Genomic DNA, 57,671 nt, shown 5'->3' with positions numbered 1-57,671 from the left:
TTTCGGGAGCTATGTATTCAATCCTAAAAAATTTACAGCTTTAGTTGGCTTAGAAAATATTATTGTTATTGAAACAGACGATTCGCTGCTGATATGCAATAGAGATAATGTTCAAGATGTTAAACATGTCGTTGATTATTTGAAGATGAACAATAAGGATAATCTTCTTTAAATATGGCAAATAAAAAAGTAATTACCGAAATTGATATAATTAACCTTTTAAGAAGAGGAAAATATAAATTTGAGATTTCCGGAAATGAAATTTTTACTCCTGCTGCATTAGATAAAATAAAAGAAAATTCGGTTGAGCTTATTAAAATTGACGGTAAAAAATCAATCTTAGAATTAAGCGAAAAGAATTTAGCTAAAAGAAAATTGGTTATTGGCTCAGATCATACCGGATATAAGATTAAACAAATTCTTATTCAGTTGTTAAAATCTCAAGGATTTGAAATTTTGGACGTTGGAACCGATAACGAAAATTCTTGCGATTATCCTGATTTTGCCATAAAAGTCGCTGAAGAAATTAAAAACGGTAATGCCGACTTTGGAATTTTGATAGACGCAACGGGAATTCCTTCGGCAATAACCGCAAATAAAATTCCTGGAATAAGAGCCGCAACGTGCTATAATGAGTTTTCAGCACAAAGTTCAAGGGAGCATAACAATTCTAATGTTTTGGTTATTGGCGCAAAAACATTGGGAGAAGAAAGCATTAAATCAATTTTGAGTGTTTGGTTAAACAGTGTTTTTTTAGGCGAACGTCATCAAAAAAGATTGGATAAAATTTCGGATGCTGAAAAAAAATATTCAAAATAATATTATATGAGAAATTTGTGTTCATAGAAGATTTTAAGATTTGTTCTAATGTTGAAATTGCTGAAAATACATTTGTAATTGGAGTTGAATCAGATAAAACATTTGATTATTTAAAACCCGGCCAATTTTTTAACATTCAAGTTAACGAAAATTACTTCCCTCTGTTGCGAAGGCCTTTCAGCATTTCTGATGTAAATGGAAATAAAATTTTCTTTATGTATAAGCTAGTTGGTGAAGGCACAACAATTTTATCCCAGAAAAAATCCGGAGAAAAAATAAATTTACTTGGTCCGCTTGGAAATAGTTTTGATCATAGCGGAGATATTGAAAATTTAATTATGCTCGGAGGAGGAATTGGAATAGCTCCCTTTCCGTTTTTAATTAAACATATCACAAATCAAAATTATAAAGTTTTGTTTGGGATAAGATCCAAAAATGAAGCGCATGATTATGGTTTGAAAAATGTATTATTTTCATCTGAAGACGGCACAATTGGTAAAAAGGGGAATGTTATTGATTTACTTGACGATGAGTTGAAAAAAATAAATTCTGGAAAAACAAAAATTTTTGCATGCGGACCTAACGCGATGTTTAGAGCTCTTCAGAATTATTTGAAAGATAAAAACATTGCTTGTGAAGTTTCAATGGAATCATCAATGGCTTGCGGATTTGGAATTTGTCAAGGCTGCCCAATTGAACATAACAACTCGGAATCATTTAAACTGATTTGTAAAGATGGTCCAATTTTCAATATAAATGACATTAAAATATGAATGAAATAGATTTATCCGTCAATGTCGGTCCGTTAAAGTTAAAAAACCCTATTATGCTTGCGTCAGGTACAGTTGGATATGGTAATGAGATATCTGAATTTACTGATTTAAGTAAGATCGGCGCGATAATAACAAAATCAATTTCATTACAACCAAGAAAAGGAAATCTGCCCCAAAGAATAACTGAAACACCTTCTGGAATGTTAAACGCGATAGGTTTGGCAAACGTCGGCGTTGAAGAATTTATCAAAACAAAAATACCGTTTCTTGAAAATTTAAATTCTACATTGATTTGCAACATTGCCGCAAGTTCAATTGAAGAATATGTTGAATGTGTTGGAATTCTGGAATCACAAAAAGCAATTAAAGGATATGAAATTAATGTTTCATGTCCAAATGTTAGAGAAGGTGGATTAATTTTCGGCAATGATATAAACATGGTTGGAAAAATTACTGAAAAAGTCAGAGAGAAAACCGACAAACCGATAATTATAAAACTTTCGCCTAATACTTCAAATATTTCGGAATTTGCCTTGGTTGTTAAAAAGGAAGGCGGCGACGCGGTATCCGCGATAAACACATTGGTTGGAACTTCCTTTAATATTTATACAAGAAAACCAAAAATTAAAAATATAACCGGCGGTTTATCCGGTCCGGCAATTAAACCTGTAGCGCTTGCAAAAGTTTTAGAGATAAGCAGAAATGTTGATATTCCAATAATTGGAATTGGCGGAATTATGAATTGGAAAGACGCGGTTGAATTTATGATTGTTGGTGCTTCGGCATTTCAATTGGGAACAGTGAATTTTGTAAATCCAAAAGCAAGTTTGGAAATTATTGACGGACTAATTAATTACTGTAAACAAACCTCATTAGATAAAATATCGGATTTAATATCTTCACGCGTACTTGAATGAACATTGATTTAGCATTAGAAAAAATTTACTCACTCAAACAGTTTCACGTAAAATTAGGTTTGGAAAAAACTTTGTGTCTTTTGGATCATATTGGTAATCCGCAGAATAATTTTAATTCTATTCATGTTGCCGGGTCAAACGGAAAGGGAAGCACTTGTTCTTTTGCCGCAAGTATTTTACAAGAGTGCGGTTATAAAGTCGGTTTATATACTTCGCCTCATTTTATTAAATTTAACGAAAGAATTAGAATAAACGGTAAGGAAATAAGCGACGATGAAGTTTTAAAATTCCTTAACAAGAATAAAAATTATATTGATAAAGAACAGCCCACTTTTTTTGAAATTACAACCGCCTTGGCGTTCAAATACTTTGCGGATCAAAAGGTTGATTACGCAGTTATTGAAACCGGACTTGGCGGAAGATTGGATTCAACAAATGTACTTAATCCGCTGATCTCTGTAATTACAAGTATCAGTCTGGAACACACAAATATTTTAGGTAAGACAATTGAAAAAATTGCTTTTGAAAAAGCGGGAATTGTTAAAAACAAAACAAAAGTAATAGTTGGAAAAATACCAAATGCCGCGTTAACCGTAATCTCAAAAGTTGCGGATGAAAAAAAATCAGAGTTGATAGAAATTAAAAATGAGATTAAAGTCTATAAGAATTATTTTAAATTAAGAATGAATGACGAATTTGTAAAATTTGAGATTAAAAACTTATCCGGTGTTCATCAATATTATAACGCGGGTTTAGCAATTAAAAGTTTAGAAAAAATTATTCCTCATTTGGACTTTAAATTAATTCAGCTCGGTCTCGATAATGTAATTGTAAACTCCGGTTTACAATGCAGATATGAAAGGTTTTCTCAAATTCCTCAAGTTATATTTGATTCAGCTCACAATATTGAAGGCATTAAATCTTTCATAAAGCAATTTAAAAAAGAATTTTTAAGATTTAAAAACATAAAATTGATTTATGGTGCGTTAAATGATAAAAATAACAGTCGAATGTTATCTTTATTGAAACCATATTTTGATAAAATAATAATTACCAAAGTAAATAATGAGCGCGGTGAAAAGACAGAACATCTTTTAGCAATTACCAAATTGTTAAAGATTACTGCTGCTGTGAAGAATGATCCGGAAGAAATAATCTTCAATTTTATAAATTCAAAAGCAAACAAAGATAACTGTCTTGTTGTACTAGGCAGTATGTATCTTCTTGGTGAAATAAAATTGAAACTTCTAAAAAAATAACTTGATTTTATGGTATAATAAATTTTATTTTTGGATGTACCTCTTGGTCCATTCAGTTAATTCATAATTAAATAATTCATAAATTTTTTCAAAAACCCCAAAATAAATCTTGTCAAAAAAAATTTCATGTTAAAACAAAATTAGTAGGTTCTTATGCCAATGGATATTTCCACCCTAAAGTCAAAAAAAATCGTTGACTTACTTCAAATTGCGAAGGAATATAGTTTAACCGGCGTTAACGATTTAAGAAAACAAGAATTAATATTTAAAATACTTGAAGCGCAGACAAAAAAGGACGGATTAACGTTCTCTCAAGGTGTGCTTGAAGTATTAGCCGACGGATATGGATTTTTAAGATCTTCAGATTATAATTATTTACCTTCGCCGGATGACATTTATGTTTCACCATCTCAAATAAAAAGATTTAGTTTAAGAACGGGAGATCATGTAAGCGGTCAAGTTCGTCCTCCAAAAGAAGGTGAAAGATTCTTCGCTTTGTTAAGAGTTGAAGCCGTTAATGGCAAAGATCCCGAAGAAATTAGAGGCAGAACATTATTTGATAACTTAACTCCGCTTTATCCTACAAAAAGAATTAAGCTTGAATCCGCGCCCGGTGAATATTCAATGAGGATTATGGATCTATTAGCTCCAACCGGAAAAGGTCAAAGAGGATTAATCGTTTCGCCGCCCAAAACCGGTAAAACAGTTTTACTTCAGAAAATCGCGAACTCTATCACAAGAAACAATCCCGAAGTTAAATTAATTATGCTGCTTATAGATGAACGTCCGGAAGAAGTAACTGATATGCAGAGATCAGTTCAGGCAGAAGTAATAAGTTCAACATTTGACGAACCGCCGGAAAGACACGTTCAAGTTGCAAATATGGTTATTGAAAAAGCTAAAAGAATGGTTGAAGCAGGCGATGACGTTGTAATTTTATTAGACAGTATCACAAGACTTGCTAGAGCGCATAATACAACTCAGCCGCACAGCGGAAGAATATTATCCGGTGGTGTTGATTCCAATGCTCTGCATAAACCAAAAAGATTTTTTGGCGCCGCAAGAAACATTGAAGACGGCGGAAGTTTAACAATTCTCGCTACTGCGCTTATTGATACGGGAAGCAGAATGGATGAAGTAATTTTTGAAGAATTCAAAGGAACCGGAAACTTGGAAATAGTATTGGATCGCGCTTTATCCGATAGAAGAATTTTCCCTGCTTTCGATGTTAATAAATCCGGAACCAGAAAAGAAGAATTGCTTATGAAAGAAGAGGAATTAAATAAGGTGTGGATTTTAAGAAAACTTTTAAGTAATTATGATACGATAGAAGCAATGGACTTTTTATTAGATAAAATGCGCGGTACAAAAAACAATAAAGAGTTTTTGCAAAGTATGAATAGCTAATTTTTATTTGAAACTATTTTATTTTCTAAAGGTAGAAATAGAAAAATTAGGAAAAAATTGAATTACAAAATTTTAGTGATAATTCTGCTGTCGGCATTTCTATTATTCGCTCAAGAAAAAGAAAAGAGTATACCGGTTTTTCTTGAACATCATTCAATTTTAGTTAATGATTCGCAAAAAGAAATTCTGACTTATAGAATTCCTTATGACATTCTGCTTTTTACAAAATTAAATGAAAGTTATGAAGCAAAATTTTCATTGTCGGTAGAATTTTATGATTCAACGCTGTTTATTTTGCGTGAAATTAAATCCTCAACTGTTACAACAAATGATTACGAATTGACCAAGAATAATTCTGTTTATTGTCAAGATATAATAGAATTTGATATGATACCCGGAAAATATAATTTAAATGCAAATTTACTTATTGAGGGAGTTGATGGTCAATTCGAGTTGCCTCCATATAAAATTAATGTTGAAAACTTAGTAAGTAAAAAAGTTAGTCCGCCTTTCTTTGTAGAAAAAAATAACTCAAACAAAGATGAAATCAGCTTAGTTAATTTTTCAAATTCTATACCTCTTTCACCGAATAATTTTGAAATGATTGTATGCGTTAATGATACAACAATTAGCAGCTTAAAGTATTCAATAAATAAAGCAGAAAAAGTAATTTTACAAGATTCTTCAAATGATTATTTCGATGGAACAATAAACATCGTAAATAATAACAACTCATTTTTAATTAAAGAGAATAAAGAGAAAAAAGCTCAAAGGATATTTACAATTTCAAATTTTTCAAATCTTTTAGTTGAAGGAAAATATGAGATTGAATTTTCTTTGAAAAACGAAAAATCTAAATACCCGATTGAAGTTGTGTGGATAAATAAACCAAAGGTATTGTACAATCCTGAGTATGCCATAAAACTAATAAGCTACATTGATGATGATGAAGTGGTAAAGGATTTGCTCTTTAGAGATGAGGAAAAATATTATGAAGGATTATTCGATTACTGGAATATTAAATATCCAACAAACGGAACAAAGTTTAATTTTGCTATGAATGAATATTACACTCGTGCCGATTATGCAATTGAAAATTTTTCGTCCTTAAATTCTATTGACGGGGCTGAAACAGATAGAGGCAGAATTTACATAACTTACGGAAAGCCGAGTTCAGTTGAAAGAAATTATTCAGAAAAAAATGAGATAATGGAAATTTGGCATTATGAAAAAATAAGCAGAGATTATATATTCAAAGATACAAGCGGAACAGGTAAATTTAGTTTAGTTCGTTGAATATGAGAAAATTTGCATTTACATGCGGCGATGTTAATGGAATTGGTCCTGAAATTGTAATAAAAACAATTAATAAAATCCCGTCGAAAAATCATTCCCAAATAGTATTTATTTGTCCCAAAAATATTTTTAATGAAACATTAAAAATTGTTTCACCTAAATTCAATTTTCATTTTTCTAAAAATCTAAAAGAAGAAAACTCAAATGATATTTTGATTTATGATTTAGGAAATTCAAATCAAAATTACGGCAAACCAACTGCAGCTTCCGGAAAAATAGGTTTTAGATCAATATTAAGTGCGTGTAATTTTGCAAAGGATGGAAAAGTTAACACAATAATTACAGCACCCATTTCAAAATATGCCTTACATAAAGCAAAAATTAATTTCCCCGGACATACAGAATTATTAGCAGATTATTTCGGTGTTTCCAAATACGCAATGATGTTTTTAAGTAAAAAGATGAAAGCGGGATTAGTAACTATACATATTCCTATAAATAAAATATCAAAAAATATTACATCACATAAACTTCAAGAAAAATTCGATGTAATTTATAACAGTATGATTAAAGATTTTAAAATTTTGAATCCTAAGATTGCTTTATTGGGCTTAAATCCGCACGCCGGCGAAAACGGCGAGATTGGAACAGAGGAAATTAAAATTATTAATCCATTTATAAAAAAAAACAAAGTTGTATTTGGACCTTTCGTTCCGGACGCATTTTTCGGAAATAATTTATATAAAAAATTCGACGTAACAATTGGGTTATATCATGATCAAATTTTAATTCCTTTTAAACTTATGAATTTCAACGAAGGAGTTAATTTTACCGCCGGATTGCCAATAATTAGAACCTCGCCAGATCACGGAACAGCATTTGATATTGCAGGAAAGGGAATTGCTGATCCAAATAGTATGCTGCAGTCATTTAAAATTGCCGAGTTTATATCCAAAAATAGAAAATGAAATATTAATGAATGTAAGACCTTATACTTATTTCTCTGAACTTTACAGTTTTTTAATGAAATCCATAGATTATCCGTTTTGGTCAAATTATATTAAGGAAATTCACGAAACAATTGGAAATAAAAATGATGTCGCGCTTGAATTGGCATCGGGAAACTGTAAATTATCAGAAGAGTTAAAATCGCAATTTAGAAAACTTTATGTTACGGATATCTCACTTCAAATGCTTCAGAAAAACTTAACACTAACCAATAAAATTTGTTGTGACATGGTTTATCTGCCGTTCAAAATTAAATTCGATTTCATTTACTCAACTTTTGATTCTATAAATTATCTTGCAGATGAAGTTCATTTGAATAAATTTTTTAATAACATCGGCAAGTTTATTTCAAAAAAAGGATTTTTTGTTTTTGACGTTAGTCTTAAAAAAAACAGTCTAAAGCATCTTAAAAAATTGAATAGAAAAGGAGAGTATAACAATATTAAATTTGAACAGATCAGTACTTTTGATAAAAAGACGATGATACATTCAAATATCATTAATTTTGAATTAGAAGACGGTAAAAAATTTTCTGAAGTTCATAATCAAAAAATTTACGATTTTTATTATTATTTTGACGTTATTGATTCCAATAATTTATTAGTTGTGGAATGTTTTGACGCATTCGATTTTAAAAATGGTTCACCGGATTCGGAAAGAATTCAATTTATTGTAAAAAGGAAAAAATAATGCTAACATTTACCGATGTTGAATTTAAATACGCAAATCAATCTGTATTTAACAACTTAAACTTATCATTAAATGAAAAAGATTTTGCTTTTTTAATCGGTAAAAGCGGAGTCGGCAAATCAACATTACTGCAGTTAGTTTATATGGACATTATGCCGCAAGCCGGATATGTTCAGGTAGGAGAATTTAGTTCAGATACAATTAAACCAAGTCAACTTCCGAAATTAAGAAAAAAACTTGGGATTGTTTTTCAAGATTTTAAACTGCTTGAAGATCGGAATGTTTATAATAATTTGGCTTTTGTATTACATGTTACCGGCACTCCGAGAAAACTGATAAAAGATAAAATAATGTATGCGTTAAAATCAGTGGGACTTGAACACAAATATAAAAATATGCCTAATCAATTATCCGGAGGAGAGCAGCAAAGAATAGCAATTGCCAGAGCAATAATTAACGAACCTAAATTAATTTTGGCAGATGAACCAACGGGAAACTTAGATCCAAAAACATCAGATGAAATAATGGTAATTTTAAAAAACATTAATGATAAAGGAACCGCGATTCTTTTCGCGACTCACAATTATGATTTGGTAAAAAAGAATGATGCCAAAATATTTAAAATTGAAGATGGAAAAGCAATTAAAGTTAAATTAAGATCAACGCCAGAAATTTAACTTATACATTCTAAAATTCTTTTAGTGATCTCATCTACGGATAAAGTTCCGTCAATTTTATGAACTATAGTATTCTTTTCAAAAAAATCTAATACCGGACTTGTTGCATTGTGAAAAATATTAAGTCTGTTTTTTATTACGTCAACTTCATCATCTTTACGTTTAATTAGACTATTTTTACTTCCGCAATTCGGGCAAACAGAGTCATCTTCTAGTAAATCAAGATTAACAATTGTTTTACAAATTTTGCAGGTTCTTCTTTGTGTAAGTCTGTTAATAATTATTTCATCATCAGCTTCAAGACTAATTATTTCAACCTTATCATCTGAAATTTTTTCAATAATGGGTTGCAGAATTTCAGCTTGTTTTACAGTCCTTGGAAATCCGTCTAAAATAAATCCATTTTTACATCTATCTTCATTTAAAACTTCTTCAACTAATTTAACCATTATATCATCCGGCACTAATTCGCCTTTATCGGTAAACTTTTTGCTTCTAATCCCAGCGTATTTTCTTTGCATATAGCGTCTCTTAAAATATCACCCGTAGAAATATGCGGAATATTTAACTTTGAGGAAATTATTGCGGCTTGAGTTCCTTTGCCGACACCAGGAGCGCCAAAAAATATTAACATTCTCTTTTTCATAAATTCCTCCAATAATACAAAAAATATTTAATTTACCTTTCTTTTTTTAATGAAAAACGATTGAATTAGATTTTGGCTTTCTTCGGCATAAATTCCTGAATAGACATTAATATTATTTGGAAATTTATTTTCCGCGAGCAAATTATACACTGATCCCGCTGCTCCAAATTTTGGTTCAAACGCTCCAAAATATACATTTTTAATACGTGATAATAAGATTGCTCCTGTACACATTAAACATGGTTCAAGAGTGATGAAAATGCTGCATTCATCAAGAAATTTTTCTTTTAAGTAATTTGATGCCGCTGTTATAGCGATCATTTCGGCATGTGCAGTAGAATCATTGAGAGATTCCATTTGGTTATGACCGCGTCCGATAATTTTATTTTGATAGACAACTACCGCTCCAACCGGAACTTCATCTTTTTCAAATGCTAACTCTGCTTGCTGTAAAGCAGAGAACATAAATCTATATATGTCTTCAGAAAAAATAAATTGTAATAAAATTAAATTAGTACGCCCGGAAGGATTTGAACCCTCAACCCTCTGATCCGAAGTCAGATGCTCTATCCAGTTGAGCTACGGACGCTTAAAAATAATAACACACAAATATATTATTTAAATTAGGATTAAAAAAGTAAGTTAAATGAATAATTTTTTAAATCTCTTAACTTATTTGTAATATAAAAAATTATTAAATTTACCGACCATTTATCAAGGATATAATGAAAAGTTTAGACAAAGGCTGGGAAGATAAATTTGTAATAAAAAAAAGTAAAATTAAAGGTGCCGGAAAAGGTGTATTCGCAACAAAAGAAATTAAAAAAGGCGAGCACATAGGTTACTATACCGGAAAAGCGATTAAAGCAAAACAATTAGATAAAGAACCTTATATTTCTTCTTTATTTATTCTTCAAATCACAAAAAATCATTTTATTTATGGAGAAGGCAAAGAATCAAATTTTGTCAGTTTTATTAATCATTCCAATAAACCCAATGCGGAATTGATTGTTTCCACAAGATGGAAAACCGGACGAATTGCCGCCATACGAAAAATAAAACCCGGTGAGGAAATATTTTATAATTATTCTGACGGATACTGGAAAGCACTTGAAAAAACTCCGGGTTGATAAGTTTTTTATCTTCAAAAATTTTTTTGTATATTTGAGTTTGCTAATTGCACCCGTAGCTCAATTGGATAGAGCGTCTGACTACGGATCAGAAGGTTTGGGGTTCGACTCCCTACGGGTGTACTTCTAAAGCCTTGTAATTAAATCAGTTATGAGGTTTTTTTTATTTTTTAATAAATCTATTAATTTAATTATTCCTACGTTTATAATACTATTTAATTAAATCTTCTAACCCATTTCTGTTTTCTCGAGTATATCTTTGTGTCTTATCAACTCAGAAAAGTTTACTGAATTTATTTTTTCTTTTAAATAATCGATTTGGGACTTACATAATGTCCTTTTGTAATTTCAATGTTGATATGATTCACTAGCTCAAGCACGTTACATAAATCAACATTGTTATTAGGTAAATAGCTCGCGAAATTATCGCGCAAATTGTATAGTGAATATTTTCTGTTAATTAATTTATCAAGAAATAATTTATTCATGTCTCTGTTGAAAAAACCAAGACTATCAACACTTTTATACCCTATTATCAAACCAGATTTTTTATAATATTAATATATATATATATTAATATTATAAAATATAATCTTAAATAAATATTGAAATATAAATAATACTAAGTTATTAATTAGCTATTTCAATAAAATTTCTCGCCTAATTGCATTACAAAAATAAATTCTTCTTCCGCCTAATTTTCATTAAAAATTATTTATTTTATATTAAGTTTTATAATTTATAAATAAATTTAATAAAGTATATTCTAAATTAATTTTTATGGTCATATGTCATTTCTAAACATCTTATCATTTATCGGTTTTACTGCACTAGTTGCATTCTTTTCATGGTTTAAAATTAGAAAGGAAAATTAGATACCGAAGACGGCTACTTTTAGGCGGTAGAAGTCTTACCGAATTATTATTGCCGGATCTATGCTGCTTACAAACATTTCTACTGAACATCTTATTGGAATGAATGGTTCGGCATATAAAAACGGAATAATAATAATTGCATGGGAAGTTACATCAGCTCTGGCCTTAATAGCAGCGGCTGTTTATTTTGTCCCAAAATACTTGAAAATGGGAATTACTACCATTCCTCAATTTCTCGAAAAAAGATATGATAGCGCGACACGAACACTTGTTGCTTTATTTCTAATGATTTCATTTGTAGTTACATTGCTGCCAATTGTACTTTATACCGGAGCAATAAATTTAGAAAGTATTTTTAACATTTCGGAAAGTTTAAATATTTCTAAACAAAACGCACTATGGTATACAATAATTGCTATTGGCGTTGTCGGTTCTGTTTATGCCATATTTGGCGGACTAAAAGCTGTTGCGGTATCGGATACAATAAACGGTTATGGTTTGTTAATTGGTGGTTTAGCCATACCTTTATTAGCTTTGTACGGAATTGGCAATGGTAATATTTTTTACAGGTTTAACTAAAGTTTATGAATATTGTCCTGAAAAATTTAATGTTATTGGTTCACGCGATTCAGTATTACCGTTTGAAGTTCTATTTACAGGGATGATAATTAATCAATTATATTTTTGGAGTATGAATCAAACAATAATCCAACGCATTTGGTGCAAAGAATTTGGTTGAAGCTCAAAAGGGACTGCTTTTTACCGGAGTTTTAAAAATATTAATACCTATTATAATAATTTTGCCAGGTGTAATTGCTTATTACTATTGGGATAACTCATTTTATGGAAACCAAGATATTATATATCCGGAACTGATTAAAAAAGTTTTGCCGAAAAGTTTGATTGGCGCATTTGCAGCTGTTGTAATGGGCGCAATTCTTAGCACATTTTAACAGTGTACTTAACAGTGCCGCAACAATATTTAGTATAGATGTTTATAAAAATACATTAATGCTAACAGCTCGGATAAAAAAGTAGTAAGAATCGGTAAAATTACCTCAACAATTTTAGCAGTTTTTTCTATAATTGCAGCGCCTTTTGTAGCCGATGCTCCTGAAGGATTATATCAATTACTTCAGCAATTAAATGGCATATTTTTTATTCCAATTGCGTCTATTATTATTGCCGGATTTTTATTAAAAAATATCCGCGGCAGGAGCAAAAACAGCCTTATTTTTGGATTAGCTTTTTACTTAACAACTACTTTTGTATTAAAATTGAATATTCATTTCGTACATATTTGGGGAATAGAGTTTTTACTTAATCTGCTGATTATGTTTATAGTTTCGCATTTTTACCCTAATGAAAACGAATTTACAATTGGAAATTCTCAAATACTTGATATGACCGAATGGAAATACACTAAGTTAATGTCTATTATTTTATGCATAATTACTATAGCTATTTATATAATTTTAGGCAAAAGTTATTAAGAAAAATTCTTTCTTAAATCATTATTTTATGGCTTATTTTTAATTGATAAGTAGAGCTAAAAATGGATTTCTTATGCTCATAAAATATATATATTCTCGACATTTAAATCTTCAAAATTATTCTTTCAACAATGATATTATTTTAAGAATAAAATCAGATAAGAATAATATCTTTCCAATATATCGTAACTCAATAAATTCTTTTTTAATTTTTTGATGTTGTCAATTAATAATTTTCTTTCAACAAATTTATACGCATATCAGAATATGAAATCAGTGAGAACATTTAATGTATTAGATTACGGATCAAAAGGTGACGGAATTGAATTAGATACAAAAGCATTTCAAAAAGCAATAGATGAAGCTGAAAAAATAGGGAATGGTTCAATTGTTCTTGTACCGCAAAACCATAAATATTTAATTGGCACTATTTATCTTAAAAGTGGAATAGATTTTCATTTGCAGGGAAACGCGGAACTGATAGTTAGCAATAATAAAGATGATTATTCCGGCGAGGCTGCAATTGTAGCGAGTGGCGCATATAATTTGGTAATTTCCGGAAGCGGCAGCATAAATGGGCGTTCAATGGAATTTATGTCGCATTACGATTCTGAAAACGAATGGTGGATACCAAAAGAATGGAGACCAAAATTATTCATTTTAACTAAATGCTATGATCTGAAAATCAGTGAAATTACAATTAACAATGCGCCGCTTTGGAGCTTACACATGTTGGGCTGTGAAAATGTTTTAATTGACGGAATTAAAATTTACAATGATCTTGATGTCCCAAATTGTGATGGTATTGATCCCGACCATTGCAGAAATGTTGAAATTAGAAATTGTAAAATTAAGTGCGGAGATGATGCCATTGTTGTTAAAGCAACTCGGCAGAATGAAGATTACGGACCATCAGCAAACATTTGGATTCATGATTGTGAACTTGAAACTCAAGATTCCGGGCTTAAAATTGGTACTGAAACTACACGTGATATTTTTAATATAATTTTGAACGATGTAAAATAAAGAGCAGTTGCAGAGGACTTACAATTCAATTAAGAGACGAAGGAAATGTTCATAATATAATCTTCAAAGAAATTACTTTTACATCGCAATATTATTCTGCTCCTTGGTGGGGAAGAGGCGAAGCAATTTCTATAACTGCTATTCCAAGAACAAATGAAACAAAAATAGGAAAAATCAGCAATGTTGAATTGACAAATATTAATGGCACTTCTGAAAATAGCGTTAGAATTAATGGGACAAAGGAAAGCATTATAGAAAACATTTTGTTAAATAATGTTCAAATTACTTTAAATCGATGGACAAAATATCCGGGAAATATTTTTGACAATAGACCGACGAAAGTTTATACCGATATTGAAGTGCATGAAAATCCGGGAATTTATATTCGGTTTTGCGAACAAATCATATTAAAAAACTGCAGTATAAAATGGGGAAATAATTTACCAGAATATTTTACAAATGCTTTAAATGCACATGACGTAAAAAATCTTAAAATTGAAAATTTTTCAGGTGAATCAGCTCATCCTAAAAAATACAAATCAATAATAATTGATGAAATCAAAAATTAAAATATGAATAATAAAATAGTTCAAATTGATTTTAATAAAGTTAATTATTGTGTTAACATTATTTTACTTCTTTTACTCTGCGGTTCAATCACAAATATTTTTACACAAGAAAATCGCAGCTTTAAAATTTTTCAATTCCCTCACGATAAAATTCCTAGAATTGACGGAGATACTGAAGATTGGAATATCGTTCCCGAAAGTTACGCAATCGGCATGGATCAAATGTGGGAAGATAGTGGAAAGCAGACAAAGTCAGATAATAAAAATTTAGATATAAAGGTTAAAGTCGGTTGGGTTAAAGGTATGGATTGCCTTTATTTTCTATACGAAGCTTATGACAATTATTGGGATTTTTCCTTACCTGGATTACAAAACGATACTTTTGAACTTGTAATTGATGGAGATCAATCGGGAGGTCCATTTATTGATAGATTTCACCCGAATAAAGATTTAAAAATAATGGATGCCTACTTTTCATTTCACGGAGTACATGCGCAAAATTATCATATATTTACACCATCTGAAGGCAAAGACTGGACATTGGTTTGGGGAAGTCAACCTTGGATTAAAGAATTACCATACGCAAATTCAGTATGTAAATATAATTTTAAACCCGGTGATGCAAGTTAACTTTAGAATTTTGGATAACTCCATTTGATTATGCTGGAAATGATCCTTCTCGAGCTGTTAAAACTATACTTAAAGAAAATAAGAATTTAGGAATTTGCTGGGCAGTAATAGATTATGATGATGTTAATAAAAATGAAAATAATGGTTTTGGAATTTATCCAAAGAACATACAATGTATGGAAATGCATCTTATCTTCTGCCGTTTAAGCTTATGCCTTTGGAAGAAAAATTTAAAGAAAAGATAAAAGCTGACTGGTCATTTTAAAGTTTTAGATATGAACAAAAGGCTAGTTGCTTTTTCGGATAATTCTGAAGGTAAAATAACTAATTGGAAATGGGAATTTGGTGACGGTAGTTTTTCAGTTGAGCAAAATCCTATACACCAATATAAGGATGAAGGGAAATATGTTGTTGTCCTTTGGATTGAAGGACCTGATGGCAATTCCCATCTTTCAAAAGTGTGGGATGTAGCGTTAAAATAATTAAAACTTTTGTGCTATTTTAAAAATATAATATCCATTTTGGTGGGATAATGAAACGAAAAAATAAAATTTTAATTTTTACAGTTTTTGTATTATTTATTTTTATTGGTGATTGTTTAGCCCAAATCGGCAAACGATTTCCTTCAGAAAAAAAAATTGTTAAAGATCCTATTACCGGCGTGGATTTGACATTTTTAACAAGCACTCCGGCAGGAGATTCGAAAATTTATCAAACCCATAACCAATGGACATCAGACGGTAAATGGCTAATATTTATGTCAAATAGAGTTTTGAATGAAGTTATGGCGGTTAATGAAGAAACCGGAGATATTGTTCAAGTGACTGAAGTCGGATTTATCAGACGATTAAATGTTGCAAGAAAATGAATAAAACTTTATTTATTGAGAATATCACTGAAAAATAAAACATGCGTGAAATTGTTGAAGTAGATTTGGAAAAACTTTTTAAGGATTGTTACTCAAATAATTTAAAAAATGCAGAAAAATATCAAAGAATATGCGGTGTGCCCCCAATTGAATATGAAGCAAGCGGCGAACTTGCTTTGGACGGTGACGAAAAATGGGTTTGGTTTTCTGTTGGTAAAATGAAGCTAAGAAACATTTACCAATAGATTCAAAAATCGAAAATAACTTTGGTCCAAGAAATATGGGTGCAGGTCCAGGCGGAATCGCGGGAATGAATATTGAAACAGGGGAAATTAAATATGTAGTTTCAGTTCCATTTCAAATTGGACATATTCAGACAAATCCATGGGTACCAGGACAAATAATTTTCTGCTGGGAAACTGGTGGAAAAGCGCCGCAGAGAACTTGGTTTGTAAATTCTGACGGAACAGGGTTAAGACCGCTTTATCCTGAATCGGAATATGAGTGGGTGACTCACGAAGCAGTTATAACTAAAGATGAAGTTGCCTTTGCAATAATGGGACACAGAAAAATACCTGGAACATTAAATAATGTAGCTGCCGGAACAGATGTGAAAGGCGCAAATCCCGGTCAGGAAGTTGAATGGGGACCTTGCGGTACAAGAGAGAAGCCTACAGGATTGGGTATCGTAAATATTGAAACCAGAGAAATGTGTATCGCCGGACAGATTCCATATGGCAGCGGATTTTGGCATGTAACAGGATCGGCAGACGGAAGATTTGCAGCAGGAGATAACTTTGATAGAGAAATATATTTAATAAATAGAAAAACAAATGAAATGATGCTGTTATCAGCCGGGCATAAAAAATACGGCTCAAGATCATCCACATCCAACTTTCAGTCCAGATGGAACAAAAATACAAATCCAGTCAGCAATGTTATCCGAAGATAATAAATCAATGAACATTTGTATTATTCCAGTTCCACAAACTTGGCTGGAAAATTAAAATGAATCATTAAATATTTTTCAATAAAATTTTTAGCACATATATTATTCCTGGGGTTATAATGAATTCAAATAAGCCGATAACTAAAAAACTTTCATCATTGTTTTTTTATAATTTTGTTGCTGTAAGTGTTTTATTATTAAATGTAAATGCGCAAAATATGATCAATCTAAAATTTGATAAATTTGAGAAATTTAAAATTGTTCAATTTACCGATATTCATTTTGATATAGAAAATGAGACTGAAAGTGACAGCGTACTAAATAATATGACAAATATAATTGTTCAGGAAAATCCTGGATTGGTTGTCTTAACGGGCGATATTGTTACATCAAAACCTGTTGAAAAAGCTTGGGAAAAAGTAACTGAACCAATGAGGAAAAAGAAAATACCTTGGGCTGTTGCTTTCGGCAATCACGATCATGAATATGGACTTACAAACAAAGAAATAATGGAATATTTGACAACCTTGCCTTTTAATTATTCTGAAGCCGGTCCTTCAGATATTTCTGGAATTGGAAATTACATTATAGAAATAAAATCGTCGAATTCAAAGGATGTAAAAGCTATTCTTTATTTTTTTGATTCAAATGCATATACAGAGGAAGGTGACAAAGCGGAATTAGGTGATTACGATTGGATTAAATTTGATCAAATAAATTGGTATAGAGAAGTCAGTAAAAGATATACAAAATTAAATGATAATCAACCCTTGCCCGCTTTGGCTTTTTTTCATATTCCGCTGCCGGAATATGATTTGATAAAAAAAAATCCAACCACAATAGGTGATAGAGACGAGCAAGTTTGTTCGCCAAAAATAAATTCCGGATTGTATAATGCATTTTTGGAATTCAAAGATGTTATGGGAATGTTTGTCGGACATGATCACAATAATAATTATATTGGAACTTTAAACAATATTTGTCTTGCTTACGGTTGTAAAACGGGTAAAAACTCATATGGAGATTTGGAAAAAGGAGCTAGAGTGATTGTTCTTTTTGAAGGTGAAAGAAAATTTAATACATGGATAAATACGATAAATGAAAAATCTAAAAACTTTGTAACATTTCCGGATTCATTTGAGAAGTAAATATTTTTGGAACTATTATTTTCTTATAAAAAAAAATCTTACTAAAGTGAATTTAAACTTAGAAAAAAAATTGACTTAATTTTTTTTGAAATGAACTAAGCCAAATAAACTAAATCAAAGAATAACTTTAGTTTGAATAAAACATAGTTAATGATTTGGGCTTTTGTATGAAAATAAAATTAATTTAATTTAACTAATAACAAACTTAAGTTACCAATTAGATTTGTTTAGGCACCATTTTTGAAATTTTCATCCCCAAATTTTCTAATTATTTGTTTGATTCAAATTACATTTTTATCATTTTAATAATATGTTTATTACAATGATATTTCATCGCAATTCGAATTGACAATAAAAGTCGAATAAATAACATTTTGCAATATTTAACCCATATATTAGTGGCACATTATGTGATTTATCAAAATAAAAATCTTGGATAATATGAAAAACAAACTTATCTCATTATATATCCTAATAATCTTTTACAATCAAACTTTGCGCAAAATAAAATTCATTATAATGATCAAGACTTATTTCTCAGCGGAACAAATTTAGCTTGGATCAGTTTCGCAAATGACGTTGGAAAAGGAAATTACAATATTGAAGAATTTTCGGATGTCCTGCTTCAAATTCATGAGAACGGCGGAAATTCTTTAAGGTGGTGGATTCATACAAACGGAAATGCCTCGCCAAAATTTGACGCTTTAGGAAATGTAATTGGTCCTGGAAATTATACAATTCAAGATATTAAAAAAGTCTTAGATCTTGCGTGGGAAAGGGAAGTCGGTGTAATTTTATGTTTATGGTCTTTTGATATGCTCAGATCAAATTTAAATACCGAAATGCTGAATAGAAATATTTTACTTTTAACAGATACAGTTTACACTAATAAATATATAAAAAATGCTTTAATTCCAATGGTTGATTCTTTGAAAAATCATCCGGCAATTATTGCTTGGGAAATTTTTAATGAACCTGAAGGAATGAGTAATGAATTTGGCTGGTCGGATATTGAACACGTGCCGATGGCGGATATTCAAAGATTTATTAATCTAACTTCTGGTGCAATACATAGAACGGATAGTTTGGCTAAAGTTACCAATGGATGCTGGAGTATTCAAGCAATGACAGATGTTCCGACAATAAGTCTGCAAAAATTTTCTGACTCGGAACTAAATGAAATTAGAGACGAAATTAATTCAAAGTACAATTTCAATTTATCAGCCGAAAGTGTTTTCGAACATCTTCAAAAAATTTCTTTAAAACAAAATTATAATTATTATTCAGATAATAGACTTATTGAATCGGGCGGTGATGAAAAGGGAATATTAGATTTTTATTCTGTTCATTATTACGATTGGGCTGGAACAACTCTTTCTCCTTTTCATAATTCAAATGATTTTTGGCAATTGGATAAACCATTGGTCATCGCAGAATTCCATATGAAAAATACATTAGGCAAAGCCAAATCGGATCTTTATAGAATATTGATTGAAAATAATTATGCTGGAGCGTTGGCTTGGTCTTGGACAGACAATGCGGTAACTCAAGTTAACGACATTCTTTCGGGTTTACTTTCAATATGGGATAATTACAGATCCAGTGTTGATATTTTAGGCATCGGAGGCGACTGGCCGAAAGTAAGTTTAGTTTCTCCTTTGGATAATTCAAAATATGAGGATACATCAAGTGTTTTAATTAAAATTGATGCTAGCGACGCCGACGGTACAATTCAATTAGTGGAAATTTTTGTTAACGATACTATAAAAATTGCCGAACTATATGAAAGTCCATATGAATTTAATTGGATTCCTTCAGAGTTTGGAAATTTCAACATTCACGCGGTCGCGACTGATAATAACGAACATAAAAGAAAATCAAACGTAGTTAAAATTGTTTATGGAGAACCGCCATTTACAAGATTAGAAGCGGAAGTTGTTACAATTCCTACATCCGGATTAGCAATAAAAAGCGATATAACCGCCAGCGGCGGTGCGTATACTGAAATGCGTCAAACTACTGCAAAAATTACTTGGAAGATAAATAATGTTAAAACAGCCGGTAATTATGAAATAAAATTCGGTTATCGTCTTTCTTTTGATACGCCTAAAGGGCAATATGTAAATGTAAACGGAACAAGAATTACCGAAATTATGTTTGAAGGCGTTGTAAATAAATGGCTTGAAGTTTCTTTATTTGTCGATCTTAGTGAAGGAAATAATACATTAGAGATTGAACCTTCCTGGGGTTGGATGGATATCGATTATATTGCGATTCCAAATGATATAATTACAAACATTAAAATTGATGAAAAAATAAATAATGAATTTTATTTAGCTCAAAATTATCCCAATCCATTTAATCCTGTAACCACTATTAAATATTTTGTCCCGGAAAACGCAGTTGGCGTAAATTCAAATAAGGCATTTTCTCATATAAAATTAAATGTTTATGATATTTTGGGCAGGGAAACAGCCGTTTTAGTTAATGAAAATCAAAAGCCCGGAGTTTACAAGATATTATTTAATGCATCAAACTTTTCAAGCGGAATTTATTTTTATAAACTTCAAATTGATAAATTAATATTTTCAAGAAAAATGATTCTTTTAAAATAAGTTTTGCTAAATGAGGGAAATATGAAATCAAAAATTTTCATAATTATTGTTACAATTTTAATTTCTAATTCAAAATGCGGCGCGCAAATGAACAACATTTTATCCTTAGTCAAAGTAGATGGTAAAAATTTTGTAGATGAAAACGGCAATCCAATCATCTTTAGAGGAGTTTCAATTTCGGATCCCGATAAACTTCAAAAAGAACACATGTGGAATAAAAATATATTTGAGGAATTAAAAAAATGGAATGTCAATATTATAAGAATTCCGGTGCATCCAAGTTCTTGGCGTGAACAAGGCGAAGAAAAATATTTAGCGTTGATGGATGAAGCAATACATTGGGCAACTGATTTGGGTATTTACATAATTATTGATTGGCATTCTATAGGTAACTTGCGTACTGAATTATTTCAGCATCCTATGTATAACACGACGAAAACAGAAACATTAAGATTTTGGAAAACAATTGCGGCTAAATATATCGGAAATTCAACTGTCGCATTTTATGAATTATTCAACGAACCTACAACATATAATGGAACGTTAGGAAAAATTTCTTGGCAGCAGCATAAAGAATTAATGGAAGAAATTATTGGAATTATTTATGCTCACGATACGACAAAAATACCTCTTGTAGCCGGCTTTAATTGGGCTTATGAATTAAACGAAATTGAATTTGAACCGATTGCTTTTTCAAATGTAGCTTACGTTACACATCCATATCCGCAAAAAGAGAAAAACCTTGGGAGGAAAAATGGGAAAAAGATTGGGGATTTGCGGCTGATCGTTATCCAGTGATTGCTACTGAACTTGGTTTTATGAGTGCTGATGGTTTAGGTGCGCATAATCCGGTTATTGCGGATGAAGAATATGGAGAGCGAATAATTGATTATTTTAATAAAAAAGGAATATCCTGGGTGGCATGGGTTTTTGATCCAAAATGGTCGCCGCAAATGATTGAGAATTGGGATTTTGAGCCAACAATGCAAGGCAAATTCTTTAAGAAAAAAATGATGGAGTTAAATAAGTAAAAAAATTGAAAAAGGTAATATCAGCATTTATTGTAATGTTACTTGTCTCATCAATCAATTTTTCTCAAGATGAAAAATTGGCTGAAGAACTTTATAATTCGTTGAAGCAAAACATAATTGAGACTTGGTATCCGAGAACAATAGATAAAATATATGGCGGATTTATTACTGATTTTAATTATGAATGGAAAGAAGAAGGCAAGCAAAATAAAATGTTGGTTTCTCAAACTCGACACGTTTGGACAACTTCTAAATCTGCCGAATTTTTCAATGATAAAAATTATCTTAACTATGCAAAGCATGGATTTGAGTTTCTCAAAAATAAAATGTGGGATTCAGTTTATGGCGGATTCTATTTTTACCGTGATCAAGAAGGAAATGAAATTCCTCAAATTGGTAATAATAAATCTTCATACAGTAACGCATTTGCAATTTATTGTTTAGCCGCATATTATAAAATATCAAATGACAGTTCTGCGCTAAATTTAGCAGTAAAAACATTTTATTGGTTAGAGAAAAACGCTCACGACCCGATAAATAAAGGTTATTTTGACTTACTTAATCAAGACGGTTCCAGACAAAAGTTAATTGTTGAAAAACGTGGTTTAGAATATAATGTAAAATCAAATTGGAAAGATCAAAATTCTTCAATTCATTTATTGGAGGCTTTTACTGAACTTTATTCCGTTTGGAAGAATGAATTATTGAAAATTAGATTAGAAGAAATGTTAAGTTTAATAAGAGATACAATTGTAAATGAAAAAGGATATTTAATTTTATATTTTGATGAAAAATGGCATCCCATTTCTTTTGCCGATTCAATCGAAGAGATTAGAAAAGCAAATCATTTTTTAGATCATGTTTCATTCGGACATGACATTGAAACTGCTTATCTAATGCTTGAAGCAGAAAATGTTTTAGAGAATAAAGATAAATCAAAAACACTTGCCGTTGCGAAAAAAATGGTTGATCATGCTGTGGAATTTGGTTGGGATTATAAAAATGGCGGGTTCATCTACGAAGGATATTATTTTAAAAATGAAATGAAACCTCGCGTAATTAATAAATCAAAAGTGTGGTGGGTACAAGCAGAAGGATTAAACTCACTTTTAATGATGTATAAATTATTTCCCGAAGAAAAAAGATATTACGAATTGTTTATTAAAGAATGGAAATATATAGATAAATATTTGATTGATCACAAACACGGTGATTGGTATGCCGAAGGTTTGGATAACTCTCCTGAATTTATAACCTATGCAAAATCATACGAATGGAAAGTTAATTATCATAATTCAAGAGCGTTAATGAATTGTATTAAAATGCTGAATGAAAAATAGATTAAATATTTTGTGAATAATATTTGGAGATGTAAGTGAATAGAAGAGAATTTGTCAAAACTGGCTCGGTTTTTGGATTAGCCGCCATTGGCGGATTTCCTATAAATTTAAAATCTCAAACAAAAGGGGAGAATATGAATTTCTCAAAATATAAAGGTTTTAACTTAACTCAGAAAACTGGCGGAACAGGACCAAGACAAAAATTTGAAGAAGAGGATTTTGAAATAATGAACGACTTGGGATTTAATTTTGCAAGAATTCCAATGTCTTATTGGAATTGGTCAAAGCCAGAAAACTGGTTAGAAATAAATGAGGATATTTTTACCGATATTGACGAAGTAATTGAATTTGGCAGACAATATAATATTCATATAAATTTAAATTTACATAGAGTTCCCGGATATTGCATAAATGGAAGAGATTTGGAACCGATGGATCTATTTGACGATACGCCGGAAAATATGAAAACCGCATTAGATGCGGTTGTACGGCATTGGAAATTCATTGCCAATAGATATAAAGGGTTTTCAAATGAGCGAGTTACTTTTGATTTAATAAATGAACCGCCTGGAAACACAAATGTTAAAAGATATGAGGAAATTGTTCGTGCTTTAGTTTATGGAATTAGAAAAGAAGACCCGAACAGACTTATTGTTGTTGACGGTAAAGATATTGGACGCGCTCCGTTATTAGGAATTGAGGATTTAAATGTTGTTCAAAGTACACGCGGCTATGATCCGATGAGCGTAAGTCACTATACCGCAACTTGGGTTCCCAAGAATGAATTTGAAACATTTGAAAAACCTACTTGGCCATTGCAAGGCGATGACGGAAAGATTTGGGATAAGGACGCGCTAAAAGTTAAATTGATTGACAGTTGGAAACCGTTAATTGATAAAGGTGTTCAAGTTCACGTTGGTGAATGGGGATGTTTTAATCAAACGCCGCATGATATATGTCTTAGTTGGATGAAAGACGTACTCGCTTTGTGGAAAGAAGCGAATTGGGGTCAGTCTATGTGGAATTTAAAAGGAGCGTTTGGGATATTGAACAGCGAAAGATCTGATGTTAAGTATGAAGAATATAAAGGACATAAGTTAGATAGAAAAATGCTGGAGTTACTTAATCAATATTGATTTTATTCTAATAATGTTTTCTGTGAACTTATGTCGTGCCGAACTTGTTTCGAGATTTAAGTTGCTGATCCCAAAAGTCTTTGTAACAGCTTGACGAGCAGAAATAATTTCATAAATTATATGTTAACTCATTATTACTTCAATAAAATTTTCACTTCCTTTTTCCATAATTGGGATAACATTTCCTTCAATAATTTTAGCATTTAATAAAATATGAACAATGCCTTTTGAAACATGATTCGGATTTTTAATATCGATATTGTAAATCGAGTTTCTGAATTTTCTTTGAATCTTAAATCCATCCCAATCATTTGGAATACACGGATCAATTTTCAATCCGTTATACTGCGGCTGAATTCCCAAAATATATTGTGTTAAAGCATAATAATTCCAAGCGGCCGTTCCCGTTAACCAAGAATTTTTAGCTTCTCCTGGTTTATGTGCGTCTTTTCCCGCAATCATCTGAGAATAAACGTAAGGCTCTGTTTTGTGCAAATCACTTATGTTTTCCAAATATGAAGGTGCAATTTTCTTATAATATTCAAATGCTCTGTTTCCATTTCCTAAAATCGTTTCACCAATTATTATCCAAGGATTATTATGACAAAAAATACCGGCGTTTTCTTTATAACCGGCGGGATAAGTAGAAATTTCACCCATGTTAATATGATATTTTGTAAATGCCGGATTATTTAGCACAATTCCGTATTCACAGTCTAAATATTTTTTACAGAATCTAACGCGATTTTTGCACGACCGTCATCTTTCCCAATTTCCGCCATCGTACAAATTCCCTGCGTCTCAATAAATATTTTACCTTCTTCATTTTCTTTACTACCGATTTTTTCGCCATAAAAATCATAAGCTCGTAAAAACCAGTCTCCATCCCAGCCGAATTTATCAATAGCATTTTTCATATCTTTAATATGGACTAATGCTTTTTCAGCTTCATCTGTTTTATTAATTTGCCGGCAAAGCTCAACAAATTCATTACCATAAAGCACAAACATTCCCGCTATAAATATTGATTCCGCGGCACCGCCTCTTTTATTTTCTGTCGTTTGAAATGACTCATCTGGATTTTTAGAAAAGCAATTTAAATTCAGGCAATCATTCCAGTCGGCTCTGCCAATCAATGGAAGTTTATGCGGACCCAAATTATTTACGACGTGATAAAACGACCTTTTCAAATGTTCAAATAAAATTTGAGATTTTGTTTCATCATTATCAAATGGAACTTGTTCATGTAAAATTGACCAATCTCCGGTTTCTTTGATATAAGTTGTTGTTGATAAAATAAGCCAAAGAGGATCGTCATTAAAATTACCGCCAATTGTGTTATTCCCTTTTTTTGTCAATGGCTGATATTGATGATAAGCGCCGCCATCTTCGAATTGAGTCGCGGCAATATCTAATATTCTTTCACGAGCTTTATCCGGAATTTGATGTACGAATCCGATCAAATCTTGATTGGAATCTCTGAATCCCATTCCTCTTCCAATTCCGCTTTCAAAATATGAAGCGCTTCTGGACATATTGAAAGTGATCATACATTGATACTGATTCCAAATATTAACCATTCGATCTAATTTTTCATCATTACTTTTAATTTGATAAATTGATAAAAGCGAATTCCAGTAATTATTCAAATTCTCTAAAGCGGTATTAACCGAAGCAGGATTTGAAAATTCATTTATTAGTTGAACCGCTTTTTCTTTATTAACAATTCCTTTTGATTCCCACTTTCTGTCTTCTTCATTTTCAACATATCCCAGTATGAAAATAAATTCTTTCTCTTCATTTGGCTTAAGAGATACATCAATTTGGTGTGAAGCAATCGTTGACCAGCCATGCGCTATTGAATTTCTTGACATACCTTGAACAACCGCATCCGGTTCATCAAATCCATTATATAATCCAAAAAATGAGTCTCTGTCAGTATCAAATCCATTTATTTCAGAATTTACTGAGTAAAACGCATAATGGTTTCTTCTTTCTTTATATTCGGTTTTATGATAAATAACTGAGTCCTTAACTTCCACTTCACCTGTAGAAAAATTTCTTTGGAAATTGGTTTGATCATCCTGCGCGTTCCAAAGAGCAAATTCTATAAATGAAAATAATTTTATTGATTTAGGTTTGTTGCTTAGATTGGAAAGTTTAACTTTTTGTATTTCACAATTTTTTTGCAAGGGGACAAAAAACAAAATTTCTGTTTGAATAAAATTCCTTGTTCCTTTAATAATAGAATAACCTAATCCGTGTCTGCACGAGTAATTATCAATTTCGGATTTGACCGGTTTCCAGCCGGGAGACCAAAAATCATTTTCATCTTTTACGTAAAAGTATTTTCCACCATTATCAATAGGAACATTATTGTATCTAAACCTTGTTATTCTTCTTAGTAAAGCATCTTTATAAAAACTATAGCCGCCAGAAGTATTTGATATTAAAGAAAAAAAGTTATCATTACCCAAATAATTTATCCAAGGATAAGGTGTCTTATAATTTGTAATAACGTATTCTCTTTTTTCATCGTCAAAAAAACCATATTTCATATTTAGTCCTTAAGAAAAATTATTATTAAATTATTTTATCAGTTTGATAATTATATATCATAAGAATAAAAGTAAATTGTATCTTTATGATTGTAAAATTCATTGGTCAAGATATTTGCCTCAGTGACATATAAAAATTCGTGTTATTTGAATTAAAATACGTGGTACGAATTTTGAAATAATTAGTAATTACTTTTTTATATGTCAATAAAACCAAAATCTCTTTGATCTGAATTGCAATAATTATTCCAAAAACAAAACGTCAGAGATATCATGAATGAAAGTGGAAAATTAAGATTTAAAGAAAAATTTGCGTATGGATTTGGAGATCTGGCTTCAGTTCTGTATTGGCAAACCTTTATGCTGTACCTAACTTATTTTTATACAGATGTATTTTTAATTCCCGCTGCTACGGTCGCAACAATGTTTTTATTAAGCAGAATTTGGGATGGAATTAACGATCCAATGATGGGCATTATTGCTGATAGAACAAATACAAAATGGGGACATTTCAGGCCTTACTTATTGTGGATATGTATTCCGTTTGCTGTTGCTGGAGTTCTAGCATTTACAGTACCGGATCTTGACGAAGGCGGAAAAATTACTTGGGCTTATATAACTTTCTTTTTGATCATGATGTTATATACCGCAATTAACATACCTTATACAGCGTTGTTAGGTGTAATAACTCCCAACTCAAACGAAAGAACTTCAGTTTCCTCATTTAAATTCTTATTTGCGTTTTCTGCCGGCATTATTGTTTCTGCAACACTTTTGCCTTTGGTTCAAATTCTAGGTGATGGAAATGATGCTAAAGGTTGGCAATCTGCTTTTATTATTTACGGAATTGCGGCAATTGTATTTTTCTTAATTACATTTTTCGGCACCAAGGAAAGAGTTCAGCCGCCCAAAAATCAGAAATCTTCTATTAAGCAAGATTTTTACGAATTGGTTACAAACAAACCTTGGTTGATACTTTTAGTTACAACAATAATGTTTATACTTTTTGTTGCCGTAAGAAGCAGCGTAACAGTACATTATTTCAAATATTTTGTTGGTACGCAAGAAGTTGATCTGCCGTTTATGGAAAAAGCATCTTATGACTTTAACGCAATAACATCTGTGTTCAATACAATTGGACAATTTTCTTCATTTCTCGGTGTATTGGCTGTTAGTTACGTTTCAAATAAATTGGGAAAGAAAAGAACATTTTTCTTTACTTTGTTATTGCAGTTATTGGAACAGCTGGATTTTATTTTTGCAGACCCGAACAATTAGGTTTGATATTCTTTTTACAAATTATCGGTTCATTTACAGGCGGTCCTTTAAGCGTGCTAGTTTGGGCGATGTATGCTGATACTGCTGATTACAATGAATGGAAACGAGGAAGAAGGACAACCGGCTTGGTATTCTCTGCGTCAACAATGTCGCAGAAATTCGGCTGGGCTGTAGGTTCTTTTGCCGCTCTAACTTTAATGGCTCAAGTCGGGTTTGAACCAAATCAAGTACAATCGCAAGAAAGCATTGATGGTTTAATTTTATTGTTTAGCTTAATTCCGGCAGCGTTTGGTGTTTTGGCAATTATAAGTTTCATGTTTTATCCGCTTGATGAGAAAAAAGTTCATGAAATTGAAACTGAACTTATACAAAGAAGACAATTAGCAGAGAATCAGTTTTCAGCAAATTAGAATTTTTTTTAGATTTTTTATAGTCTATATAAAATATAATCACATGATAATTTATTGGCAATTATTATAAAAGTGGTCAAACATGGATAAGATTATTATTGGAAATTCACTTCCAAATATTCCTTGGGAAGATAAACCAAAAAACTGCGCTGATTTTGTTTGGAGGTTTTCCGGAAATCCGATTTTAGGCTGGAATCCAATTCCGAAAGCAGCAAGAGTATATAACAGTGCAATCGTTCCTTATAATGAAAAATTTGCCGGAGTTTTTAGAGCAGATAAAAAAAATGGCAGAGCAACTTTATTTGCAGGAACAAGTGAAGACGGAATTAAAATAGATTTGAACACGGAACCGATAAATTGGATAGTTGAAAATGGAAGTCCGAATCCGACAAGTTATGCTTACGATCCAAGAGTTGTAAATATAGATGGTACTTATTATATAACTTGGTGTGATGATATGAAAGGCCCATCAATCGGACTTGGAAGAACAACAGATTTTAAAACTTTTGTCAGAATGCCAAATCCATTATTACCTTATAACAGAAACGGTGTTTTATTTCCAAGAAAAATAAACGGAAAATATTATCTGTTAAGCAGACCAAGCGATACGGGACATACTCCATTTGGAGATATTTATATAAGTGAAAGTCCGGATTTAATTTATTGGGGAAAACATAAACACGTGATGGGAAAAGGCGGACAAGGCTGGTGGCAAGGTACAAAAATTGGAGCGGGTCCGATTCCAATTGAAACAACGGAAGGCTGGTTATTATTTTATCACGGCGTTTCAAATACGTGTAATGGATTTGTATACAGTTTTGGCGCTGTAATTCTGGATTTGGAAATTCCAAATAAGGTTTTGTATAGAACAAGGGACTATTTATTAACTCCCGAAAAGGATTATGAAACAATCGGTTTTGTACAGAATGTGGTTTTTCCATGCGCTAATTTATATGACGCACAAACCGGAAGAATCGCAATTTATTACGGTGCTGCCGATACATATACAGCCATTGCATTTGCTCAAGTTAATGAACTAATAGATTATATTAAAAAAAACTCGGAAGTTGTTTAAATAATAATTTAAAATTGAGACAAAAATGGAATATAGATTTCTAGGTAAAACAGGGTTAAAAGTTTCAGCACTTTCCTTTGGTTCATGGGTCACTTTTAGTGAACAAGTCGACAAAAAAGTCGCTTCAAATTGTATGAAGACGGCATATGATTTCGGCGTTAATTTTTTTGATAATGCCGAAGGTTACGCAGCCGGTAAATCAGAATCAATGATGGGAGAAATAATTAAAGATTTCGGTTGGAAAAGATCAGATTTAGTTTTATCAACTAAAATATTTTGGGGCGGAAGAGGACCAAATGACAGAGGATTATCGTTTAAGCATACTATAGAAGGAACTAATGCGTCATTAAAAAGAATGCAGACTGAATATGTTGATCTATTATTTTGTCATCGTCCCGATTTTTATACGCCGATTGAAGAAACTGTTAGGGCTATGAATGTGCTGATTAATCAAGGTAAAGCTTTTTATTGGGGTACAAGCGAATGGACAGCGGTTCAATTGATGGAAGCTTATGAAATTGCCAGGAGAGAACATTTAATTCCACCCGTTATGGAACAGCCTCAATATAATATGTTCGTAAGAGACAAAGTTGAAAAAGAATTTGCCGACCTATATACTAAAATTGGATTAGGCACAACAATTTGGAGTCCACTTGCAAGCGGAATATTAACCGGAAAATATAATAACGGAATTCCAAAAAATTCAAGATTATCATTAAATGGATATGAATGGTTAAAAGAAAGATTTGAAAGTGAGAACGGTAAACATCAAATTAAAAAAGTAATTGAATTAGAGAAAATAGCAAAGGAAATTAATTGCTCAATTTCAGAAATGGCAATTGCATGGTGCTTGCTAAATAAAAATGTTAGTACGGTAATAACTGGCGCTTCAAAACCGGAACAAGTAAAAACAAATATGAACTCATTAAATATTGTTGAACTTCTTGATAATGAAATATTAGAAAAAATAGAAACTATTTTGGACAACAAACCCGAACATGATTTTGATTGGCGAAACAACTAATTTCGTTTTCTACCATGTTTTGATTAATGAATATAAATTTTAAAACTCTAAATTTTCTAAAATTAATGAAATATAAAGTACTTTTACTGATTCCGTTTTTTATTGCTGCTTGTACCTATCAAAATGAAAGCAAAATAATTCAAGAAAAATTAGACGCAAAACTCATTGATACAAACGCAACATTCGGAACAATTGCGCTATTTTATAATTTGCTGAAGAATCCGGATTCAACGGTAATCTTCGGACATCATCATTCAACAGCTTACGGAATTGGATGGCGGGATGATAAGGATAGATCGGATATTAAAGACGTTACGGGAAGTTATCCCGGAATTGTTGGCTGGGATTTTGCAGATTTAAATTATCAAAAAAATAATAACCCTGATTGGTTAAAAGATCATGCGGTAAATGCCTATAATAACGGACTAATTAATATTTTTGCCTGGCATTTAGACAATTTGGTAACCGGCGGAAGTTTTTATGATACTACAATTGTGGTAAAACATATTTTACCCGGCGGAAGTCACCACGATGTTTATAAAAATGAGCTTAAACGAATCGCTTACTTTTCAAAACACTTAATTGGCAAAGATGGAAAATTGATACCAATTATTTTTAGACCATTTCATGAATTTGACGGAAGCTGGTTTTGGTGGGGTGAACATTTTTGCACGCCTGAAGAATTTATTAACTTATGGCGGTTCACAATTACATATCTTAGAGATACGTTAAATGTTAATAATATTATTTACGCGTTTTCACCTGATTGTACCTTTACCAATTATACTGAATTTTTGGAACGATTCCCTGGCGATGATTTTGTTGATTTGATTGGAATGGATAATTATTGGGATTTTACTGACCTTGGAGAAGGAACCGATGCGGTTGTTAAAAAATTAAAATTGATTACAAAAATTGCAAGAGAAAAAAATAAAATCGCGGCGTTTACCGAAACCGGATTGGAAAAAATTCCCAATAATAAATGGTGGACAGAAAAATTACTGAAGGTTCTTAAAAGTGACAGTGTAAATGTTTCTTTTGTAATGGTATGGAGAAACGCGTATATAAATCATTTTTACGCGCCATTTAAGAATCATCCGTGTTCTCAGAATTTCATTGAATTTAAAAATGATCCAAAGATAATTTTTGCGGATGAATTATCGGATATTTTCAATATTGATATGGTTTTATCAAAATGATAAAAAGCAATTTATTAAAGTCTTGAAATACTTTTCTATTTAGTTAAATTTTTAAATTTATTAATGGCATCATTTTTGAAATTTTACAGCAAACCTAAATGGAACCGAAGATGCAGTTAAGTGTTGTTGACCTTTCGATTATAATTATTTATTTAATCTCAACTATTTTCCTTGGCATTTATTTATCTAAAAAGCATCCAAAAATATTAACCATTATTTTCTTGGAGGCAATACAATTAAATGGTGGTTTCTTGGCGTTTCCGACGCTTCGGGGATGTTTGATATTGCCGGAACAATGCTTTTAGTTTATTGGCTTTCCGTTTACGGTTTGAAAAGTATTTGGATACCTTGGCTTTGGCCGGTCTTTAATCAAATATTCCTTATGGTTTATTTATCGCCATGGTTAAGAAAGTCAAATGTAATGACGGGTGCCGAATGGATTAACACAAGATTCGGCAATGGAAAAGGAGCTACACTTTCTCATATAATTGTGGTAATTTTTGCGCTAATAAGCGTTATTGGATTTTTATCATACGGATTTAAAGGTATTGGAAAATTTGCCTCGGCGTTTCTGCCTCCGCTAGTAACTGATCCTAATTTATTGCTTCAATATCCACAGATAAATACAAATTTGTACGCGCTGATTTTAATGGCAATAACAACTTTATATGTTGTTAAAGGTGGAATGTTCAGCGTTGTCTTTACTGAAGTTATTCAATACGGCATCCTTACCATTTCATCAATTGCGATAGGAATTATCGCAATGTATAATGTTTCACCGGAAATGATTAGAAGCGTAATTCCAAATGGCTGGACAAATATTTTCTTTGATTCCGGGTTAAACTTAGATTGGAGCACAGTCACTTCATCTTTGGCCACGAAAGTTTCAGCGTTTAACAATTGGATTGATACCGATGGATATTCAATGTTCGGTTTGTTTTTTGGAATGATGTTGTTTAAGGGAATTTTAGTCGCTGCAGCCGGTCCGGCTCCAAACTACGATATGCAGAGAATTTTATCTACAAGAAGTCCTGTTGAAGCAGCAAAAATGAATTCACTCGTAAGTATTGTTTTAAATCCTGTTAGATATTTTTTAGTTACCGGACTGACAGTTTTGGCATTAACAAATTTTGACGCGCTTTATAAAAGTTCGGTTTCTTCACCGGATTTTGAAGCGATACTTCCTGAAGTTCTTGCCAAATATGTTCCCGTTGGGTTACTTGGATTACTAATGACTGGATTTATAGCCGCATTCATGAGCAATTTTGCCGCGACTGTAAATGCCGCTCCCGCATATATTGTTAATGATATATATAAACGTTATATAAATCCAAATGCCTCCGCAAAAAAATATGTAACAATGAGTTATATTGCTTCTGCCGGAGTTGTAATTGTTGGAATAACAATTGGCTTCTTTGTCGAATCATTGAATCAAATTGTTTTATGGATTGTCGCTTCGCTTTGGGGAAGTTATACCGCTGCAAATATTCTTAAATGGTATTGGTGGCGATTCAACGGATTTGGATATTTTTGGGGAATGTTTTCAGGAATTATTTCTTCATTGGTATTAACATTGCTGGAAAATCTTAAATTAATTCCTTGGCTAGATAATTTCCCATTGCACAATAATCCAAATATGAATTCGTTCCCGATTATTTTTATTGTTTCAGTTCTTGCTTGTTTAATTGCTACTTTATATACTAAACCGGAAAGCGATGAAGTATTAATAAAGTTTTACAAAAGGGTTAAACCTTGGGGTTTTTGGAATCCTGTATTACAAAAAGTTAAACTTTTAGATCCGAATTTTGAGCCAAACAAGAATTTTAAAAGAGATATTTCAAACATATTTGTTGGAATAATTTGGCAAATTACGTTAATGGCTTTCCCGGTATTTCTTGTGATTAGAGAATACAACTCTTTAATGATTGCTTTAGTGATTTTAGTTATAACTTCTATTATCTTAAAATTTAATTGGTGGAACAATTTAGAAAAATCATATGGCGAAAATGAATAAATTAAAGTTTGATAAAAAGACTGCCGTAATTTTTGATGAATATAACAAATTAATAAAATTAAAAAATACCGAATTAAAATCAGGTAATGGAATATTCAAACGTTTTAAAAATCCTATTTTAACCTCAGATCATATTCCGCCTTTTTGGAAATACGATTTTAATTACAAGACTAATCCTTTTTTATTAGAAAGGATTGGCGTTAACGCGGCATTTAATGCCGGCGCAATTGAGTTCAATGGAAAAATAATTCTATGCGTAAGAGTTGAAGGAAATGACAGAAAATCATTTTTCGCGATTGCCGAATCAAAGAATGGAATAGATAATTTTAAATTTTGGGATTACCCGATTGATTTGCCCGAAACTGAAAATCCTGATATAAATGTTTACGATATGAGATTGGTTAAACATGAAGACGGCTGGATCTACGGATTATTTTGCACCGAAAGAAAAGATAATAATGCAAATGCAAGCGATACTTCAAGTGCGATTGCACAATGCGGCATTGTAAGAACAAAAGATCTTGTTAAATGGGAGAGATTACCCGATTTAAAAACAAAATCACCTCAACAGAGAAATGTAGTTTTACATCCTGAATTTATTGAAAAAAAAATACGCGTTTTATACTCGCCCGCAAGATGGATTTATTGAAACGGGTAGCGGTGGAGGAATAGGATGGGGAGTTTGCTCAAATATTGAAAAGTCAATAATTGACAATGAAATTATAGTTGACGATAGACAATATCATACGATTAAAGAAATTAAAAACGGTTTAGGTCCTGCGCCGATTAAAACCAAAAAAGGCTGGCTTCAGCTTGCGCATGGAGTTAGAAATACTGCAGCCGGATTAAGATATGTATTATACTTATTCTTGACCGAACTTAATAATCCGGAAAAAGTTATAGCGTCTCCGGGAGGATATTTTTTAGCGCCTGTTAAAAAAGAAAGAATCGGTGATGTTTCAAATGTTGTTTTCAGTAATGGCTGGGTCGCAAAAGAAAATGGAGATGTTTTTATTTATTATGCTTCATCGGATACTCGTTTGCACGTTGCGGTTTCATCGGTTGAAATATTATTGGATTATGTTTTAAATACTCCAAAAGATGAACTAAGAAGTTATGCTTCGGTTCAAATTAGGAAAAAACTAATTGATAAAAATCTTAAGCTGTTAAAAAGAAAAAAATAATCTTCAATTAAAATAATTTATTTTAGACTACACTTTAATTCTTGTAAATTATTGAAAGCAATCAGCATTTAATTACCTTGATTTATTTCCAATAAGCTGAAAAGTTTTATAATAATTCAGCGGTTTTTTTCCAGTGATCAATAAATCCATTCATTTCGATTTTATTTTTTCTAAATCCTTCACTTACTTTATAGATTTGAAAGTCCTGATTGGATAAAATTGTTATGCAGTTCATTAAAGCTCTTCCATTGTGATAGGTCCCTTTCCAAATTCTACCTTTTGGTTTCGTTTTTTGATAAGGTTCAATATCTATTCCGCCCCAATACCAGTCGCCGTATTCTTTATCAATAATAAATTCCTTAATGTAGTTCCATTCATTGATAAATGTTTCAATATATTTATTTTCATTTGGAAAAATCTGAGCCATAATTAAATAAATATTTAACGCTTCAGCCTGAGCCCACCACGTTTTTGTATTCATTATTATTTTACATTTTTCGTTATCATTGAAATAGTATCCTCCGTCAAAAAATCCGCCTTTTTCATTATCCCATCCGTTTTCCAATGCATGATCAACCATTTTTTTAGCAATTCTTAAAGTCTTAAGATCGTTTTCTATTCCCAATTTAAAAGAAGCTTCCAACATTAAAAATGCGGTTTCATAATCATGCCCGAAAGATACATGATCTAATTTGTAATTTTGCTTGAGCATTTCTTCCGAATGATCTTTAAATGAGATCGGATTCCATTTTTGATCAAAAAATAATTGTAAATATCCTTTATCGGTGGTTATTACATCACGAATTAATAGTAACATCTCAGTTAAACGTTCTTTGAGTAAATTGGAATCATAAACTCCGAAAAATTCCGTAAAAGCTTCTAGCAGATGAATTGAAGAATTTTGATCTTTATAACCAACTTCCATTTTGTCATTTGCATTAGTAACGTAGTCACTTTCCTTATCGAAAATTTTACAATCTTCCGTCAAAAATTGAAAATATCCGCCATTCTTTTCATCATGTGCGAACGTATCAATCCAATAAAAAATTTGTTTAGCAAAATCCAGCACTTTCTGATTTTTTGAAATTTTATAAAGTGATGCTAAAGCAAATAAACCATATGCGTTTCCGTAAATTCTTTTTTCATTTTTCCAGCCTTCCGTTTCAGTATATTTGCCTTCTCTGTTTCTGATTTGGTAAAAACCGCCATTTAATTTATCCCACATTTTATTTTGAAGAAAATCAAATCCGTGCATTGCGTAATTTACATAGTTATTTGTATCAACAAAATTTGCAGATTTTGATAGTGTCCAAATATTTCTTGCTTGAGTAACAATCATTTTATCTTGAGAATCTTCAAGTTTAAAATCATATGAAAGATTTGTAAAATATCCGCCGTTTTCATTATCAACAACTTTAGGATACCATTTATCCAATAAATTGTTTTTAAGCTGGAAAGTCATTTCATTAAGAGTATTTTTAAGGTCCATAAGTGCTCGAAAATTTGATAATATTCATTCAAAAATTATGCTAAAGTTATATCAATAAACATAGGTTAAATTAACATCGCGAGAATTTTTAAGTTATCAATCTGATAGATTTTTATTAAAATGATAAGCAAAGTAGTTTATATTATAAGTAAATTCCAAGTAAAACCTCACGCATTTCTAAAATCAAGATGCTGTTAAAATAATTCTTGTTGGCACTTAGTTTGTACTTTGGAAAATAGTATTAAAGCATCAACAGAAATTTTTATCAATTAAGAGCAAAAATTACATTCCGGATTAAAATATTGTTGAATAAATGCAAACTAGGGAAAAATATCATGTCAGAGTTAATAGTAAGTTCTTTGTTTTGGTCTCATTGTTATTGTTAATATTGGTTATAATTTTTAGATTATTGACATAACAAGAAACAAAATAAAGTATATTATTAACAAATGATTATTAACAAAATGTGAGTTAAAAATGAAATCAAAATTATTTCTCTTTGTGTTTGCGATTTTAGTCAATTCAATTTTCTGCCAAATAAAATTACCTTCAATAATTGGCAGTAATATGGTCCTTCAGCAGAAAAGTGAAGCGCCGCTTTGGGGAAAAGGAGTTCCCAATACTGAAATAGAAATAAACGCGGGCTGGGGAGAGAATGTTAGGTGTAAAGTTGGCACAGATTCACTTTGGGAAGTAAAAATTAAAACTCCGAATGCAGGCGGACCGTTCAGCATTAAAATTACAAGCAATAAAAATAAAATTGAATTAACTAATATTTTAATAGGAGAAGTTTGGTTATGTTCTGGACAGTCAAATATGGAAATGCCGCTTGAAGGTTGGCCGCCTAGAGATATAATTTTAAACTCATCTAATGAAATAGCTAATTCAAAAAATAATAACATAAGATTTTTTACTGTTTCCAGAGATTTCTCTGTTAGTCCTAAAGACAATTGCACCGGTGAATGGGTAGAATGCAATCCAACAACTTCAAAAACATTTAGCGCGACAGCATATTTTTTTGGAAAAAAATTAAATAAAGAATTAGATGTTCCCATAGGTCTAATTCATTCTAGCTGGGGAGGAACACTTGCAGAAGCTTGGACAAGTCAAGAATTTATATCTAAAATTCCGGAATTTGAAGGAATACAAAAAAAAATAAAAGAAAGCGGACCAATAGCAATTGAATTGAGTAAATGGCTAAGTCAATTTAAAAAAATAGATATGAGTAAGAAAGTTGGAGATGACATTTGGTCAAATTTGGAATTTGATGATGATGACTGTAGTAAAATAAATCTGAATGATAAAGGTTGGGAAATAATGGAACTTCCAAATCTATGGGAAAGTACCGATCTTGGTGAATTTGACGGAGCTATTTGGTTTAGAAAAAATATAGAATTACCGAATGATTGGCTGAACAAGGATTTACAAATAGAGTTGGGACCGATTGATGATTTTGACATTACATTTGTAAATGGTGTAAAAGTCGGCGCAATTGAAAAAGACGGAAATTATCAGACCAAAAGAATATATAAAATTTCGTCAAGTGTAAATAATTCTAAAAATATTTTAATTGCGGTTAGAGTAAATGATACAAGGGGCGGCGGAGGAATATACGGAAATAAAGATGAATTGAAATTAGTTAATTTGGAAAATAACTCGGCATTATCTATTGCAGGTGAATGGAAATATTTGCCCGTAGCTGAGTTTAAAGGAATGACATATTTTGTTTACGGTTCTAATTCAGAAACCTTTAACAGCAGACCGAAACTTCCTTTGCAGTTAAGCGCAAACACTCCAACAGTATTATATAATGCAATGATAAATCCTTTAGTTCCGTATAAAATAAAAGGAGTTATTTGGTATCAAGGAGAATCAAACGCTGGAAACCCGCAATTATACGAAACACTTTTCCCAACAATGATTACAAACTGGAGATTATCATTTAGCGATAATTTTCCGTTTTATTATACTCAGATTGCGCCATATAATTACGGTGAAAATACAAAATCCGAATTCTTAAGAGACGCGCAAAGAAAAACTTTGTCGCTTGGCAATACGGGTATGGCAGTTACACTTGATATCGGCGATACAACAAATATTCATCCGGCGGATAAAAAAGATGTAGGCGAAAGATTAGCGTTCTGGGCATTGAATAAACAGTATGATAAAAATATAATTTACAGCGGACCTTTATTCAAATCATATTCAATAAGTAATGGTAAAATCGAAATTGAATTTGATAATACAGGAAGCGGCTTAAATATTAAAGAAGGTAAAAATCAATTTCTAATTGCGGACGAAAGCAGAAAATTTGTTAATGCAAAATCCAAAATTGAAAATAATAAATTAATTGTTTGGTGCGATAAAATTAAAAATCCATTAGCGGTTAGATATGCATGGCATAACAATGCGCAAGCAACATTGTTCAATAATGAAGGTTTACCGGCATCATCATTTAGAACAGATGACTGGGTGAAATAAAATAAATTTGAAGATCTGATCAAACTTTATCTTTATAATAAACTTTATCAGTTTAATAAATTAGAAAAACATTAAAATGCGTTATTTAGTTATTAACAAAAAAATATTTTTGGCATTATTTATGAAAGATACATTACTATAAACTCTGAAAAAATTTGTATTTAAGCTGTGAGGGTAAAATGATATTTAGTGGTATTATAAAAAAGAACAACATAAGTTTGTTAATATTTCTTTTCGTTTTAACTCATTCAAATATCTTTTCACAGAGCGGTGCATTGAAGGGCAAAGTTTTTGATGGAAGCACAAAAGAGGCGTTATTTGGAGCAAATTTAATAATTAAAGGAACTAATATTGGCTCAGCTACAGATATGGAAGGGAATTATATAATCAGAAATGTTCCTTCCGGCAGCCAAACTTTAGAAATTTCATACATTGGCTATAACCCCAAAACAGTTAAAATCAATATTGTTGAAAATAAAACAATAGATCTAAATATTATTCTTGATTATAAGGTTATAGAAGGGGAAATTGTTGTTGTAACCGGTCAAGTTGAAGGACAAATTCAAGCAATAAATCAGCAATTATCTTCGAACACTATATCAAATGTTGTTTCAAAAAGCCGCATTGAAGAACTTCCTGATGTTAATGCCGCAGAGTCAATTGGTAGATTACCAGGTGTTTCAATTAGCCGTTCCGGCGGAGAAGCAAATAAAGTTTCAATTCGCGGACTATCTCCAAAATATAATACTGTAACTGTAAATGGTGTTCGCTTGCCGTCAAACAGCGGTGAAGATAGAAGTGTTGATCTTTCATTAATTTCATCAAATATGCTTGCTGGTATTGAAGTAAAAAAAGCTAACACCGCTGATATGGATGCAGATGCATTAGGCGGAACAATAGACTTAAGGTTAAAAGAGGCCCCATCAAATTTTAAATCCAATCTTAATGCTCAAGGTGGATACAATAAAATGTTAAATGATTGGGGAAATTATAATATAAATGGGAATATTAGTAATAGATTTTTTGAAGATCAATTGGGGGTTATTATAGGGTTTAATGCCGACCAATATAACAGAAGTGCTGATCAATACTCAGGAAGTTATACAAGAAGAGATTCTCCAGAAGGAATAACAGAAAATATTATAAGTAATGTTATAACAAGAGATGTAAATACAATAAGAGATAGATTAGGTGCAAGCGTAGTTTTGGATTATAGAATTCCAAACGGCAGACTTTCTATAAATGGATTTTTTAACCAGTTAAGCTGGGATCAGTTAAGAAGAGAGCAGACTTATAATTTGACTGATAACCGTCACTACATTTCGTTTAGAGATAATGGAGGAAAAACAAACATTTTCACTGCCGCCTTTGGATCTGAACAGGATTTTGATTGGGTAAAATATGACGTTGGCTTATCATTAAGCGGATCGAAGACAACAGCGCCTAACGAACGTGAATTTTCATTTGTTAGAGAAGGGGGATCATTTGTTGGAGCAATAACGGTTGACACTTACCCTACCGAAATATCTAAGCTTGCTACAAACGATTCTACACGAATAGGAATTCAGGATGTATATAGATATGATACTGATAGAAACGAAAACCAATCTACAATTCAATTCAATATACAAATACCTATAAATATATCTAATGATGTTAATGGTTATTTCAAAACAGGAGCAAAATTCAGATGGTTGGACAGGTTAAATGACCAAGAGCAATTTGGAAGAAATGGTCTTTACTATGGAAATGGAAATGGACCAAATAATTTTCTTTCGGTTCTTGGTGAAAGAATTCCGGAATGGGATGTTGAAGGATTGGTAGATCAATACGGTGTTTTGCCAATTTCACATTTTCTTTCAAACTATTCAAGGGATAATTTTTTAGATAAAAAGTTTCCATTAGGTTTTCAAGCAGATTTTAAAATGTTGAATAGAATGTATGATGCATTAAATATGGTAACAGATAGCAGCGGATCTCAGCTAGACATAATAACTATAGGAAGTTTAGCCGACGATTATGAAGGAGTTGAACATTATCAAGCTGCTTATGCTATGGCTGAATTTAATTTTGGTAATTTATTTACATTTATTCCAGGGGTAAGATTTGAAAATGATTATTCAAAATATACAGCTTATGTTTTTAGAGAAGTTACAATAAATAATACTCCTGCGCCGCCGGCCGATTTAGATACTATTACATCAATTAGACAAAATGATTACTTTCTTCCTATGATTCATTTAATTTCAACACCATATGATTGGTTGAAAATTAGACTAGCGTATACTCAAACTTTAACAAGACCTGATTTTAATATGTACGCTCCCGTAACCAGAATAAACTCATACAATAACTATATGCGGGCTGCCAATACCAAATTAAGACCATCAGTTTCAACAAATTATGATCTTTCAGTTTCGGTATATGAAAATCATATTGGCCTTTTAACATTATCCGGATTTTATAAATCAATTAAAGATTTAATTTTTCAGTATAATTATCCTATAAATGCAGACATTCCACTTCTTGAGGGATTTAGAATTCCAAGTAATTGGACAAAAAATGTTCAATATGGAGCTGACACATATATCAATAATGAAAATCCTGCTTATTATAACGGATTAGAAATAGACTGGCAAACTAATTTATGGTTTGTTCCATATTTAGAAGGTGTTGTTCTCAACATAAATTATACAAGAATATTTTCTGAAATGGATAAACAAAGATTTACTTTAGTGCAATCTGATAGAAGAAAACCTGGAGGAGGACCGCCTCGATATTATATGGATCTGGCTGATACTGTAAGAACTAGCAGATTACCGGATCAACCTTCGCATATTGCAAATATTACATTGGGTTATGATTATAAGGGATTTTCGGCAAGACTTTCATTCTTATATCAAACTGATAAAGTTGCATATATTGACTTAAAAAAAGAACTAGATCAATTTACCGGAGAATATTCAAGATGGGATTTAACATTACAGCAATCAATTTTAGAGAATTTACAACTGTTCTGTAATTTTACAAACCTAAATGAACGACCGGATGAAAGTTTTAGAGGCAGAACATTAAGTAATCCAACATATATAGAATATTATGGGCTGACAATCGACTTTGGAGTAAGAATTAAATTATAAAGGATATTAACTAATATCACATATAAAAACTGGAGGAATAAATGAGTATTAAGTACAAAATTATTTTGATGACATTTTTTTTGGGAATCCTATTTTCAAATATGAAAGCCCAATCTGAACTGATTGTTGAATGGGCAGATGAAAATGGAGATGTGAAAGTTAATGCATTATATGATGCAATAACTAACGATACTGAAAGACCGGAAGATCGAGTCTATATATTGCGCGCTGGTGGATATTATTGGAATTCCGAAAGAATAGATAATAATGGGTTTCACCTTCGCATTATTGGTGAAGAACCTGATCCAAATGATGAATTAAAAAATCCTGCTGTAATTCAGATGATTGCAAGGACTGATGGTTCTACAACTGATGGTATTATTAGAGGATATAGTGATATTACCTTAAAAAATATTTGGATGACGGGAGCATTTGCTGGTACCGGAACACAAACAACTTATCAGCCATTCCAGATAGACGCAACAAACAGTACCTTTGTTTTTGACAATTGTATTTTTGATAGAAGCAACTTCGCAATGATCGCATTTACAAACAGTGGAAATGATATTACAATTACAAATTGTAAATTCAGAAATTTAATTGGAAGACCAAGTACTCAGCAATGGGAAGGAAGAGGCGTTTCTATATGGGCTGATCAAAAGAGTGTTGTTGTAGAGAATAGTACATTTTTTAATTTGGGTTTTACAGCAATTCAAATTGAAAGCGGAGCCGCGAAATATGTTAGAATAGTTCACAATACATTTGTAAATGTTGGAAGAATTATTCTTCAAGCTAGTTGGTGGCGTGATGCTTATATAGCAAATAATATAATTATTAATGGATTTTGGCACGCAGAAGGTTATATAGATTATACAAGCGCGGGTCGTGATCCGAGAGCCACTTTCCCGGGATATTTTAATATATCTGCTTTACCTTCTATGTATGGACCCGAAGAAGGTAGACGTTTCTTGGTCGCTAATACTGCCGCGTATACAGTTCCTGAATTAACTTCATATTATGCCGATTCTTTGTTAGTTGGGAAATATATAGGAATTCCTGCTAAAGAAGATTTTATTGATAAATATGAAACTATGAAAATTTTGGATACAATGTGGGTTGATCCGGGTATGCCGACAAATACCACTGAAAATTATCCCAACATGATTCAAAATATCCAGGACTTGAGAGCTGGTAATACTCCAGCACACGAATGGTTCTGGAACCTTCCTGTTTTTGATGGAGTTGAGTGTTATGAATGCGTTAGCTGGCCGTTACCAGAAAACTTCAAATATACTAATGCGAGTTTAATGACAGCGAGTACAAATGGCTTACCTTTAGGTGATTTAAATTGGTTTCCTGAATCAAAAGCTATTTGGGAAGCAAATCATGATGAATATGTTGCTTATATTGAAAGTTTAGCAGGCGATGTAATAAATTATGACTTGGTTGACGAAGCACAAGCTGAAGATGGAACTGTGGCAAACGGTGCTGAAGTTAAAACCGCTCAAGGTTTATCTTATTACGAAATGAATTCGGGATTTATTGAATGGACATTTGAAGTAGCCGAAGCTGGACAATATGATATTAATTTATATCTTAACTTAAAAGGACGCGGAACTAGTGGTGTAAACTTTTTTGTAAATGGATTTGAAATTCATGATCCAAGAGGTTGGGGACAATATGTATTTGGAAATGATGATGCAAATACTACTGTAAACGCGGGATTTGATATTAATAACTGGGGTTGGTGGCTCGTTAAACAGGAAGAACTCAAAGAAGTTATCGACAATCCTTCATTAACACCTTTGGTTTTAAATGCTGGAACAAATGTTATTCAAATTAAAGCATCATGGTGTGATAATAAATTTGGTGGATTTGAACTTAGAAAAGCAGGAACAACTGATGTTGTTCTGACACTTAAAGGGGCAGATGTAACAGCATATTCAGTTGCAAATCCGGTTCTTGAAGGCGCTGCTTGGGCTCCTCAATGGTTTAAATCTGTTGCTTTAAATGGAGGAAGTTCAACGATGAATTTGAATGCTCCATCCGACGGTGATTATGTTGTTCAAGCTTTTTATCAAAATTACGATGGTGCTTCGTCTGGAAACGTTTTAGTTGACGGTTCTACTGCAGTTACTTTTGATTATGATTTTGATGCCGATTCAGTTGGTTTATCTGGACTATCGGCTGCTTTCCCGTTAACCGCCGGTACTCACGCTATTGGTTTATCTGGCACGGGAGTAAATTTAGATCTAGTACAGCTTATTAAGAAATCTATAGCAGTTGGAATTGAAAATGATCTGCTGCCTCAAGGTTATGAACTATCGCAAAATTATCCTAATCCATTTAACCCAAGTACACAAATTAATTTTTCAATTGGAAAAGCTTCTAATGTAAAATTAGATATATATAATGTTTTAGGTCAAAAAGTAGCAACTTTATTAAATAAACCATTAAAAGCAGGCGCCCATGTTGTTAATTTTAATGCTATTAACATGAGCTCAGGTGTTTATTTCTATGGTTTAGAAGCTGGTGAAGTTAAACTTTATAAGAAAATGATGCTATTGAAATAGTGCCTCCCACTAGGTTACAAAAAGGTGATTAGCATGTAAAATTGCTGATCACCTTATTTATTTTTAAAAGAAAAATTTTGTTAAATTTGTTTTCAATTTCATTCTTAACAAATAAAATTCATCTAAATATTTCCGAATTAATGATTAGATTAAAACAAAAATGGGGTTTTACTTTTCTCTTAATTATATCCATAATTTATGTTTTATTTTATTTGTTAAGTATTTCCACTTCATCTAACCCCGTAAAAGAAATTTATTTTGCCGATAGAATAACTATTGCCCATAAAATTTTAATTGACAGATATAATCAGCAGAATAAAGGAAAAGTAAAAGTAATTCCTATTGACTTCTCTAATTATGATTTCAGTACAAACGATAGAAAAGAACTATTAGCAAGATCATTAAGAGGAAGAGGAGATGGTATCGATCTTCTTGCTGTTGATGTTATTTGGACACAAAGGTTTGCGAGATGGTGCGAACCATTGGACAAATATTTTACCGAAGATGAAAAAAATAATATTCTTGACAAAACATTAAAGTCGTGTTATTACAATAATGAATTAGTAGCATTACCATTGGACATTTCTCTTTCATTATTTTATTACCGCAATGATTTGATTGATAAATTCTTAAACGGAAAAATTACAGCCGATTCTTTGGAAAATATTACGTGGGAAGATTTTATAAAATTAGGGCTGGATTCAAAAATCACAAACCCAATTTATATTTTCCCCGCGGCTGATTATGAAGGTTTGATTTGCGTATTCATGGATCTTTTGTACAGCATCGATTCAAATTACTTTCAAAAAAATAATTTCAATATGAATACGGATGAAGCTAGAAAAGCACTTAAACTTTTAGTTGATTTTGTTAACAAATATAATTTTACGCCAAAAGTAGTAACTGAATTTACAGAAGTTCCAAGCTTTACATATTTCTTGAATAATGACGCTTATTTTATAAGAGGCTGGCAGACATATAATAAAGATTTTCAAGATTCACCGATTAATATTGAAAAAGAAAATATGCTGAAAACTATGCCAATCCCTCATTTTAAAGACGGTAATAAAGCGTCAACCCTCGGTGGTTGGAATTTGATGATTCCAAAGTTTTCAGACAATAAAAAAGAAACAATTGATTTTATTAAATTCCTTTTAAGTGAAAGTTCGCAGGAAATAATTTATGAACAAGCTGGGTTTGCTCCGGTTATTAAGAAATTCTATTCTGATGAAAAATATCTGAGAAAGTATTCTAATATAAATGAATTGATAAAAATATATAATATTGGGTATTACCGACCGGCTCATCCGGAATATACAAAGTACTCAAAAATTATGGCTCATTATTTTGCCTTAGCAATTAAGAATAAAATAACTGTTGAAGATGCAGTTAAAATGGCGACTCAGGATATTTTATATGACAAAATGCTTGTTAAATAACTGTGAATTAAATGTTAAAGAATAAAATAAGAAATAAGTTTTCTAAGTACGGTTTTGAGATCAGACACATAACCGTATTTTTTATAGTACTTATTTTGTTTCAAATTATTTTGGCATTTGTTCAGAAATCATCTCTTAACAAATATTTGGAAGAGACACAAAACTGGTATCAAAAACATTCAGCCGAAAGACTTGCCATTATTACATCAACCAGTATGGAACTTTTATTTGAGAATTTAATTCTTCAGAAATTTGTAAATGATCTTGAAGAAAGAAAAATTATTTCATCGTTTAATGTAATTGTTAAGCAGCAATTATTGCAGAAAAGCGTTAATAGTATTTTCTTAATAATTATTAAAGAAAACAAATTGTATGTAATTGATTCCGGTATTGATTTATATAAATTTCTTTTAAATAAATTAAGTCCGTTCAAATATGAAAATGCAAAATATGTAAACGAAGTCGGCTTATTTCTTCGTCATAAAGATTCAATGAAGGAAAACGAAATTATATACAGCGAGCTCCATAATAACGAAACATTTAATATACTTGTTCCATTTGTTCCAGACGGTGAATATTTGGGCGTAATGTATATGAAAATAACTCCCAATTTTAATTTTATTTCAAATGAAGTGGCGAAGAATTTTGATAATGTATCAATCATATATTCAATATTAATATTTATTGGATTATTGGCTATTTTCTGGGTTTCGTCTGAAGCCGTAAAAGAAAGGAATGAGGCTAGACAAAAATTATTTGAAGAACATGAAGAAAATATCAAAAACCAAGTCCGGGCAGAAAAGGAATCATTGTTTACCAAAAGAATTTATCATACACATCATAAAGCGGAAAAGATTATTGGATTTATAAAGGAAGATGTCAGAAGCGCAAATTCGGAAAATATTTATGAACTAAAACAAAAAATAATTACTTACTCAAATTTTATATCAAGAATTATTTATGATATGAAATGGTACGATCAAGCAATAAATACAATAATAAATCCTATGTTTAGGACGGATATAAATCAAGTAATTCAATTTATTATTGATAATATATTTTTACGTTTAAGCAGTAAAAATGATATGTTTGAATTCAAACTCAATTTGGATGAAAGAATTCCAAAAGTAAATGTAAATGAATTTGTTGTTTGGGAAATTGTAGAACCGCTTATTCAAAACAGTATTGACCATGGAAATAAGAAATTTATTAATATTATTGTTTCTACAAAAATTGACTTAGAGAAAAACATTACTACAGTTACAATTGAAGACGACGGTGTTGGAGTTGATAATGAACTTTTAATGGAAAATGAACAAGGGATAAAGAATATTTTTCTTGAAAATAAAACAACTAAAAAAATGGAAAATACCAATTCGGGTTATGGATGCTATATTGCTTATCAAATGGCTGTTTTAAGATGCGGTTGGGATTTAGATGTATTTAATAAAGATTCGGGCGGATGCAATTTTGTAATTAAAATTAAAAACTGAGGACTGAATGTCGGATAAACCTAAAATCAATATTTTATTAGTTGAAGATGAAGAGTTTGATGTTAAGCGTGTTAAAAATACTTTAAGATATTATGAAAACCGATTGTATGTTGATAGAGTTGTTTCGAATGGAAAAGCAGCGATAGAATATATTAAGGAATTCCCCGATAGATGCGATGTCGTGATTTTAGATTATCAAATTTCCGGCGGCTGGAAAGGAGAGGAGTTAATTCAAAAAATTAAAGAATGCGACAGATTTATTCAAATTATCGTAATTACCAAAATGACAATAAACATTACCGATTATAATTTTGCGAATAGTTTAATTAAATCGGGCGCATTTTGGTATTGTACAAAGTTCCCTGGTAATATTGAAGATTATATTTATCAGCCTACCGATTTTATTCTAAGCATTTTTAATGCTTACGAAAAGAAAAAACTTGAAAAGCAAAAAAGTAAATCTGATACCCGCTTAAATAAAAATATTGAATCTTTATTGGAAACAAAAAAAATCATCGGTGAATCAACTCCTATGATTGAATTAAAAAATATGATCAAAAAATATGCAATGAGCGACGCAAATATTTTGATCAGCGGAGATTCAGGGACAGGAAAAGAATTGGTTGCCTGGAATATTCACTTGAACAGTAAAAGAAAACACGAAAACTTTGTGCCCATAAATTGCGGCAGTATTCCCGGCGAATTAATTGAAAGTGAATTATTCGGTTATCAGAAGGGATCGTTTACAGGCGCATCGGGAAATAAACAAGGGTTATTCGAAATTGCGGATCACGGAACACTGTTTTTAGACGAAATAGCGGAATTGCCTTTATCAGCACAAGTGAAACTGCTGCGCGTTATTCAAGAAGGTGAAATTGAAAAAATTGGCAGAACAAAAAATATATCCGTAAACGTTAGAATTATTGCCGCGACAAATAAAGATATAATTGGATTAGTAAGCGAAGGTAAATTTAGAGAAGATTTATATTACAGGCTGAATGTAATTCCAATTGACGTAGTTCCGCTCAAATACAGAGGAAAGGACATTCTTGATCTATTCTATCACTTTTTAGAATATTTTACGAATGATCTTGAAATTCCAATGCCTATTCTTGAACCTGAAGCGGAAGAAATTTTATTAAATTATAAATGGCCTGGAAATGTGCGTGAATTGAGAAACGTTGTCCAGAGATTGGTACTAAATACTCAAGGAATTATAACAGCAAAAGATGTAAGCAATCCTATGATTTTAAGAAACCATAGAATAATTAAAGAAAATAAAAACTTGGATAGTATCAATTTCGATAGAATTGTGCCGTTGAAAGAAATTGAAAAAGAATTTAGAGTAAAATATATAACTTACGTAAAAAGTGTTTCAAGCTCCGACTCGAGTGCAGCTGAAAAATTGGGATTGGCACCGTCAAATTTTTACAGAATGTGCAAAGAATTGGGGTTGAAATAAATTCAATTATCCCGCTGATTCATTTCAAAAAAAAATGATAAATGTGAAAATATTTATTGCAAAAATTTGTTCTAAACAGTATTTTAAAACCGTTTCAATTGTTCAAAATGTTAAATATGTTTATTAAAACCAAATATAATTGTTTTTATAAAGCTTGAAAGATGAAAATCTTATATAAACCCAATCTTTTTCCGCTGCTAATTTTTATTATTCAGATTTTCTTAATCACGCAACAATTGGAAAAAAAATTAGACAATCATAAGAATAAAAGTTCGGCATTGACAAAATCAAATTTAGATGATTGTAAAATTCCATGGGACGAAAATTATACTACGAGAAAATTAATATTAAATAAAAATTTATTTTGTTTTAGTAAAATAATATTGGGCGGAAAAACTAGTATAATTTTAACAAAAATGTTGGAGAATTTTTGCCAATAAATTAAAATATTTTTTTAACTTCACTGAATTATGAATTACAGAAAACTTGGGAAAACAGGCTGGGAAGTATCCGAAATTAGTTTTGGTGCTTGGGCAATTGGCGGCGATTGGGGAAATATTGATGATAAAACCTCACTTGAAACCTTAAACTATGCAGCTGAAAATGGAGTAAATTTTTTTGATACTGCTGATGTTTACGGAAATGGAAAGAGTGAAAAATTAATTTCCGAGCTTAAAAAAAAATATAAAGATAAAATAATTGTTGCTACAAAGGCCGGACGAAAACTTAATCCGCATATCGATTCAGGATATTCTAAAGACAATCTTCAAAAATTTATCGAACAAAGTTTGAAGAATTTAAATGTCGATGCGCTGGACTTACTTCAACTTCATTGTCCGCCGACTGCTGTTTATTACATGCCTGAAGTTTTTGAATATCTCGATGATTTTGCAAAGCAAGGAAAAATAAAATATTATGGAGTAAGTGTTGAAAAAGTTGAAGAAGCACTGAAAGCAATGGAATTTCCAAATGTACAAACAGTTCAGATTATTTTTAATATGTTCAGACAAAGACCGTCTGAATTATTTTTTTTACAGGCAGAAAAAAAAAATATCGGCATTATTGCTAGGGTTCCTTTAGCTTCTGGATTACTTACCGGAAAAATTAACAAACAGACCAAATTTCTTGAAAATGATCACCGCAATTATAATAGAAAGGGTGAAATGTTTGACATAGGCGAAACTTTCTCCGGAGTTGATTTGAAATTAGCTTTAAATGCTGTTGAAGAAATAAAGAAAGTTTGTCCGCGAAATTTTTCTTTGTCACAATTTGCGTTGAAATGGATACTCGAACATAAATCAGTCACTTGCGCAATTCCCGGTGCAAAAAATATAGAACAATTGAAAGAAAATATTGCCGCTTCAGAAATTTCTAGTTTAGATGAATTTACTATGAAGCAGATAAGAAATATTTATGAAAAATATATTAAAGTACACATTCACCAAAAATGGTGAGTTGAAAATAAATTAAATATTTATACAAAATTTATAAATTAAATTATGAAAAATTTAAAAATAAAAATTATACATATAAATTCAGTTTTGAATTTAACTTCGGAGATCGTATGAGAAAAATAACAATAGTTGATGTTGCCAACAAAGCCGGCGTTTCGAAAGGAACAGTATCTGCGGTAATTAATGCGAAAAATTCGGTTAAACCTGCAACTAGGGATTTAATTTTGAGCATAATGAAGGAATTGAATTTCCGCCCGCAGGGAATTGCTAGAAAATTAAAGAATGGAGATGTTGATAAGACGATCGGACTAGTAATAAAAGATTTAAGTTACCCTTTTTATACTTCTATAGCTTATGGCGTAAAATCTTATGCGAACAGTTTAGGTTACTCGGTTATCATAACCAGTTCAGAAAATAATCACGAAAGTGAAGTTAAATTCTCGCACTTGTTTTCGACAAAAGATATAAAAGGGACAATCATAGCGCCGGTTGTCGAAGGATCATCCGAAATTGAACATTTATTCAAATTGAAGATGATCAATTATCCATTTGTACTTCTGGAGGATGTAAAGGGAATTCAAGCCAATGTTGTTGCCATAGATAACCTAAAAGCAATTAAAAATGCCGTTAAATATCTTATTGATTCGGGACATACCAAAATAGTTCATTTTGCCGGACCTCTGCAATCGTCGCATACATTAGAAAGGGTGGAAGGATTCAGACATGCGTTTAGCGAAAGAACATTGGCATTCAACAAAGAGATGATTGTTAACATAGGCTCAAAGCACGATGAAAGTTTTTTGAAAACAAAGGAATATTTTAAAAGTCTAAAACGGAAAGATTATCCGACGGCGATTGTTTGTTTTAATGATCAGCAGGCTTTGGGTGTTATGATGGCTTTAATGGAATTGAGTGTCAAAATTCCGGAAGATATAAGTATTGTAGGTAATGATGATATTTTCTATTCAAAAATGTATCCTGTTCCATTAACAACAATTAAGGCGCCGCTTCATGAGATTGGAGTCAAAGCAGCAGAAATCCTAATTCGCAATATTGAAGCACATGAAATTTTACCTATAGAAAGAGTGGAACTTAAGACCGAACTAATAATTAGACAGTCAACGAAAGTTTTAAACAAATAATTATTCTATAAAAGAATTTCTTTGAAATCTTGACTTGAAGGCAAATAAATTTATTCCATGCAAGTGACGAAATATTTTTGATTCGGGAATAATAACAAAATAATATTTTACGGAATTAATTGGTACACAAAGTTCAATATCATATTATGGAGTGTATATCACCAAATTTAAAAATTAAAATATTATGAATATTAAAATAAATGGAAAAAGTCATGAAGAGTAATAATATAATTCTTATATTTTTATTACTAAATTCTATTACGATGAAAGCACAAAAAGTTGTTGAATTCGAAATCAATATAAATCAAGTTGATTCTGCATTATCAATTCCGGTTTGCATAGACCTTGATGAAATTACAAAATTGCCTTCAGAAAATCTTTCATTATTTAAAAATGAAAACGGGAAATTGAATAAAATAATTAGTCAGATTAAAGAAGGCGAACACAGATATTTATATTGGTTTTTGGACGGAGAAGATCTTCATGAGACATCAATCAAATATCAAATAAAAACCGATACTTCAAAATATATTGAAAAAAATAAAATAATTTTAAAAGATAATGACGGTAAAATAGTCTTTGAAAAATCAAATAAACCGATTTTAGCTTATCAGTATAAAACCCTTTTCCCGCCCGAAGGAATTGATTTAAGTTATAAAAGAAGCGGGTTCATTCATCCGGTTTATTCACCGCATGGACAGATACTAACGCAAATTCAGCCGAAAGATCATTATCACCATTACGGAATTTGGAATCCATGGACTCACGTTTTGTTTGAATCGGACACTGTTGATTTTTGGAATTTGGCAAAGTTAGAAGGTACGGTAAAATTCGATGATATAGTTTCATTTAATGAAGGTCAGATTTTCAGCGAAATTAAAGTTCACCATAAACATGTCGTTTTTAAGAAGAATGGTTTAGAAAAAAAATTCACTAAATGAATTGCAGACAATCAGAATATATAATTCGGAAAACCCGGAAAGTTACATTGTTGATCTAATCTTTGAAATGAGCTGTGCAACAGACAGCCCGGTTAAACTTTTGGAATATCGCTATGGCGGGCTAGGTTGGCGCGCAACTGAAAAATGGGATCAAGATAATAGTGAAGTTTTGACTTCAGAAGGAAATACAAGAAAAGATGCGGACGGTTCATTGGCAAAGTGGTGCGTTATTCAAGGAGAAATTGATAAAGATTACGCTGGAATAGAAATCATGTCGTTTCCGAATAATTATAATCATCCCGAACCTTTGAGAATTTGGCCACTCAATCAAAATGAAAGGGGAGATGTATTTGCAAATTTTTCACCAACAAAAAATATGGACTGGGAATTGATTCCCGGTAAAACATATGTGTTAAAATATCGTTTGCTTGTATTTAATGGAAAATTGACAAAAGATATCGCTGAAAATGAATGGCATAATTTCGCAAATATTTTACATGGTGTGAAGTAACAAAAATTATAGTATAAATAAATTATTCAAAAGACTATTTGTTGTAAAAAAGATTTTATTCAATACGGTGTTTATCATTGGAATTTTAATTCTACTGAAAATAGATAAGAATTATTTTTGGTTGAGTATTTTCTATCTGCTTTATTACATTATAAGTACAGAAGTCTGAGACATTTAATAAGAAATCGGAGGGCGGTTGAAACTAAAATACTTTAGTTTGATTCTTTCATTCATGCTTTTATCAGCTTGGATTAAAAGCGCTTCACAATCCGACGCCGAAATTCCGGCGCTGAAAGAAGTTTTTGCAAATAGTTTTTATATTGGTACTTCTCTCAATATGAATCAGATAATTGGTAAAGATAAAAAGGCGGTTGAGCTGGTGGAGAAGCATTTCAATACAATTACAGCTGAAAATATAATGAAATGGGAAAAGATTCACCCGGAACCGGGTAAATATAATTTTGAACCGGTTGACAGTTTCGTGGCATTCGGCAGAAAAAACAATATGTTAATTATTGGTCACACATTATTATGGCATGCTCAAACTCCATCATGGGTTTTTGAAGATGAAGACGGAAAATTTGTTTCAAGAGATACTTTGTTGAATAGATTGAAAGAACACATAATGACGGTAGTAGGTAGATATAAAGGAATAATTCATGGCTGGGATGTAGTTAATGAAGCAATTGAAGATAATGGCGAATTCAGGAAATCAAAATGGTATAACATTATTGGAGAAGACTATATCGAAAAAGCATTTGAATTTGCACATGAAGCGGATCCCAATACAGAACTATATTATAACGACTATAATATGTGGCATATTGGCAAATTAAAAAAAGTAATTGAATTGGTAAAATCTCTAAAGTCAAAAAATATTAAAATAGACGGAATCGGTCTTCAAGGACATTGGGGCTTAGAATATCCTAGCAACAATGAAATTGATTTTGCACTTTCGAAATATTCAGAATTAGATGTGAACTTAATGATCACTGAACATGATGTACAAGTTTTGCCGCTTCCCGAAAAAAATATCGGCGCTGATATTTCGAAAAATTATGAACTTCAGAAAAAATATAATCCGTTTCCAACTGAGTTTCCCGATTCGATGCAGGTTAAACTGGGAAAAAGATATGAAGATTTTTTCACTTTGTTCAATAAATATAAAAATAAAATTTCTCGGGTAACTTTTTGGGGTGTTTCCGATTCAGACAGTTGGCACAACAACTGGCCAATATTCGGCAGAAAAGCTTATCCATTATTATTTGATAGAAATTATTTACCTAAACCTGCTTTTAAATATATTATAAAAACTGTCAATTAATTTATGATTTCGATTGGATAAAATATTGCCAGAAATTTTAAAAATATAAAAATAAAATAAACTTGCTGTAGATATTAAAATAAAGTTCGAGTTATTCCAAGTTCCAATCCTCTTAGTTCAGCGAGTCCTTTTAATCTTCCTACCAAAGAATAACCCGGATATATGTTTTCTCTGTTGAAATCGGGGTAGAGTAAATGTCCGTGATCCGGACGCATTGGCATTCTATAATCCTTTCTTCCAATTTCCATTCGTCTTTTTTGTTCAAGTAAGAATTCTTTAACAATACTGTATAAATCAATATCGCCTTCAAGATGATATGTTTCTTTAAAATCTCCCGATACATTTCGTACTACATTTCTTAAGTGAATAAAATTTACGCGTGATGAAAATTGTTTAGCCATTTCAACTACATCATTATTAATATTAACTCCAAGTGAACCAGTACAAAAGGTTAATCCATTATTATTTGTCTCTACGGAATTTAATATATTAGTTAAATCGTTACGAATTCCGACAACTCTTGGCAATCCCAATAAAGACCAAGGCGGATCGTCCGGATGAATTGCCAAATTTATATTGCTTTCTTCGGCAGTTGAAATAATTTCTTTAATAAATTCATAAAGGTTATTTCTTAGTTCATGTTTGCCTATCTCATTATATTCACTTAAAGCATATATAAAATCATTCAGAGAATATGCGTCCATTGAACCAGGTAAACCATAAAGCACTGTTGAAATTAAATTATCAATTTCAACTTGGCTTAATTTGTTGTAGTACTTTTTAGATTCTTCAATTTGTACAGAAGTATAATCCATTTCTGAATCTTTACGTTTTAAAATAAATAAATCAAAGGTTCTAAATGCGGTTGAATCGAATTTTGAAGATATTGATCCGTCATGATTTATAACTTGAAGATCGGTTCTTGACCAATCCAATACGGGCATAAAATTGTAGCAGACGGTATCAATTCCGCATTGTGAAAGATTTATTAAAGAAGATTTATAATTTTCTATAAGTTTTTGAAAATTATTTTTTCTCTTTTTAATATTTTCGTGTACAGGTAAACTTTCAACAACTGACCAATTGAAGCCTTCCGACTCAATAATATTTTTTCGTTCGATTATATCTTCTTTGCTCCAAATTTCCCCAACTGGAATTTGATGCAAAGCCGACACAATACCTGTAGCGCCGGTTTGCTTGATCTCTTTTAATTTATATGGATCCTTTGGACCAAACCACCGCCATGTTTGTTCAAATGCCATTACACCCCGCTGAAAATACTGAATCCGCCGTCAATTGGAATTACGGTTCCGGTTACAAATTTTGAAGCGTCGCTTGCTAACCAAAGAACGGAACCGACTAATTCTTCAGGTTCACCGAATCTTTTAAATGGAGTCATGTGAATAATATCTTTTCCTCTTTGTGTTAAAGAACCATCTTTTTCAGTAAGTAAATTTCTATTTTGATCTGTAAGTAAAAATCCGGGCGCAATTGCATTTACTCTAATGCCATTACCAAACTTTTGAGCTAATTCAACTGCCATCCATCTTGTAAAATTATCGACAGAAGCTTTTGCCGCAGAGTATCCTACAACTCTTGTTATTGATCTGAATGTTGCCATTGAAGAAATATTAATTATTGATCCGCTTTTTTGGTCAGACATTGTTTTGCCGAAAATCAATGTAGGTAAAACTGTACCATAAAAATTTAAGTTGGTAACTTTCTGCAGTTCATCAATTTTAAGATCAAAAATGGTTTGATCTATTCCTATTGTTGCTCCGGGCATGTTTCCGCCGGCAGCATTTATCAGAATATCAATTTTCCCGAATTTAGTTAAAACGGAATTATTAACTTCTGTTAGGTTTTTTTCATCAAGGACGTTGCATTTTATTCCGGAAATTTCTCCGAACTGAGTCAGCTGATCAACTTTTGAATTTAAATTATTTTCATTGATATCCAATAAGACAACCTTAACGCCCGCTTTAAGAAAGCCCATTGCCATTTCAGAAGCTAAAATTCCGCCGCCTCCAGTCAATACGGCGGTTTTACCTTTTAGATTAAATAAATTATTCAAAAAATCCATTTAATTTCCTAAGCTAAAAAAATAATGAAATTTATTTTTATAAAATTATATGCAATCATTTATTATCATTTCAAATAATTCTTGTTTACCGCTAATTCTTTTTGGTTCACCCGAAGCTAAAGCAATTTCTCTTAACTCTTCTAAACCAAGTTTGCCTGATTCAAATTCTTTCCCTTTTTCGCTTTCATAACTTGCATATCTTTCGTCTAATAATTTTAGATAATCTGAATTATTTAAAACTTTATCTGCTATCAATAATGATCGCGCAAAAACATCCATACCGGAAATATGTGAAATAAAAAGATCATCTAGATCGGTTGAATTTCTTCTCGTTTTCGCGTCGAAGTTAATGCCGCCTGTTTTAAATCCTCCAGCTTGTAAAATAACCAACATAGCTTCAGTAATTTCAAAAAGGTTTATTGGAAATTGATCAGTATCCCATCCGTTTTGATAATCACCACGGTTCGCGTCCATACTGCCAAGTAATCCGGCATTTGCGGCAACTTGCAATTCATGCTGGAAAGTATGGCTTGCAAGTGTAGCATGATTAACTTCAATATTTAGTTTGAAGTCATTCATTAAATCGTATTCACGTAAAAACGCGATTACTGTCGCAACGTCAAAATCATATTGATGTTTCATTGGTTCCATCGGTTTTGGTTCAATCAAAAATGTTCCGTTGAATCCATTTTTCCTTCCGTAATCTTTAGCTTTATTCAAAAACATTCCTAAATGTTCAATTTCTTTTTTCATGTTTGTATTTAATAATGACATATAACCTTCACGTCCGCCCCAAAATACATAATTTGATCCGCCTAATTCAATTGTTGCGTCAATTGCATTTTTAACTTGAGTTGCAGCGTATGTTAAAACACTAAAGTCAGGATTTGTCGCTGCGCCATTCATATAACGCGGATTTGAAAACAAATTTGCGGTGCCCCAAAGTAATTTAACTTCCGAATCTTTCTGCTTTTGTTTTGCATATTCAATTATAGTGCTTAATCTTTTTTCACTTTCAGGAATGTTTTCACCTTCTTCTACAATATCAAAATCATGGAAGCAATAAAAGGGAACACCAAGTTTAGTAATGAATTC

General features: G+C 31.5%; 39 protein-coding genes, 2 tRNA genes and 8 pseudogenes (2 of these 49 only partly in view). 40 read left to right on the top strand and 9 right to left on the bottom strand.

Annotated features, from left to right (window positions below):
- From IPK06_05655 to IPK06_05610, 10 genes are all read left to right on the top strand, one after another.
- Window positions 1-172, top strand: the end of a protein-coding gene (locus IPK06_05655; protein ID MBK7979477.1) for a mannose-1-phosphate guanylyltransferase. The gene continues 896 nt to the left of window position 1, outside the view; the window shows 172 of its 1,068 coding nt (coding positions 897-1,068); its start codon lies beyond the left edge, outside the window; the stop codon is at window positions 170-172.
- 2 nt (window positions 173-174) lie between these two features.
- A complete protein-coding gene (gene rpiB / locus IPK06_05650; protein ID MBK7979476.1) occupies window positions 175-819 on the top strand; it encodes a ribose 5-phosphate isomerase B in 645 nt (214 codons plus the stop codon).
- A gap of 17 nt (window positions 820-836) precedes the next feature.
- Complete coding sequence (locus tag IPK06_05645) at window positions 837-1,592, top strand: dihydroorotate dehydrogenase electron transfer subunit (GenBank protein MBK7979475.1); 756 nt, start codon at window positions 837-839, stop codon at window positions 1,590-1,592.
- Window positions 1,589-2,509, top strand: coding sequence for a dihydroorotate dehydrogenase (locus IPK06_05640; GenBank protein MBK7979474.1), 921 nt, complete (start codon window positions 1,589-1,591; stop codon window positions 2,507-2,509). Before IPK06_05645 ends, IPK06_05640 begins: the two co-directional genes overlap by 4 nt.
- On the top strand, window positions 2,506-3,768 hold the full coding sequence (locus tag IPK06_05635; GenBank protein ID MBK7979473.1) for a bifunctional folylpolyglutamate synthase/dihydrofolate synthase: 1,263 nt from the start codon (window positions 2,506-2,508) through the stop codon (window positions 3,766-3,768). The genes IPK06_05640 and IPK06_05635 overlap by 4 nt, the downstream gene beginning before the upstream one ends.
- Before the next feature lie 159 nt (window positions 3,769-3,927).
- Window positions 3,928-5,175, top strand: a complete 1,248-nt coding sequence (gene rho / locus IPK06_05630; GenBank protein MBK7979472.1) for a transcription termination factor Rho — start codon at window positions 3,928-3,930, stop codon at window positions 5,173-5,175.
- A gap of 600 nt (window positions 5,176-5,775) precedes the next feature.
- Window positions 5,776-6,471 (top strand): GWxTD domain-containing protein, encoded by a 696-nt coding sequence (locus IPK06_05625; protein ID MBK7979471.1) that lies wholly within the window; start codon window positions 5,776-5,778, stop codon window positions 6,469-6,471.
- A gap of 2 nt (window positions 6,472-6,473) precedes the next feature.
- Window positions 6,474-7,439: a 4-hydroxythreonine-4-phosphate dehydrogenase PdxA gene (gene pdxA / locus IPK06_05620; protein MBK7979470.1), complete on the top strand. Its 966-nt coding sequence runs from the start codon at window positions 6,474-6,476 to the stop codon at window positions 7,437-7,439.
- A gap of 7 nt (window positions 7,440-7,446) precedes the next feature.
- Entirely contained in the window at window positions 7,447-8,169 is a 723-nt protein-coding gene (locus IPK06_05615; protein ID MBK7979469.1) for a methyltransferase domain-containing protein, read from the top strand.
- The gene (locus tag IPK06_05610; GenBank protein ID MBK7979468.1) at window positions 8,169-8,846 is read left to right on the top strand and encodes an ATP-binding cassette domain-containing protein; all 678 of its coding nucleotides are present in this window, start codon (window positions 8,169-8,171) and stop codon (window positions 8,844-8,846) included. The genes IPK06_05615 and IPK06_05610 overlap by 1 nt, the downstream gene beginning before the upstream one ends.
- Here the strand turns inward: IPK06_05610 and IPK06_05605 are convergent.
- The 4 genes from IPK06_05605 to IPK06_05590 all read right to left on the bottom strand — a co-directional run bounded on the left by IPK06_05605 (window position 8,843) and on the right by IPK06_05590 (window position 10,081).
- A complete protein-coding gene (locus tag IPK06_05605) occupies window positions 8,843-9,367 on the bottom strand; it encodes a nucleoside monophosphate kinase (protein ID MBK7979467.1) in 525 nt (174 codons plus the stop codon). The two genes, IPK06_05610 and IPK06_05605, sit on opposite strands and share 4 nt — an antisense overlap.
- The gene (locus tag IPK06_05600; GenBank protein ID MBK7979466.1) at window positions 9,310-9,492 is read right to left on the bottom strand and encodes a nucleoside monophosphate kinase; all 183 of its coding nucleotides are present in this window, start codon (window positions 9,490-9,492) and stop codon (window positions 9,310-9,312) included. Before IPK06_05600 ends, IPK06_05605 begins: the two co-directional genes overlap by 58 nt.
- 27 nt (window positions 9,493-9,519) lie before the next feature.
- Window positions 9,520-9,957 carry a nucleoside deaminase gene (locus IPK06_05595; protein ID MBK7979465.1) on the bottom strand — a complete coding sequence of 146 codons (438 nt, stop codon included), beginning with the start codon at window positions 9,955-9,957 and terminating at the stop codon, window positions 9,520-9,522.
- Window positions 9,958-10,007: 50 nt separating this feature from the next.
- Window positions 10,008-10,081, bottom strand: a tRNA-Arg gene (locus tag IPK06_05590).
- 136 nt (window positions 10,082-10,217) lie between these two features.
- Here IPK06_05590 and IPK06_05585 point away from each other — a divergent pair.
- The 12 genes and pseudogenes from IPK06_05585 to IPK06_05530 all read left to right on the top strand — a co-directional run bounded on the left by IPK06_05585 (window position 10,218) and on the right by IPK06_05530 (window position 24,302).
- Window positions 10,218-10,622 carry an SET domain-containing protein-lysine N-methyltransferase gene (locus IPK06_05585; protein MBK7979464.1) on the top strand — a complete coding sequence of 135 codons (405 nt, stop codon included), beginning with the start codon at window positions 10,218-10,220 and terminating at the stop codon, window positions 10,620-10,622.
- Window positions 10,623-10,671: 49 nt separating this feature from the next.
- Window positions 10,672-10,745: transfer RNA gene (locus tag IPK06_05580), tRNA-Arg, on the top strand.
- 665 nt (window positions 10,746-11,410) lie between these two features.
- A pseudogene (locus tag IPK06_05575) lies at window positions 11,411-12,990 on the top strand (solute:sodium symporter family transporter).
- A 267-nt stretch (window positions 12,991-13,257) separates the two neighbouring features.
- On the top strand, window positions 13,258-14,016 hold the full coding sequence (locus tag IPK06_05570; protein MBK7979463.1) for a right-handed parallel beta-helix repeat-containing protein: 759 nt from the start codon (window positions 13,258-13,260) through the stop codon (window positions 14,014-14,016).
- 188 nt (window positions 14,017-14,204) lie between these two features.
- Complete coding sequence (locus tag IPK06_05565; protein MBK7979462.1) at window positions 14,205-14,585, top strand: hypothetical protein; 381 nt, start codon at window positions 14,205-14,207, stop codon at window positions 14,583-14,585.
- A 3-nt stretch (window positions 14,586-14,588) separates the two neighbouring features.
- Window positions 14,589-15,697, top strand: a pseudogene (locus IPK06_05560) (PKD domain-containing protein).
- A gap of 50 nt (window positions 15,698-15,747) precedes the next feature.
- A pseudogene (locus IPK06_05555) lies at window positions 15,748-17,090 on the top strand (PD40 domain-containing protein).
- Between the two features lie 61 nt (window positions 17,091-17,151).
- The gene (locus IPK06_05550) at window positions 17,152-18,180 is read left to right on the top strand and encodes a metallophosphoesterase family protein (GenBank protein MBK7979461.1); all 1,029 of its coding nucleotides are present in this window, start codon (window positions 17,152-17,154) and stop codon (window positions 18,178-18,180) included.
- 815 nt (window positions 18,181-18,995) lie between these two features.
- Window positions 18,996-20,795, top strand: a complete 1,800-nt coding sequence (locus tag IPK06_05545) for a T9SS type A sorting domain-containing protein (protein ID MBK7979460.1) — start codon at window positions 18,996-18,998, stop codon at window positions 20,793-20,795.
- A gap of 21 nt (window positions 20,796-20,816) precedes the next feature.
- A pseudogene (locus IPK06_05540) lies at window positions 20,817-21,826 on the top strand (cellulase family glycosylhydrolase).
- 5 nt (window positions 21,827-21,831) lie between these two features.
- On the top strand, window positions 21,832-23,166 hold the full coding sequence (locus IPK06_05535) for an AGE family epimerase/isomerase (GenBank protein MBK7979459.1): 1,335 nt from the start codon (window positions 21,832-21,834) through the stop codon (window positions 23,164-23,166).
- Window positions 23,167-23,201: 35 nt separating this feature from the next.
- On the top strand, window positions 23,202-24,302 hold the full coding sequence (locus IPK06_05530) for a cellulase family glycosylhydrolase (GenBank protein MBK7979458.1): 1,101 nt from the start codon (window positions 23,202-23,204) through the stop codon (window positions 24,300-24,302).
- 123 nt (window positions 24,303-24,425) lie between these two features.
- Here IPK06_05530 and IPK06_05525 read toward each other — a convergent pair.
- Window positions 24,426-26,860: pseudogene (locus IPK06_05525) on the bottom strand (glycosyl transferase).
- A 273-nt stretch (window positions 26,861-27,133) separates the two neighbouring features.
- Between IPK06_05525 and IPK06_05520 the strand changes: the two are divergent.
- The 6 genes and pseudogenes from IPK06_05520 to IPK06_05495 all read left to right on the top strand — a co-directional run bounded on the left by IPK06_05520 (window position 27,134) and on the right by IPK06_05495 (window position 35,044).
- Window positions 27,134-28,548: pseudogene (locus tag IPK06_05520) on the top strand (MFS transporter).
- 82 nt (window positions 28,549-28,630) lie between these two features.
- Window positions 28,631-29,623, top strand: a complete 993-nt coding sequence (locus tag IPK06_05515; GenBank protein MBK7979457.1) for a glycoside hydrolase family 130 protein — start codon at window positions 28,631-28,633, stop codon at window positions 29,621-29,623.
- A 25-nt stretch (window positions 29,624-29,648) separates the two neighbouring features.
- Window positions 29,649-30,647: an aldo/keto reductase gene (locus IPK06_05510; GenBank protein MBK7979456.1), complete on the top strand. Its 999-nt coding sequence runs from the start codon at window positions 29,649-29,651 to the stop codon at window positions 30,645-30,647.
- Between the two features lie 65 nt (window positions 30,648-30,712).
- On the top strand, window positions 30,713-31,846 hold the full coding sequence (locus IPK06_05505) for a beta-mannosidase (protein ID MBK7979455.1): 1,134 nt from the start codon (window positions 30,713-30,715) through the stop codon (window positions 31,844-31,846).
- Window positions 31,847-31,956: 110 nt separating this feature from the next.
- A pseudogene (locus tag IPK06_05500) lies at window positions 31,957-33,860 on the top strand (Na+:solute symporter).
- Window positions 33,853-35,044 (top strand): annotated as a pseudogene (locus tag IPK06_05495) (glycosidase). The pseudogenes IPK06_05500 and IPK06_05495 overlap by 8 nt, the downstream one beginning before the upstream one ends.
- Before the next feature lie 106 nt (window positions 35,045-35,150).
- On the opposite strand, the gene IPK06_05490 reads toward IPK06_05495, so the two are convergent.
- Window positions 35,151-36,533, bottom strand: coding sequence for an AGE family epimerase/isomerase (locus IPK06_05490; GenBank protein ID MBK7979454.1), 1,383 nt, complete (start codon window positions 36,531-36,533; stop codon window positions 35,151-35,153).
- Between the two features lie 477 nt (window positions 36,534-37,010).
- Here IPK06_05490 and IPK06_05485 point away from each other — a divergent pair, with 477 nt between their 5' ends.
- The 12 genes from IPK06_05485 (at window position 37,011) to IPK06_05430 (ending at window position 54,493) form a co-directional block, all read left to right on the top strand.
- A complete protein-coding gene (locus tag IPK06_05485; protein ID MBK7979453.1) occupies window positions 37,011-39,014 on the top strand; it encodes a glycosyl hydrolase family 2 in 2,004 nt (667 codons plus the stop codon).
- 179 nt (window positions 39,015-39,193) lie between these two features.
- Window positions 39,194-42,154 (top strand): TonB-dependent receptor, encoded by a 2,961-nt coding sequence (locus tag IPK06_05480; GenBank protein ID MBK7979452.1) that lies wholly within the window; start codon window positions 39,194-39,196, stop codon window positions 42,152-42,154.
- A 41-nt stretch (window positions 42,155-42,195) separates the two neighbouring features.
- Window positions 42,196-44,727 carry a T9SS type A sorting domain-containing protein gene (locus IPK06_05475; GenBank protein ID MBK7979451.1) on the top strand — a complete coding sequence of 844 codons (2,532 nt, stop codon included), beginning with the start codon at window positions 42,196-42,198 and terminating at the stop codon, window positions 44,725-44,727.
- Between the two features lie 140 nt (window positions 44,728-44,867).
- Entirely contained in the window at window positions 44,868-46,166 is a 1,299-nt protein-coding gene (locus IPK06_05470; GenBank protein ID MBK7979450.1) for an extracellular solute-binding protein, read from the top strand.
- Window positions 46,167-46,177: 11 nt separating this feature from the next.
- Complete coding sequence (locus IPK06_05465; protein MBK7979449.1) at window positions 46,178-47,659, top strand: ATP-binding protein; 1,482 nt, start codon at window positions 46,178-46,180, stop codon at window positions 47,657-47,659.
- 7 nt (window positions 47,660-47,666) lie between these two features.
- Window positions 47,667-49,121 carry a sigma-54-dependent Fis family transcriptional regulator gene (locus IPK06_05460; protein MBK7979448.1) on the top strand — a complete coding sequence of 485 codons (1,455 nt, stop codon included), beginning with the start codon at window positions 47,667-47,669 and terminating at the stop codon, window positions 49,119-49,121.
- 236 nt (window positions 49,122-49,357) lie between these two features.
- Window positions 49,358-49,561 (top strand): hypothetical protein, encoded by a 204-nt coding sequence (locus IPK06_05455; GenBank protein ID MBK7979447.1) that lies wholly within the window; start codon window positions 49,358-49,360, stop codon window positions 49,559-49,561.
- A 30-nt stretch (window positions 49,562-49,591) separates the two neighbouring features.
- A complete protein-coding gene (locus IPK06_05450) occupies window positions 49,592-50,575 on the top strand; it encodes an aldo/keto reductase (protein MBK7979446.1) in 984 nt (327 codons plus the stop codon).
- A gap of 110 nt (window positions 50,576-50,685) precedes the next feature.
- A complete protein-coding gene (locus IPK06_05445) occupies window positions 50,686-51,717 on the top strand; it encodes a LacI family DNA-binding transcriptional regulator (GenBank protein MBK7979445.1) in 1,032 nt (343 codons plus the stop codon).
- A gap of 212 nt (window positions 51,718-51,929) precedes the next feature.
- Window positions 51,930-52,658 (top strand): PmoA family protein, encoded by a 729-nt coding sequence (locus IPK06_05440; protein MBK7979444.1) that lies wholly within the window; start codon window positions 51,930-51,932, stop codon window positions 52,656-52,658.
- A gap of 1 nt (window position 52,659) precedes the next feature.
- Window positions 52,660-53,169: a PmoA family protein gene (locus IPK06_05435; protein MBK7979443.1), complete on the top strand. Its 510-nt coding sequence runs from the start codon at window positions 52,660-52,662 to the stop codon at window positions 53,167-53,169.
- 196 nt (window positions 53,170-53,365) lie between these two features.
- The gene (locus tag IPK06_05430; protein ID MBK7979442.1) at window positions 53,366-54,493 is read left to right on the top strand and encodes an endo-1,4-beta-xylanase; all 1,128 of its coding nucleotides are present in this window, start codon (window positions 53,366-53,368) and stop codon (window positions 54,491-54,493) included.
- A gap of 74 nt (window positions 54,494-54,567) precedes the next feature.
- Here IPK06_05430 and uxuA read toward each other — a convergent pair whose 3' ends face one another.
- The 3 genes in view from uxuA to xylA are tightly spaced (at most 54 nt apart) and all read right to left on the bottom strand, a layout consistent with a single transcriptional unit that may run on beyond the window.
- Window positions 54,568-55,755, bottom strand: coding sequence for a mannonate dehydratase (gene uxuA / locus IPK06_05425; protein ID MBK7979441.1), 1,188 nt, complete (start codon window positions 55,753-55,755; stop codon window positions 54,568-54,570).
- Window positions 55,755-56,567, bottom strand: coding sequence for an SDR family oxidoreductase (locus IPK06_05420; protein ID MBK7979440.1), 813 nt, complete (start codon window positions 56,565-56,567; stop codon window positions 55,755-55,757). Before IPK06_05420 ends, uxuA begins: the two co-directional genes overlap by 1 nt.
- Window positions 56,568-56,621: 54 nt before the next feature.
- Window positions 56,622-57,671, bottom strand: partial view of a xylose isomerase gene (xylA, locus tag IPK06_05415; GenBank protein ID MBK7979439.1) — the 3' portion only. It continues 285 nt past the right edge of the window; the window shows 1,050 of its 1,335 coding nt (coding positions 286-1,335); its start codon lies off the right edge, out of view; its stop codon occupies window positions 56,622-56,624.

The organism is Ignavibacteriota bacterium, from assembly GCA_016713565.1.
GTDB lineage: Bacteria > Bacteroidota > Ignavibacteria > Ignavibacteriales > Melioribacteraceae.
Note: the sequence above shows the minus strand (reverse complement) of the source record. Positions and strands in the feature narration are given on the sequence as shown.

Bases quoted from the DNA above. Each gene is read 5' to 3' on its own strand.
- IPK06_05545 (MBK7979460.1), top strand. From the start codon at position 18,996: ATGCTCAGATCAAATTTAAATACCGAAATGCTGAATAGAAATATTTTA.
- IPK06_05450 (MBK7979446.1), top strand. From the start codon at position 49,592: ATGAATTACAGAAAACTTGGGAAAACAGGCTGGGAAGTATCCGAAATT.
- IPK06_05570 (MBK7979463.1), top strand. From the start codon at position 13,258: ATGAAATCAGTGAGAACATTTAATGTATTAGATTACGGATCAAAAGGT.
- IPK06_05615 (MBK7979469.1), top strand. From the start codon at position 7,447: ATGAATGTAAGACCTTATACTTATTTCTCTGAACTTTACAGTTTTTTA.
- IPK06_05445 (MBK7979445.1), top strand. From the start codon at position 50,686: ATGAGAAAAATAACAATAGTTGATGTTGCCAACAAAGCCGGCGTTTCG.
- IPK06_05460 (MBK7979448.1), top strand. From the start codon at position 47,667: ATGTCGGATAAACCTAAAATCAATATTTTATTAGTTGAAGATGAAGAG.
- IPK06_05480 (MBK7979452.1), top strand. From the start codon at position 39,194: ATGATATTTAGTGGTATTATAAAAAAGAACAACATAAGTTTGTTAATA.
- rho (MBK7979472.1), top strand. From the start codon at position 3,928: ATGGATATTTCCACCCTAAAGTCAAAAAAAATCGTTGACTTACTTCAA.
- IPK06_05605 (MBK7979467.1), bottom strand. From the start codon at position 9,367: ATGCAAAGAAAATACGCTGGGATTAGAAGCAAAAAGTTTACCGATAAA.
- IPK06_05490 (MBK7979454.1), bottom strand. From the start codon at position 36,533: ATGGACCTTAAAAATACTCTTAATGAAATGACTTTCCAGCTTAAAAAC.
- IPK06_05475 (MBK7979451.1), top strand. From the start codon at position 42,196: ATGAGTATTAAGTACAAAATTATTTTGATGACATTTTTTTTGGGAATC.
- IPK06_05485 (MBK7979453.1), top strand. From the start codon at position 37,011: ATGAAATCAAAATTATTTCTCTTTGTGTTTGCGATTTTAGTCAATTCA.
- IPK06_05640 (MBK7979474.1), top strand. From the start codon at position 1,589: ATGAATGAAATAGATTTATCCGTCAATGTCGGTCCGTTAAAGTTAAAA.
- IPK06_05505 (MBK7979455.1), top strand. From the start codon at position 30,713: ATGAAATATAAAGTACTTTTACTGATTCCGTTTTTTATTGCTGCTTGT.
- uxuA (MBK7979441.1), bottom strand. From the start codon at position 55,755: ATGGCATTTGAACAAACATGGCGGTGGTTTGGTCCAAAGGATCCATAT.
- IPK06_05470 (MBK7979450.1), top strand. From the start codon at position 44,868: ATGATTAGATTAAAACAAAAATGGGGTTTTACTTTTCTCTTAATTATA.
- IPK06_05635 (MBK7979473.1), top strand. From the start codon at position 2,506: ATGAACATTGATTTAGCATTAGAAAAAATTTACTCACTCAAACAGTTT.
- IPK06_05550 (MBK7979461.1), top strand. From the start codon at position 17,152: ATGAATTCAAATAAGCCGATAACTAAAAAACTTTCATCATTGTTTTTT.
- IPK06_05465 (MBK7979449.1), top strand. From the start codon at position 46,178: ATGTTAAAGAATAAAATAAGAAATAAGTTTTCTAAGTACGGTTTTGAG.
- IPK06_05515 (MBK7979457.1), top strand. From the start codon at position 28,631: ATGGATAAGATTATTATTGGAAATTCACTTCCAAATATTCCTTGGGAA.
- IPK06_05510 (MBK7979456.1), top strand. From the start codon at position 29,649: ATGGAATATAGATTTCTAGGTAAAACAGGGTTAAAAGTTTCAGCACTT.
- IPK06_05585 (MBK7979464.1), top strand. From the start codon at position 10,218: ATGAAAAGTTTAGACAAAGGCTGGGAAGATAAATTTGTAATAAAAAAA.
- pdxA (MBK7979470.1), top strand. From the start codon at position 6,474: ATGAGAAAATTTGCATTTACATGCGGCGATGTTAATGGAATTGGTCCT.
- IPK06_05610 (MBK7979468.1), top strand. From the start codon at position 8,169: ATGCTAACATTTACCGATGTTGAATTTAAATACGCAAATCAATCTGTA.
- rpiB (MBK7979476.1), top strand. From the start codon at position 175: ATGGCAAATAAAAAAGTAATTACCGAAATTGATATAATTAACCTTTTA.
- IPK06_05595 (MBK7979465.1), bottom strand. From the start codon at position 9,957: ATGTTCTCTGCTTTACAGCAAGCAGAGTTAGCATTTGAAAAAGATGAA.
- IPK06_05600 (MBK7979466.1), bottom strand. From the start codon at position 9,492: ATGAAAAAGAGAATGTTAATATTTTTTGGCGCTCCTGGTGTCGGCAAA.
- IPK06_05625 (MBK7979471.1), top strand. From the start codon at position 5,776: ATGATTGTATGCGTTAATGATACAACAATTAGCAGCTTAAAGTATTCA.
- IPK06_05440 (MBK7979444.1), top strand. From the start codon at position 51,930: ATGAAGAGTAATAATATAATTCTTATATTTTTATTACTAAATTCTATT.